This window comes from Chromobacterium alkanivorans (genome assembly GCF_016937655.1).
GTDB lineage: Bacteria > Pseudomonadota > Gammaproteobacteria > Burkholderiales > Chromobacteriaceae > Chromobacterium > Chromobacterium alkanivorans.
This window is the reverse complement of sequence record NZ_JAFHKL010000002.1, coordinates 1-56,376: the sequence shown is the minus strand read 5'-3', so window position 1 is coordinate 56,376 and position 56,376 is coordinate 1. Positions and strand designations below refer to the sequence as shown.

Annotated in this window: 49 protein-coding genes (1 of these 49 only partly in view); 31 read left to right on the top strand and 18 right to left on the bottom strand. The window is 65.3% G+C overall.

The window, feature by feature from the left end:
• Positions 1-373: the 3' portion of an NADAR family protein gene (locus JW897_RS03980; protein ID WP_205465231.1), read on the top strand. Its footprint begins 176 nt before the window's first position; 373 of the gene's 549 nt are visible here — the last part of the coding sequence; its start codon lies off the left edge, out of view; its stop codon occupies positions 371-373.
• A gap of 69 nt (positions 374-442) precedes the next feature.
• On the opposite strand, the gene JW897_RS03975 is transcribed toward JW897_RS03980, so the two are convergent.
• The 3 genes from JW897_RS03975 to JW897_RS03965 all read right to left on the bottom strand — a co-directional run bounded on the left by JW897_RS03975 (position 443) and on the right by JW897_RS03965 (position 2,504).
• The gene (locus JW897_RS03975; RefSeq protein WP_048415311.1) at positions 443-1,450 is read right to left on the bottom strand and encodes a class 1 fructose-bisphosphatase; all 1,008 of its coding nucleotides are present in this window, start codon (positions 1,448-1,450) and stop codon (positions 443-445) included.
• Positions 1,451-1,564: 114 nt separating this feature from the next.
• Positions 1,565-1,999 carry a MarR family winged helix-turn-helix transcriptional regulator gene (locus JW897_RS03970; protein WP_205465230.1) on the bottom strand — a complete coding sequence of 145 codons (435 nt, stop codon included), beginning with the start codon at positions 1,997-1,999 and terminating at the stop codon, positions 1,565-1,567.
• Positions 1,992-2,504: a P-loop nucleotide/nucleoside kinase family protein gene (locus JW897_RS03965; RefSeq protein WP_205465229.1), complete on the bottom strand. Its 513-nt coding sequence runs from the start codon at positions 2,502-2,504 to the stop codon at positions 1,992-1,994. The genes JW897_RS03970 and JW897_RS03965 overlap by 8 nt, the downstream gene beginning before the upstream one ends.
• A 148-nt stretch (positions 2,505-2,652) precedes the next feature.
• On the opposite strand from JW897_RS03965, the gene JW897_RS03960 reads away from it, so the two are divergent.
• Complete coding sequence (locus JW897_RS03960; protein ID WP_048415308.1) at positions 2,653-3,426, top strand: substrate-binding periplasmic protein; 774 nt, start codon at positions 2,653-2,655, stop codon at positions 3,424-3,426.
• 193 nt (positions 3,427-3,619) lie between these two features.
• Here the strand turns inward: JW897_RS03960 and gcvA are convergent, their stop codons facing one another.
• The gene (gene gcvA / locus JW897_RS03955) at positions 3,620-4,513 is read right to left on the bottom strand and encodes a transcriptional regulator GcvA (protein WP_048415307.1); all 894 of its coding nucleotides are present in this window, start codon (positions 4,511-4,513) and stop codon (positions 3,620-3,622) included.
• Positions 4,514-4,732: 219 nt separating this feature from the next.
• Between gcvA and acnB the strand changes: the two genes are divergently transcribed.
• Positions 4,733-7,318: a bifunctional aconitate hydratase 2/2-methylisocitrate dehydratase gene (gene acnB / locus JW897_RS03950; protein ID WP_205465228.1), complete on the top strand. Its 2,586-nt coding sequence runs from the start codon at positions 4,733-4,735 to the stop codon at positions 7,316-7,318.
• A 122-nt stretch (positions 7,319-7,440) separates the two neighbouring features.
• Positions 7,441-7,890 (top strand): hypothetical protein, encoded by a 450-nt coding sequence (locus JW897_RS03945; protein WP_205465227.1) that lies wholly within the window; start codon positions 7,441-7,443, stop codon positions 7,888-7,890.
• A 55-nt stretch (positions 7,891-7,945) separates the two neighbouring features.
• Here JW897_RS03945 and aac(6') read toward each other — a convergent pair whose 3' ends face one another.
• The 6 genes from aac(6') to ggt form a co-directional block, all read right to left on the bottom strand.
• Positions 7,946-8,389 carry an aminoglycoside 6'-N-acetyltransferase gene (gene aac(6') / locus JW897_RS03940; RefSeq protein WP_205465226.1) on the bottom strand — a complete coding sequence of 148 codons (444 nt, stop codon included), beginning with the start codon at positions 8,387-8,389 and terminating at the stop codon, positions 7,946-7,948.
• Between the two features lie 234 nt (positions 8,390-8,623).
• Positions 8,624-8,782, bottom strand: coding sequence for a hypothetical protein (locus tag JW897_RS03935; RefSeq protein WP_156187938.1), 159 nt, complete (start codon positions 8,780-8,782; stop codon positions 8,624-8,626).
• Between the two features lie 130 nt (positions 8,783-8,912).
• Positions 8,913-9,233 (bottom strand): SMR family transporter, encoded by a 321-nt coding sequence (locus JW897_RS03930; protein ID WP_048415301.1) that lies wholly within the window; start codon positions 9,231-9,233, stop codon positions 8,913-8,915.
• Positions 9,230-9,604, bottom strand: coding sequence for a DMT family transporter (locus JW897_RS03925; protein WP_048415300.1), 375 nt, complete (start codon positions 9,602-9,604; stop codon positions 9,230-9,232). The genes JW897_RS03930 and JW897_RS03925 overlap by 4 nt, the downstream gene beginning before the upstream one ends.
• Before the next feature lie 270 nt (positions 9,605-9,874).
• Complete coding sequence (locus tag JW897_RS03920; protein ID WP_048415299.1) at positions 9,875-10,636, bottom strand: substrate-binding periplasmic protein; 762 nt, start codon at positions 10,634-10,636, stop codon at positions 9,875-9,877.
• Between the two features lie 160 nt (positions 10,637-10,796).
• Positions 10,797-12,554, bottom strand: a complete 1,758-nt coding sequence (ggt, locus tag JW897_RS03915; protein WP_205465225.1) for a gamma-glutamyltransferase — start codon at positions 12,552-12,554, stop codon at positions 10,797-10,799.
• 173 nt (positions 12,555-12,727) lie between these two features.
• Here ggt and JW897_RS03910 point away from each other — a divergent pair, with 173 nt between their 5' ends.
• Positions 12,728-14,347 (top strand): methyl-accepting chemotaxis protein, encoded by a 1,620-nt coding sequence (locus JW897_RS03910; RefSeq protein WP_048415297.1) that lies wholly within the window; start codon positions 12,728-12,730, stop codon positions 14,345-14,347.
• A gap of 331 nt (positions 14,348-14,678) precedes the next feature.
• Positions 14,679-16,298, top strand: a complete 1,620-nt coding sequence (locus tag JW897_RS03905) for a methyl-accepting chemotaxis protein (protein ID WP_048415296.1) — start codon at positions 14,679-14,681, stop codon at positions 16,296-16,298.
• A gap of 108 nt (positions 16,299-16,406) precedes the next feature.
• Here the strand turns inward: JW897_RS03905 and JW897_RS03900 are convergent, their stop codons facing one another.
• The 3 genes from JW897_RS03900 to JW897_RS03890 all read right to left on the bottom strand — a co-directional run bounded on the left by JW897_RS03900 (position 16,407) and on the right by JW897_RS03890 (position 19,401).
• The gene (locus JW897_RS03900) at positions 16,407-16,601 is read right to left on the bottom strand and encodes a hypothetical protein (protein WP_048415295.1); all 195 of its coding nucleotides are present in this window, start codon (positions 16,599-16,601) and stop codon (positions 16,407-16,409) included.
• A gap of 352 nt (positions 16,602-16,953) precedes the next feature.
• A complete protein-coding gene (locus JW897_RS03895) occupies positions 16,954-17,328 on the bottom strand; it encodes a hypothetical protein (RefSeq protein WP_205465224.1) in 375 nt (124 codons plus the stop codon).
• Between the two features lie 426 nt (positions 17,329-17,754).
• Positions 17,755-19,401 carry a methyl-accepting chemotaxis protein gene (locus tag JW897_RS03890; protein ID WP_205465223.1) on the bottom strand — a complete coding sequence of 549 codons (1,647 nt, stop codon included), beginning with the start codon at positions 19,399-19,401 and terminating at the stop codon, positions 17,755-17,757.
• 364 nt (positions 19,402-19,765) lie between these two features.
• Here JW897_RS03890 and JW897_RS03885 point away from each other — a divergent pair, with 364 nt between their 5' ends.
• Positions 19,766-20,515 carry an endonuclease/exonuclease/phosphatase family protein gene (locus JW897_RS03885; protein WP_048415293.1) on the top strand — a complete coding sequence of 250 codons (750 nt, stop codon included), beginning with the start codon at positions 19,766-19,768 and terminating at the stop codon, positions 20,513-20,515.
• A 149-nt stretch (positions 20,516-20,664) separates the two neighbouring features.
• Here JW897_RS03885 and JW897_RS03880 read toward each other — a convergent pair whose 3' ends face one another.
• Both JW897_RS03880 and JW897_RS03875 read right to left on the bottom strand, forming a co-directional pair.
• On the bottom strand, positions 20,665-22,410 hold the full coding sequence (locus tag JW897_RS03880) for a methyl-accepting chemotaxis protein (protein ID WP_053077464.1): 1,746 nt from the start codon (positions 22,408-22,410) through the stop codon (positions 20,665-20,667).
• A 45-nt stretch (positions 22,411-22,455) separates the two neighbouring features.
• On the bottom strand, positions 22,456-24,150 hold the full coding sequence (locus JW897_RS03875; RefSeq protein ID WP_205465222.1) for a methyl-accepting chemotaxis protein: 1,695 nt from the start codon (positions 24,148-24,150) through the stop codon (positions 22,456-22,458).
• 159 nt (positions 24,151-24,309) lie between these two features.
• Here JW897_RS03875 and JW897_RS03870 point away from each other — a divergent pair, with 159 nt between their 5' ends.
• The 8 genes from JW897_RS03870 (at position 24,310) to JW897_RS03835 (ending at position 34,566) form a co-directional block, all read left to right on the top strand.
• Positions 24,310-24,615 carry an STAS domain-containing protein gene (locus JW897_RS03870; RefSeq protein WP_205465221.1) on the top strand — a complete coding sequence of 102 codons (306 nt, stop codon included), beginning with the start codon at positions 24,310-24,312 and terminating at the stop codon, positions 24,613-24,615.
• Positions 24,602-26,701 (top strand): chemotaxis protein CheA, encoded by a 2,100-nt coding sequence (locus JW897_RS03865; RefSeq protein ID WP_205465220.1) that lies wholly within the window; start codon positions 24,602-24,604, stop codon positions 26,699-26,701. Before JW897_RS03870 ends, JW897_RS03865 begins: the two co-directional genes overlap by 14 nt.
• 27 nt (positions 26,702-26,728) lie before the next feature.
• On the top strand, positions 26,729-28,390 hold the full coding sequence (locus tag JW897_RS03860; RefSeq protein WP_205465219.1) for a methyl-accepting chemotaxis protein: 1,662 nt from the start codon (positions 26,729-26,731) through the stop codon (positions 28,388-28,390).
• Positions 28,391-28,403: 13 nt separating this feature from the next.
• The gene (locus tag JW897_RS03855) at positions 28,404-28,946 is read left to right on the top strand and encodes a chemotaxis protein CheW (RefSeq protein ID WP_048415289.1); all 543 of its coding nucleotides are present in this window, start codon (positions 28,404-28,406) and stop codon (positions 28,944-28,946) included.
• Positions 28,947-29,813 carry a CheR family methyltransferase gene (locus JW897_RS03850; RefSeq protein ID WP_205465218.1) on the top strand — a complete coding sequence of 289 codons (867 nt, stop codon included), beginning with the start codon at positions 28,947-28,949 and terminating at the stop codon, positions 29,811-29,813. It begins immediately after the preceding gene.
• The gene (locus JW897_RS03845; protein WP_205465217.1) at positions 29,803-30,873 is read left to right on the top strand and encodes a protein-glutamate methylesterase/protein-glutamine glutaminase; all 1,071 of its coding nucleotides are present in this window, start codon (positions 29,803-29,805) and stop codon (positions 30,871-30,873) included. The genes JW897_RS03850 and JW897_RS03845 overlap by 11 nt, the downstream gene beginning before the upstream one ends.
• 575 nt (positions 30,874-31,448) lie before the next feature.
• A complete protein-coding gene (locus JW897_RS03840) occupies positions 31,449-33,086 on the top strand; it encodes a methyl-accepting chemotaxis protein (RefSeq protein WP_048415286.1) in 1,638 nt (545 codons plus the stop codon).
• Positions 33,087-33,213: 127 nt separating this feature from the next.
• Positions 33,214-34,566 carry a glycosyltransferase gene (locus tag JW897_RS03835; protein ID WP_205465216.1) on the top strand — a complete coding sequence of 451 codons (1,353 nt, stop codon included), beginning with the start codon at positions 33,214-33,216 and terminating at the stop codon, positions 34,564-34,566.
• 397 nt (positions 34,567-34,963) lie between these two features.
• On the opposite strand, the gene JW897_RS03830 is transcribed toward JW897_RS03835, so the two are convergent.
• Positions 34,964-35,521 carry a C40 family peptidase gene (locus JW897_RS03830; RefSeq protein WP_082159115.1) on the bottom strand — a complete coding sequence of 186 codons (558 nt, stop codon included), beginning with the start codon at positions 35,519-35,521 and terminating at the stop codon, positions 34,964-34,966.
• On the bottom strand, positions 35,518-37,428 hold the full coding sequence (locus JW897_RS03825) for an ATP-binding cassette domain-containing protein (protein WP_205465215.1): 1,911 nt from the start codon (positions 37,426-37,428) through the stop codon (positions 35,518-35,520). The genes JW897_RS03830 and JW897_RS03825 overlap by 4 nt, the downstream gene beginning before the upstream one ends.
• A 123-nt stretch (positions 37,429-37,551) precedes the next feature.
• On the opposite strand from JW897_RS03825, the gene JW897_RS03820 reads away from it, so the two are divergent.
• The 7 genes from JW897_RS03820 to JW897_RS03790 all read left to right on the top strand — a co-directional run bounded on the left by JW897_RS03820 (position 37,552) and on the right by JW897_RS03790 (position 43,265).
• Positions 37,552-37,905 carry a hypothetical protein gene (locus JW897_RS03820; protein WP_048415283.1) on the top strand — a complete coding sequence of 118 codons (354 nt, stop codon included), beginning with the start codon at positions 37,552-37,554 and terminating at the stop codon, positions 37,903-37,905.
• A 3-nt stretch (positions 37,906-37,908) separates the two neighbouring features.
• Positions 37,909-38,352, top strand: a complete 444-nt coding sequence (locus JW897_RS03815) for a protein YgfX (protein ID WP_048415282.1) — start codon at positions 37,909-37,911, stop codon at positions 38,350-38,352.
• On the top strand, positions 38,349-39,617 hold the full coding sequence (gene folC / locus JW897_RS03810; protein ID WP_205465214.1) for a bifunctional tetrahydrofolate synthase/dihydrofolate synthase: 1,269 nt from the start codon (positions 38,349-38,351) through the stop codon (positions 39,615-39,617). The genes JW897_RS03815 and folC overlap by 4 nt, the downstream gene beginning before the upstream one ends.
• A gap of 7 nt (positions 39,618-39,624) precedes the next feature.
• Entirely contained in the window at positions 39,625-40,452 is an 828-nt protein-coding gene (locus JW897_RS03805; protein WP_048415280.1) for an SPOR domain-containing protein, read from the top strand.
• 5 nt (positions 40,453-40,457) lie between these two features.
• Complete coding sequence (locus JW897_RS03800) at positions 40,458-40,952, top strand: CvpA family protein (protein WP_048415279.1); 495 nt, start codon at positions 40,458-40,460, stop codon at positions 40,950-40,952.
• Positions 40,953-41,058: 106 nt separating this feature from the next.
• Entirely contained in the window at positions 41,059-42,594 is a 1,536-nt protein-coding gene (gene purF, locus JW897_RS03795) for an amidophosphoribosyltransferase (protein ID WP_048415278.1), read from the top strand.
• 272 nt (positions 42,595-42,866) lie between these two features.
• Positions 42,867-43,265: a hypothetical protein gene (locus JW897_RS03790; protein WP_048415277.1), complete on the top strand. Its 399-nt coding sequence runs from the start codon at positions 42,867-42,869 to the stop codon at positions 43,263-43,265.
• Positions 43,266-43,540: 275 nt separating this feature from the next.
• On the opposite strand, the gene JW897_RS03785 is transcribed toward JW897_RS03790, so the two are convergent.
• Positions 43,541-43,957: a hypothetical protein gene (locus JW897_RS03785; RefSeq protein WP_197083093.1), complete on the bottom strand. Its 417-nt coding sequence runs from the start codon at positions 43,955-43,957 to the stop codon at positions 43,541-43,543.
• Positions 43,958-44,441: 484 nt separating this feature from the next.
• On the opposite strand from JW897_RS03785, the gene JW897_RS03780 reads away from it, so the two are divergent.
• The 9 genes from JW897_RS03780 to tssH all read left to right on the top strand — a co-directional run bounded on the left by JW897_RS03780 (position 44,442) and on the right by tssH (position 56,329).
• Positions 44,442-45,578, top strand: coding sequence for a DUF4158 domain-containing protein (locus tag JW897_RS03780; RefSeq protein ID WP_205465213.1), 1,137 nt, complete (start codon positions 44,442-44,444; stop codon positions 45,576-45,578).
• A 1,045-nt stretch (positions 45,579-46,623) separates the two neighbouring features.
• On the top strand, positions 46,624-47,556 hold the full coding sequence (locus JW897_RS03775; protein ID WP_205465212.1) for a type VI secretion system protein TssA: 933 nt from the start codon (positions 46,624-46,626) through the stop codon (positions 47,554-47,556).
• A 30-nt stretch (positions 47,557-47,586) separates the two neighbouring features.
• Positions 47,587-48,111: a type VI secretion system contractile sheath small subunit gene (gene tssB / locus JW897_RS03770; RefSeq protein ID WP_048415275.1), complete on the top strand. Its 525-nt coding sequence runs from the start codon at positions 47,587-47,589 to the stop codon at positions 48,109-48,111.
• Complete coding sequence (gene tssC / locus JW897_RS03765; protein WP_156187936.1) at positions 48,108-49,619, top strand: type VI secretion system contractile sheath large subunit; 1,512 nt, start codon at positions 48,108-48,110, stop codon at positions 49,617-49,619. The genes tssB and tssC overlap by 4 nt, the downstream gene beginning before the upstream one ends.
• Positions 49,620-49,777: 158 nt before the next feature.
• On the top strand, positions 49,778-50,305 hold the full coding sequence (locus JW897_RS03760; protein ID WP_043590675.1) for an Hcp family type VI secretion system effector: 528 nt from the start codon (positions 49,778-49,780) through the stop codon (positions 50,303-50,305).
• 117 nt (positions 50,306-50,422) lie between these two features.
• The gene (locus JW897_RS03755) at positions 50,423-50,869 is read left to right on the top strand and encodes a GPW/gp25 family protein (protein ID WP_048415274.1); all 447 of its coding nucleotides are present in this window, start codon (positions 50,423-50,425) and stop codon (positions 50,867-50,869) included.
• Entirely contained in the window at positions 50,866-52,728 is a 1,863-nt protein-coding gene (tssF, locus tag JW897_RS03750; protein ID WP_048415273.1) for a type VI secretion system baseplate subunit TssF, read from the top strand. Before JW897_RS03755 ends, tssF begins: the two co-directional genes overlap by 4 nt.
• Positions 52,725-53,702, top strand: coding sequence for a type VI secretion system baseplate subunit TssG (locus JW897_RS03745; protein ID WP_048415272.1), 978 nt, complete (start codon positions 52,725-52,727; stop codon positions 53,700-53,702). The genes tssF and JW897_RS03745 overlap by 4 nt, the downstream gene beginning before the upstream one ends.
• The gene (gene tssH, locus JW897_RS03740; protein ID WP_205465211.1) at positions 53,699-56,329 is read left to right on the top strand and encodes a type VI secretion system ATPase TssH; all 2,631 of its coding nucleotides are present in this window, start codon (positions 53,699-53,701) and stop codon (positions 56,327-56,329) included. Before JW897_RS03745 ends, tssH begins: the two co-directional genes overlap by 4 nt.
• Positions 56,330-56,376 lie beyond the last annotated feature (47 nt).

The following is a 56,376-nucleotide window of genomic DNA, read 5'->3' as shown; positions in this document are numbered from 1 at the left end:
GCATTACATGATGGCGGAAAAAGCCCGCTTGTTCGAAGACGCGGAGGTTCGCGGCAGGATACTGGCCGCGGCCACGCCGGCCGAGGCCAAGGCCTTGGGCCGCCAGGTGCGCGGCTTCGACAGCGCCTTGTGGCAGCAGTGCTGCTGCGAGGTGGTGATGCGGGGCAATCTGGCCAAGTTCGAGCAAAACCCGGCGTTGGGCGATTTCCTGCGCGGCACCGGCGACGCCATCCTGGTGGAGGCCAGCCCGGTGGACTGCATCTGGGGCATAGGCTGGGCCGAGGACGACCCGCAGGCCAGCCTGCCGGAGATGTGGGACGGCAGCAATCTGTTGGGCTTCGCCTTGATGGAAGTGCGCGAGCGCCTGCGCTAGCCGCGGACGGTGCCCGGCAAGAAAAAACCCTGTCGAATCCGACAGGGTTTTTTCGTTCGGCGCAGCCGTTTATTGCTGTTCGGCGTGATAGCCGGTGACGCGCTCCACTTCTTCCTTGGAGCCCAGGAACACCGCCACCCGCTCGTGCAGCTTCTGCGGCTGGATGTCCATGATGCGCTGGCGGCCGTTGGTGGCCGCGCCGCCGGCCTGCTCCACGACGAAGGCCATCGGGTTGCCTTCGTACATCAGGCGCAGCTTGCCGGCCTGGTCCGGGGTGCGCGCGTCGCGCGGGTACATGAAGATGCCGCCGCGGGTCAGGATGCGATGCACCTCGGCCACCATGGACGCCACCCAGCGCATATTGAAGTCGCGGCCGCGCGGGCCGGTGCTGCCGGCCAGCAGTTCGTCCACATAGCGTTTCACCGGCGCTTCCCAGTGGCGCATATTGGACATGTTGATCGCGAACTCGCCGGTGCTTTCCGGCACCTTCATGTCCGGGTGGGTCAGCACGAAGGAACCTTGTTCGCGGTCCAGCGTGAAGCCGTTGACGCCGCTGCCGAAGGTCAGCACTAGCAGGGTTTGCGGGCCGTACACGGTGTAGCCGGCGGCCACTTGCTCGGTGCCGGGCTGCAGGAAGGCGTCTTCGGTGGCGTGGTCTATGCCCTCGGGACAGCGCAGGATGGAGAAAATGGTGCCCACCGAGATGTTGACGTCGATATTGGATGAGCCGTCCAGCGGATCGAACATCAGCAGATACTCGCCCTTGGGGTATTCGCCGGGGATGTGGTAGGGCAGCTCCATTTCCTCGGAGGCCATCGCCGCCAGGCTGCCGCCCCATTCATTGGCGTCCAGCAGGTAATCGTTGGCGATCACGTCCAGCTTCTTCTGCGCCTCGCCCTGGATGTTGCCGGTGCCGGCTTCGCCCAGCACGCCGGCCAGCGCTCCCTTGTTCACCGAATAGCTGATGGCCTTGCAGGCGCGGCCTACGGTTTCGATCAGCAGGCGCAATTCCGGCGGCAGCGAGCCGGCCTTGCGTTGCTGTTCGATCAAAAAGCGGGAGAGGGTGATGCGGCTCATGGCAATCCTTAGCTTTGGGTGGTGCGCGAATGATAAGGCCGGCGCGGCGCCGGCACAACGCGGCATTATAGCGGATAAGCCGTTTGCAGTCGTCATGTGGCGGCTTGGCCAGGCTCAGCCGTCGCCGTTCAGCGGCGCCAGCGCCGCCAGCAGCAGCTCGATGTCGGCAGGGGCCACGCCGCGCATCGCGTCGCGGCAGGCCTGGTCGGCGGAGAGCCGGGCGTGCTGGTAAAGCTCGGCGCCGGCTGGGCTCAGGCAGGCGTAGCCGACGCGTGCGTCGCGCGCATCGGCTTGGCGTTCGACCAGGCCGATTTTCTCCAGCGGCAGCAGCGCGCGGGTGGCGCCGGACACCGTCAATCCCAGGCAGGCGGCCAGTTCGGTGCGCCGCAGCCGCCCGGCCTCGGCATGGCGTAGATGGTGCAGGATCATGAAGTCGCCAAAGCTGAGACCGTGCAGATTGGATAGCCGCTGATCCAGCTTGCGGGTCAGCGCGGACTGGGCGCGCATCAGGCGCAGGCAGAAGGTCAGCTCCGCGGCGGCGTCAGACATGGGCGCGCTCCGGTTCCGCATCCGCCTGCAGCCGCAGCCTTTCCTCCACGCTTGGCGCTTCGAACAAGGCGTCCATCGCATCGAACATCGCCGGGCTGACGGTGAAGGAAAAGGTGTCGCCGCCCTCGGTATTGCGCCGCATCACGCGTTGCTTGCGCTCGGCGCGCTCGGCGTCGACGAAGACATCGCGCAGCGGGTAGCCGGCTTCAGCCGCCAGCCGGCGCCAACGCTCGCGGTCCGCCACTCGCATCAGGCCCAGGTCCAGCGCCACCTCGCCGCCGGCGGCCAGGATTTGCCGGCAGAGCGGCCAGATCAGCGCTTCGCAGCGCGCCACGCGCGCCAGCGCCCATTCCATCGTGATCGGCTGCGGGCAGTCCGCGCCGAATAGCGTCTGCATCCAGTCGTCGATGGAAAAGACGATGGCCTGGCGGCTGGCCGCCAGCTTGCGCGCCAGCGTGGATTTGCCGGCGCCTTGCGGGCCGTAGATCAGATGTAGGGTCGGCATTTTAGTTTCCAGATTGTTGAGCAATCAACTATATGGCCATGGCATTTTTCCGTCAAGGCCAGGCGGCGATAGGGTCGGCGATTCCTCGGCAACCACGGCGAAGCGCGGCTATGAATAAAGACAGGATCAAGCCGAGCGGGGAATCATCATGGCGAGAGCGATATTGGCGCTGCTATTGCTGTTGACGGCATGGCAGGCGCGGGCGATCACCATCTACACCGAGGACTGGCCGCCCATCACCTTTCAACACAACGGCGTGCCGGACGGCATGGCGGTGGAAGTGGTGCGCGAGATCCAGGCGCGCATGCACGACAACAGCGCCATCGACGTAGTGCCCTGGGCGCGCGGCTACAAGGAGTTGCTGACCACGCCGGGCGTGATGCTGTTCACCGTGGGGCGCAACGACACCCGGGAGAAGCAGATGACGCTGCTCGGGCCCATCGCCATTTCGCAAACCGTGCTGCTGGCGCGCAAGGGCGAGGCGGCCGGCCTGCTGGCTCTGGGCAACGGCATTTATCACCGGCCAGTGGGCGCTTACCGCGGCAGCATCTTCGCCGACGCGGCGATCGCGGCCGGCTTCATCGAGGTGGATCTGGCGCCCACCCCGCAGATCACCGCGCAGAAGCTGCTGGTCGGCCGCTACGATATGTGGTCGGAGGGCGGCTTCGTCGTCGCCTCGGTGCTGAAGGACATCCACCAGCCGGCGGACGCGGTGGAAGTGGTGCGGGTGCTGGAAACGCTGGAGCTCTATCTGGCGTTTTCGCGCGGCACCTCGCCGGCGGAGGTCAAGCGTTGGCAAACCGCGTTCACCGCCGTCAAGAAAGACGGCAGCTTCAAACGCATCTACAACAAATGGCTGCCGCGCGACACCGCGCCGATGGACGTCAAGCTGATTGGCTTGCCGCCCACCGCCGCTCATTGACGCCGTAGCGGTTCAACGCCGCAGCGCGGCAGACGTTGAAGCGGTCCTCAGAACCTGTTCAAAGTCTCGCGAGCAAGAGCGAGACAAGGCGAAAACAAGCGAAAAAGCGGAATGTACGAGGGGTACATGAGCATTTTGAGCTGGTACTCGCCGTGCAAGGCTTCACGAAGCGCAGCGGACTTTGAACAGGTTCTCAGGGCGCGTCCGGGCGGGCGGCCTCGCTCTCCAGCCAGCGGCAGAAGGCGGCGACGGCGGCGTCCTCCGCCGCCGCGCGCGGCGCCACCCAGCAATAATCGCGCACCGTGGCCACCGGCGCCGGCAACGGCGACAGCAGCACGCCGGCGTCTATCTGCGCCTGCGCCATCGGCATCGGCCCCAGCACCACGCCCAGGCCGTTGATCGCCGCCTGCAAGGCCAGCGAGAAACTGTCGAAGTGCAGGGCGCTGGCCGGCTTCAGCTCCGGCACCCCGGCCAGGGTCAGCCAGCGCTGCCAGGCGGTGGGGCGGGTGTCGGCGTAGAGCAGGGTATGGCGCGCCAGGTCCGCCGGGCTGGCGATGGGCGCGGCGGCCAGCAGCGCCGGGCCGCACAGCGGCAGCTCCCACTCCTTGAGGAAGGGCTTGGCGATGTGGCCGGGCCAGTCGCCGGGGCCGCGGCGGATGGCGATGTCGAACGGGCTGTCCAGCCGGCTGATGTCGCGGTCCGAAGTGGCCAGGTGCAGCTCCAGCTCCGGAAACTGCTCGCGAAAACGGCTGAGCCGCGGCAGCAGCCAGTGCAGGGCGAAGGTGGGCGTGGAGTTGACGCTGACCCGGCGCCGGCGGTCCGCCTGCAGCAGCTGCGAAGTGGCGTTGGCGATCAGATCCAGACCGTCCTGCACCTGCACCAGATAGCGCCAGCCGGGGTCGGTCAGCTTGACCCTGCCGCCGCTGCGCTCGAACAGCGGCACGCCCAGCCAATCCTCCAGCTGCTTGATCTGCTTGCTCACAGCCCCGTGGGTGACGAAGAGTTCGCCGGCGGCGGCGGAAAAGCTCTCCAGCCGAGCCGCCGCCTCAAAAATACGCAGGGTGTTGAGAGGGGGGTAAGTGCTCATGCTGTGATTTTAACTCACAATCTATGTTGCGATAACTCGTTTGAAAGCGGACGGCTAACAGCGTAATCTTCAGGCATGAAATCAAGGCCGCGTCGCTCGGCGTCGCAAGCGCGCGGCCTTGACGGCGCAGCCGAAGCCTTACCTCATTGTCCCGCAGCGTCGGAGTCCCGGCCTTGCCGGGGACGCTGCCAACAACCCAAGCCATAAAGGTCCAAAGTCATGCTGGAAGCTTACCGTCAACACGTGGCCGAGCGCGCCGCGCTGGGCATCCCGCCGCTGCCGCTGTCCGCCAAGCAAGTGGAAGCGCTGGTGGAACTGCTGAAAAACCCGCCCAAGGGCGAAGAAAGCACCCTGGTCGAACTGATCACCCACCGCGTGCCGCCGGGCGTGGACGACGCCGCCAAGGTCAAGGCTTCCTTCCTGGCCGCCGTGGCCGAGGGCGACGCCCAATCCCCGCTGATCTCCCGCGAGCTGGCCACCCAGCTGCTGGGCACCATGCTGGGCGGCTACAACATCAAGCCGCTGATCGACCTGCTGGACGACGCCGCCGTGGCGCAGATCGCCGCCGACGGCCTGAAGAAAACCCTGCTGATGTTCGACGCCTTCCACGACGTGAAGGAAAAGATGGACAAGGGCAACGCCTTCGCCAAGGAGGTGGTGGAATCCTGGGCCAAGGCCGAATGGTTCACCAGCCGCCCGGCCGTGGCCGAGAAGATCACCGTCACCGTGTTCAAGGTCACCGGCGAAACCAATACCGACGACCTGTCCCCGGCGCCGGACGCCTGGAGCCGCCCGGACATCCCGCTGCACTACCTGGCCATGCTGAAGAACGCCCGTCCCGGCATCACCCCGGAAGAAGACGGCAAGCGCGGCCCGATGCAGTTCATCGAAGACCTGAAGCAAAAAGGCCACCTGGTCGCCTACGTCGGCGACGTGGTCGGCACCGGCTCCAGCCGCAAATCCGCCACCAACAGCGTGATCTGGGGCACCGGCGAAGACATTCCCTACGTGCCGAACAAGCGCTTCGGCGGCGTGTGCCTGGGCGGCAAGATCGCCCCCATCTTCTTCAACACCCAGGAAGACTCCGGCGCGCTGCCTATCGAAGTGGACGTGTCCAAGATAGACATGGGCGACGTGATCGACATCTACCCGTATGAAGGCAAGATCGAGAAGGCCGGCCAGAAGATCGCCGACTTCGCGCTCAAGTCCGACGTGATCCTGGACGAAGTGCGCGCCGGCGGCCGCATCAACCTGATCATCGGCCGCGGCCTGACCGGCAAGGCGCGCGAAGCGCTGGGTCTGCCGGCGTCCGCCGAATTCCGCCTGCCCAAGTCCCCGGCCGATTCCGGCAAGGGCTTCAGCCTGGCTCAGAAAATGGTTGGCCGCGCCTGTGGCCTGCCGGAAGGCCAGGGCGTGCGCCCGGGCACCTACTGCGAACCGAAGATGACCACCGTCGGCTCCCAGGACACCACCGGTCCGATGACCCGCGACGAACTGAAAGACCTGGCTTGCCTGGGCTTCTCCGCCGATCTGGTGATGCAGTCCTTCTGCCACACCGCCGCCTATCCCAAGCCGGTGGACGTGAAGATGCACAAGGAACTGCCGGCCTTCATCTCCACCCGCGGCGGCGTATCGCTGCGCCCGGGCGACGGCGTGATCCACAGCTGGCTGAACCGCCTGCTGCTGCCGGACACCGTGGGCACCGGCGGCGACAGCCACACCCGCTTCCCGATCGGCATCTCCTTCCCGGCCGGCTCCGGCCTGGTGGCCTTCGCCGCCGCCACCGGCGTAATGCCGCTGGACATGCCGGAATCGGTGCTGGTGCGCTTCAAGGGCAAGATGCAGCCGGGCGTGACCCTGCGCGATCTGGTCAACGCCATCCCGCTGTACGCGATCAAGCAAGGCCTGCTGACCGTGGCCAAGGCCGGCAAGAAAAACGCCTTCTCCGGCCGCATCCTGGAAATCGAAGGCTTGCCGGATCTGAAGGTGGAGCAAGCGTTTGAGCTGTCCGACGCCTCCGCCGAGCGTTCCGCCGCCGGTTGCACCGTGCATCTGGACAAAGCGCCGATCATCGAATACATGACCTCCAACATCACCCTGATGAAGACCATGATCGCCAACGGCTATCAGGACGCGCGCACGCTGGAACGCCGCATCAAGGCGATGGAGGCCTGGATCGCCAATCCGCAGCTGCTGAAGGGCGACGCCGACGCGGACTACGCGGCGGTGATCGACATCGATCTGGCCGACATCCACGAGCCCATCGTGGCCTGCCCGAACGACCCGGACGACGTGAAAACCCTGTCCGACGTGGCCGGCGCCAAGATCGACGAAGTGTTCATTGGTTCTTGCATGACCAATATCGGCCACTTCCGCGCCGCTTCCAAGCTGCTGGAAGGCAAGCGCGACATCCCGGTGAAACTGTGGGTGGCGCCGCCGACCAAGATGGACGCCGAACAGCTGACCGCGGAAGGCCATTACGGCACCTTCGGCACCGCCGGCGCGCGTATGGAAATGCCGGGCTGCTCGCTGTGCATGGGCAACCAGGCGCAGGTGAAGGAGGGCGCCACCGTGATGTCCACCTCCACCCGCAACTTCCCCAACCGTCTGGGCAAGAACTCCAACGTCTACCTGGGTTCCGCCGAACTGGCCGCGATCTGCTCCCGTCTGGGCCGCATTCCGACCAAGGAGGAATACATGGCCGACATCGGCGTGCTCAACCAGAAGGCCGGCGAAGTGTACCGCTACATGAACTTCAACGAGATCGCCGACTACCAGGAACTGGCCGACACCGTGAAGGTGTAATCAAGTCAATGATTTGATGCTCCGCCCGAGGGCGAGGCTTCGGGGCGTCCCAATGGATGCCCCCGGCCATACCCCAAAAAACACCCCGCTGGCGCGGGGTGTTTTCATTAAATGCAGCCTGGATGAGCCTGTTAAAATACCGGCCTTTATCCGGCGACGGTGTTTTTGAGCGGGGAGGTTTTGGTGGGGCTGTTGACGAACTTTGTAATTGCCGGCTTGGCGACGGCTTATCCCTTGTGGCGAATCTTCAGGCGGGTGGGCTTGCCGCCTTGTTATGCGCTGCTGGCCTTGGTGCCGGTTTTCGGCATGCTGGCGGCGCTGTGGGTTCTGGCAAGGTCGAAATGGCCAGCGTTGGAAGGAGCCAAGTGATGGCGATCATCGGGATTATTTTGCTCTTGATCGCGGCGATCACGATTCTGACGGTGGTGCTGTCCGGAATCGTGATGTCGAGAATGGGGTATTCAAAGTGGGCCGGCCTGTTGTTCGCCTTTCCCTTTTTCGGCATCCTCGCTCTTTGGTTTCTGGCTTTCTCCCAATGGCCGCTTGAAATGAGTAAGCCGAAGAGCGAATAAGGTCGGTTGTTTTTAATCTTGCATCTCCGGCGCGCGACAGGGCAGGGGAGTTGGTTTAATCCAGCGCCATCCTGAAAAACACCACTCTTTCCGTCTCCTCGAAGCCCAGCGCGGCGTGCATGCGCTGCGAGGCGAGATTGTCCAGCGGCGCGTCGGAAGCCAGTTCGGCGCAGCCGCGCTCCAGGCCCCAGGCCCGCACCGCCGCCACCAGTTGGCGGGCGATGCCGGTTTTCCGGTGCGCGGGCGCGACGAAGACGCCTTCCAGAAAAACCACCGGGCTGCCGTCGCAGCCGTTGACGTAGTCCTGCCGGATGGCGGCGTCGGCGAAGCCTAGCGCCTGGCCGGCGTCGTCCAGCGCCAGGAAGGACGCCAGCTGGCGGGAGCTTAGAATGCGTTCGCCGTCGGCGCGGTGCGCGGCGGGGGAGTGGTGCGGCCATAGTTGCTGGCGCAGGCCTTGCCAGGCCGGCAGTGTCGCCAGTTTCAGCGCCCGGATGTGCATATCGTCCTTATAAGCTGTTCAAAGTCCGCTGCGCGTTCGTGACGCGCATCACGGCGAGTGTACCCTCAAAATGCTCGCGCATCCCTTGCGCGTTCCGCTTTTTCGGTTGTTTTCGCTCTGTCTCGCCCTTGCTTGCGAGGCTTTGAACAGGTTCTTATGAGGCGCGACAAGCGCGGCGGCTGAAAAAACAAGGGGCCGGCATGGCCGGCCCGGTGTGGGGTTGGCGGCGGCGCGTCAATCGACTTCGCCGCACAGCTCGCAAGGTTGATCCGTTTCGCCGTGGATGGCCAGGATGCCTACATCGCTGGCGCAGTGCTCGCAGAGGGTGAGCAAGGCTTGGGTGTTGTCCAAGGACTCTTGGCTCATGCCGCTCAAGACTTGATACTGTTGCATGTCTCAGCCTTTCATTGCTTGGATGGAGCCCGTACCCTAAACCGATACGGCCAGTGTGGCCATACTCAGATAGGACAGGTAGGGCGCGGCGGCGCGTCATAAAAGCGTCACGAAGCGCCGCCCTCGTTGATCAGGCGGTGGTCAGCACCACCACCGAGGAAATGACGATGGCCATGCCCGCCCAGCCCAGCGGCTTGAGCCGCTGGCCAAAGAAGATGCGCGCGCCGATGGCGGTGCCGATGATGCCCAGCGCGCCCCACAGCGCGTAGGCCACGGCGAGATCGATGCCGCGCACCGCCTGGCCCAGCAGGGCGAAAGCCACCCAGACCATGGCGATGGCGCCGAAGCCCCAGGCCTTGTTGCGGAAGCCGTTGGACTTTTCCAGCATCAGGTTAGCGGCCACTTCGATCAGGGCCGAGGACACTACGAATAAATAGAATACGGTTTTCATGCGGTTTGCTCCTGGGTTTGTTCATCGGCCTCTCCGGACACCACGCAGGCGATGCCCACCACGGACAAGGTCAGCCCGATGATTTCCTGGGTCAGCAGCGTTTCGCCGAACAGATAGACGCCGATCAGCGCCAGGCCGGCCAGGCCCAGGGCTTCCCAGGCGGCGTAGGCCACGCCCACGGAGATGGTGCGGATGGCGAGCGACAGGAAGTAATAGGACAGCGCCAGCGCCGCCGCCATCACCCCGTAGCCCCAATAGCTTTCGGTGCGGGCGGCGTAGGCCATGAAGGACGTGCCCAGGATTTCGGTGAGGATGGCCACCAGTAGAAAAGCCCAGCCCAGCCAGGGTTGGGAAGACGGTTGTGTTTGCATGCTACGCTCCTGTGATTGGAAATCCGGAAGCCACATGCGCTAGGGCGCAACAACGCTCCGCGAAATGCGCGGATGACGCCGTCAGCAAAGACAGTCGATCGCTTAGACCGCCCCGTGAACCTGATGGGGCAGAAGGGTTGTTTATCGCATTGAAGCGCAAGATAAGCGCCTAAATGGCGAGGCGCTTATGGTGGCTGTTTGATATTTTGAACAAATATAACACATCGCTAATGAATGTTCAATTTAATTGATAGCGTAAACTTTCAAATGCTATTTGCAGGCCGCCATGCGAACGTTGTAGCGGCGCGCCAGGCGCGGCAGCGTGCCGTCGTGGCACAGCGCGTTCAAGGCCTGGTTGAAGTCCGCCACCATGCCGGGTTTCACTGATTTCAAAGGGAAACCGTACAGATAGGTCAGCGGTTGTATCGTGGCCAGCGGGCGGAGGCCGCTCAGCGCTTCGCGCCGGATGATGTAGCGAGTGACGTCTTCGTTGGCGAAAACCACCGCCTCGGCGCCATAGCGCATGGCGGCCAATTTCTTTAACACCGTTTCCTGATTGTTTTCCACGGTGATGTTCATATTGGGCAGGCCGGCAATCAGCTTGTCCAGGGCGTTCTGAGAGACGGACGGGCCGTAGACCGCGATGCGGTGGTTGAGCAGATCCTGCGCCTGCTGGTAGCGGAAGGTGGAGCTGGCGGTGGCGAACAGGCCGTAACTGCTGTGGTACACCGGGGCGCTCAAGGCCAGCGATATCCTGCGCTCCGGCGTGTCCTGCACCGGGAAGATGCCGTCCACCTTGCCTTCCTCGGCCAGCAGCAAGGCGCGGCGCCACACCATGGCCTGGATCTCGCAGCTCCAGTTCAAGCGCTGGCAGACGGCCACCAGGGTATCCACCATCAGGCCCTGCGGCTGGGGTTTGTCGGTCACTTCGATGAAGGGGGGGAAATCCTGGGTGACGAAGTGCAGGGTGGCCGCGTCGGCATGGAGCGACAGCGACAAGGCCAGCGCGGCGCTGCTCAGCGATTTCAGCATGTGCGGGCTTCTCCCCAGTGAACGGCGCGGGGCCGGCGGCCCAACGGAAACCGGCGGCCTGGTTCGGATGCGTTGTTACATTATGGTTGAGTTTCGATGCCGGTTTATCGCTTTATCGGCCGGCCGGGCGCGTCCTTGAACAGCGCCCGGCCGGCGCGTCTTAATAGCCCATGGTGGCGCCGTCCGGATTGCGCGGGTCGGAATAGCCGTACAAGCCGCCGTCGCGCAGCTGTATGGTCTGGGTCCGGCCCATGCTGGGCTTGACCGCGATCTTGTAACCCTGTTCGCGCAGCAGGCGCAGCGTGTCCGGGCTCAAGCCCTTTTCCACCCGCAATTCATCCGGCAGCCATTGATGGTGGACCCGCGGCGTGGACGCGGCTTCGGCCGGGTTCATGCCGAAATCGATGGCGTTGACGATGGTTTGCAAAGTGGTGGTGATGATGCGCGCGCCGCCCGGGCTGCCGGTGACCAGCCAGGGCTTGCCGTTCTTCAGCACCAGGGTCGGCGACATCGAGGACAGCGGCCGCTTGCCGGCCGCCACCGCGTTGGCGTCGCCGCCGATCAGGCCGAAGGCGTTGGGCACGCCGGGCTTGACGGAGAAGTCGTCCATCTCATTGTTGAGCAGAATGCCGGTGCCGCCGGCGATGATGCCGCTGCCGAAGTTCAGGTTCAGCGTGTAAGTCACCGCCACCGCGTTGCCCTGCTTGTCCACGATGGAGTAGTGGGTGGTCTGGTCGCTTTCGTAGGGCTGCGGCTTGCCGGGCTTGATCTCGGCGGCGGGGCGGGCCTTGGCCGGGTCTATCGTCGCCGCCAGCTGGTCGGCGTAGCGCTTGGAGGTCAGCCCGGCCTGCGGCACTTTGACGAAGGCCGGGTCGCCCAGGTATTCGGAGCGGTCGGCGTAGGCCAGCTTCATCGCCTCGGCCAGGTAGTGGATGGTTTGCGCGCTGTTGGGGCCGTAGTCGGCCAGCGGGTAGCGTTCCAGCAGGTTCAGGATCTGGACGATGTGGATGCCGCCGGAGCTGGGCGGCGGCATCGACACCACCTGGTAGCCGCGGTAGCTGCCGCTGACCGGCGCGCGCTCCTCCACCTTGTAGCCGGCCAGGTCTTTCTTGTCGATCAGGCCGCCGTGGCGCGCCATCTCCGCCACGATCTTGTCGGCGATGCTGCCCTGGTAGAACGCCTTGGGCCCTTGTTGCGCGATCAGGCGCAGCGATTTGCCCAGATCGCGCTGCACCAGCTTCTCGCCGGCGCGCAGCGGGCGGCCGTCGCGGAAGAACACCGCCCGGCTGCTGTCCCAGCGGCCCAGATTGTCTTTTTCCACTTCCAGCATTTCGGCCAGCGTTTGCGATACCGCGAAGCCTTGCTCCGCCAGCTTCACCGCCGGCGCGATCACCTTGGCCAGCGGCAGGCTGCCCCAGCGCTGCTGGGCGTGGGCCAGGCCGGCCACGGTGCCGGGCACACCCACCGCCAGGTGGGTGTACAGCGAACGGCCGTCAACCACCTTGCCCTGGGCGTCCAGATACATGTCGCGGCCGGCCTTGGCCGGCGCGATTTCGCGGAAATCCAGCGCGATGTTGCGGCCGCTCTTGGCGTCGTGCAGCACCATGAAGCCGCCGCCGCCCAGATTGCCGGCGTTGGGCAGGGTCACCGCCAGCGCAAAGCCCACCGCCACCGCGGCGTCCACCGCGTTGCCGCCCTGGCGCAGGATGTCCAGCCCCACCTGGGTGGCCAGGCCCTGCTCGGTGGCCACCATGCCGTTGCGGGCGTAGACCGGGTGGAACACATCGTAGTCGTAATCGTATTTGACCTGGGGCGCCGCCGGCGGGCTCAGCGCCAGCGCCGGGGCGTTGAAGCCCAGGCTCAGGCTCAGGGCCAGCGCGCTCAGCAGCAGGCTTGGGCGGGAACGGAATGAGGACATGGTGATTCTCCTTTGTACTTGGCGTTTTATGAATGTTGTGATTGCGAGGACATTCTACGGTGTCAGCTCCGCTTCGCAAAAGCCTGATTTTAAATGCCAAATGATTTGAAAATACCGTGCGGCCACGCCTATAAAGAATCGAGTTTCATAAGTCATGAACCTAGGGGGCTACCATGAGCATATCCCAACGCTTGCTGCTGACCTTGGCGGTTGCCTTGCTCGGCTTGTTCATTGTGGGCAGCTACGGGCTGTTCCAGCTGCATCGGGCCAATGAGCGCTTCGATTATCTGCAGGCCAACACTTTCCCCAGCATCCACACCCTGGACCAGGCCTTGCAGGCGCAAACCGATATGCGGGTGCTGACTTACCGTCACGGCATCAGCGAAGACCCCAAGGTCAAGGCCGACATCGAGGCCAGCATCGCGCAGCTGGACAAGCAGATGGACACGGCGCTGGACCATTACCAGAAAGACCTGGTTTCCGACGACGAAGACCGCCGGATGATAGAAAAGGACCGCGCGGACATCCGCGTCTACCGCCAGCAGCGCGACGCGGTGTTCAAGATCTCGCGCGAGCAGCCGGCGGAAGCCACGCGGCGGGAGCTGGTGGGCGGTCCGCTGCTGGCCACCGCCAAGACCGTGGTCAAGGACATCAAGGAACACATCGAATTCAATTACGGCCTGGCCAAGAAATTGTCCGCCGACAACGCCGTGGTCTACGAGCAGGCGCTGATCTCCTCGCTGGTGGTGATCGTGGGCGCCCTGATCCTCAGCGGCGCGCTGGGCTTCGCCTTGTTCCGCAGCATCCGCAGCAGCCTGAGCCAGATAGGCGAAACCTTGGATCAGGTCAGCGCCAGCAAGGACTTCCGCCTGCGCGCCAAGATCTTGCGCAAGGACGAGATCGGCCGCACCGCCGCCGCCTTCAACCACTTGCTGGACGATTTGCAGCACAGCTTCCGCGGCATACGCGACAACATCTCAGAAATCGACAAAGCCACCTCCGGCCTGGCGGCCAACACCAATCAGATCGCGCGCAGCTCCGAGGTGCAGAGCGAATCCGCCGGGGCGATGGCGGCGGCGGTGGAGCAGATGACGGTGAGCATCAACCACGTGGCCGACAACGCGGTGGAGGCGCGCACCCAGGCGCAGCAGGCCGGCAGCATGGCCAACGAGGGCGGGCAGGTGATCTCCGCCACCGTGCTGGGCATTTCCGAGGTGGCGGGCGCGATTACCGACGCTTCCCAGCGCATCGGGCAGTTGAAGGACGACAGCGCCACCATCGCCTCGGTGATGGGGGTGATCAAGGACATCGCCGATCAGACCAATCTCTTGGCCTTGAACGCGGCGATCGAGGCGGCGCGCGCCGGCGAAACCGGCCGCGGCTTCGCGGTGGTGGCGGACGAGGTGCGCAAGCTGGCCGAGCGCACCGCCAGCTCCACCACGGAGATCGGCGCCATCATCAACAAGATGCAAAGCAGCACGATGGAAGCGGTGCAGAGCATGGAAAAAGTGGTGGAGCAGGTGCACCAGGAAACCGACAACGCCCGCGAAGCCAGCAGCGTGATAGAGAAGATCCAGGACAGCAGCGGCCAGGCGATGGAGCTGGTCAAGGACATCTCCGGCAGCATCAACGAGCAAAGCAGCGCCAGCAACACCATTGCCCAGAAAGTGGAGCAGATCGCGCAGATGGCGGAGGAGAACGCGTCCGCCTCCAGCGCCTCGGCGGACGCGGCGGAGCAATTGCAGCAGCAGGCGAAAAACATCCTGAACACCGTGACCCAGTACCAGGTGTAAGCACCTGTTCAAAATCTGATGCGTTTTGTCTCGCTCTTGCTCGCGAGACTTTGAACAGGCTCTAAGAGCCTGTTTACGATCTCGCGAGCTAAGGCGAGACAAGGCGAAAACCCCTGATGCTGCTTTGCGCCGACTTGCCGTGCTCAAGTGCTGCCTGCGTCGGCGCGCCTTGCCTCAGCCGTGAAACTGATTTTTGTCAGTCGCTCTAAGGCCGCGCCGCCGCGGGATTTATACGCTTAATGGATATTCTTATTTAGAACTTTCTACTGTTTTCCGACTGCGCCTATAACAAAGCTAGATGTGGTATCGGGCGAAGACACGGAGAATAAGGATGAATATCTCACAGCGGCTCATGCTGACCTTGATGGTGGCCATGTTGGCCTTGATCGGCGTCGGCAGTTACGGCTTGTGGCAGTTGCACAGCGCCAATGAACGATTCAATTATTTGAAGAACAACACCTTTCCCAGCATTCAGGCGCTGGACAAGGGCTTGCTGGCCTTGACCAAGATGCGGGTGGCGGCGTACCGCCACGGCATCGCCGCCGACGCCAAGAGCAAGACGGACGCCGAAACGCAGATCTCCGAAGGCGACAAGGCGCTGGATCAGGTACTGGACGCTTACGAAAAGGACTTATTGTCCAACGACGCCGACCGCAAACTGTTGCAGCAAGACCGGGCGGATCTGCAAGCCTACCGCGGCCATCGCGACGGCTTTTTGAAAGCCTCGCGCGAGCATCCGGGCGCGGCGACGCAGGCAATGCTGGTGACGGGGCCGATACCGGAGTCCGCCAAGGCGCTGGCCAAGGACCTCAACGACCATATCGACTTCAACTACGGCATGGCGGACAGCCTGTCCAAGGACAACGCCGCCGCTTACAGCATGGCCTTCGGCAGCTCGGTGGCGGTGATCGCCGCCTGTCTGCTGTTGAGCGGCGGCCTGGGCTGGCTGCTGTTCAGCCACATCCGCCTGAGCCTGAACCAGATACGCTCCACCATGTTCCGGGTGAATCAGCACAAAGACTTCACCTTGCGCGCGCCGGTGGGGCGCATGGACGAGGTAGGGGAAACCGCCACCGCCTTCAATCAGTTGCTGGAGAACTTGCAACGCAGCTTCCGCGAAATCCGCGACAGCATCGGCTCCATCGACGGCGCGATGTCCGGCCTGGCCAACAATACCCATGAGATTGCCCGTAGTTCGGAAATGCAAAGCGAGTCCGCCGCGGCGATGGCGGCGGCGGTGGAACAGATGACGGTGAGCATCAACCATGTCGCCTCCAGCGCGGTGGAAGCGCGCGGCCAGTCGCAGCAGGCCGGAGAGATGGCGACCGAGGGCGGCCAGGTGATTTCCGCCACCGTGCGCGGCATCACCGAGGTGGCCGGCGCGATTACCGACGCCGCGCAGCGCATTGGGCAGTTGAAGGAAGACAGCGCCACCATCGCCTCGGTGATGGGGGTGATCAAGGACATCGCGGATCAGACCAATCTCTTGGCGCTCAACGCGGCGATCGAGGCGGCGCGCGCCGGCGAGATGGGCCGCGGCTTCGCCGTGGTGGCGGACGAGGTGCGCAAGCTGGCCGAGCGCACCGCCAGCTCCACCACGGAAATCGCCAACATCATCAACAAAATGCAAAGCAGCACGCTGGAAGCGGTGCAAAGCATGGAGAAAGTGGTGGATCAGGTGCACCAGGAAACCGCCAACACCCGCGCCGCCAACGACGCCATCGACGGCATACGGGACAGCAGCGGCAAGGCGATGGAATTGGTGCGCGACATCTCCAACAGCATCGCCGAGCAGAGCGTGGCCAGCAACACCATTGCCCAGCGCGTGGAACAGATCGCCCAGATGGCGGAGGAAAACTCCTCGGCGTCCAGCGGCTCGGCGGACGCCGCCGGGCAGCTGAGCCAGCAGGCGCGGGTGATTCTACAAACGGTATCGGCCTATCAGGTGTGATCGTCAGGCCGGAATGCGGAAAGGCGGCGCGGCGTAAACGCCGACGGCCGCCTTTCTGCGCGCAGGCTCAAGGATTTGAGCCGCCGCGGGGGGAGGGCTTAGCGGGTCTTATTCAGCCTGCTGCTTGTCCGCCTTGTCCTTCTTGGCGCGCTTCCGCTCTTTTTGCTTGGCCGGCTTGTCGGTCATCGGGTGCTTCAGCACCTTGGCGGCCAGCTTCCTGGCTGATTTGGTCGCCTTCTTCTGCCCGCGCACCTTGTCGGCCAGCGCCGCCAGTTTCTTGGCGGCGCGCTTGCTTTTAGCCATCTGACTCTCCTTTACGGATTGATGAATCGAAACCCCATGGTAAGGCGCGGGGCGGAATGCGCACCGGGCCTTTCTGGCCGTTGACGGATGGGATTTGAGCGGGAAAGCAGCTGGGGCGCGGGGCGGGGGGATGAAAACGACAAGCATTCCGGCTGGGCGAGTCACCCGCCTGTGGTTTTTATCCGGCACCAAGAGGGAGGGTGAATGGATCAAACAGGTGACTCGCGCAGCCGCCTTGCCAGCGTAAGCGCGGACAAGGATTGCAGGCTTTGTACCATAGATTGCCCACGCCAGCCATTGCCACAATCCCCAAAACCGCCCGGACGCAGGCCGTCCGGGCGCGTTTTGCGGCTCAGGACGGCCCGGCTTGCGCCTCGGCGTCGGACTCGTGCATGCGGATGCTGACGGCGATCAGCACTTCCAGATGGTCGAAGAAACCGGCCCAGGCGCCGCGCTGCGGGCTGAAGTCGAACAAGTTCATATCGTGAACAATGCGGCTGAGCAGGCCGTGGCCGGCGTGGTCCGGGTGCTGGCGGAACAGATCAACCAGCGCGCGGCCATGGCGTTCGCCCAGCGAGTAGGCTTCCGAAAAGTCCCGGCATAGAGGCACATGCCAGTAATGCGGATGGCTGCGGTCTTGCGAGGGGCCGACAAAGGGCAGTTTGGCTTCGCGGGCCTCCAGCAGACGGTAGAAGGCGCGCAGTTCATCTTTTTTGGAGTCACTCATCGCGGGCCTCCTGTTGGGAGCAGGCCGGCGTCGGCGCGGGGAAGGACGGGGATGCGCGGCGGGGTAAGCGCCTAAAGGATTTCAACATTGCAACCTCCTCAAGCTAATGCCGGCCAGGCCGCGGGGCGCGGCTAGGCGGGCGCATGACAAGGTTGGACTACCGGGAGACTATCCAAGACCGGCGCACCGCGAGGTGCCCTCGCCACGGCCCGCCCGAATAGGCAAAGCAATAGCGAGACAGAGCGCGGGGAGGCCGCGGTCTGCCGGATAGTCTTAACGTCGGGAGTCCAAGCCCGAGCGCCGCAATTGCAGCGGCGCGGGGCTATTGTTGGCGAGGCGGGCCGGCGCTGTCAATCAAGGACCGGCAAGGGTGAAAAAAAACTGCCCCGCGGATCAGGCCGAGGGGCGGGGGATGAAGCCTGTGAATTACAACTTGAAGGCGAGGGTGGTTTGTTGCAGCCGCTCCGCCACCACCGCCAATTCGCGGGTGGCTTGCGAGAACACATCCACCGCAATGCCGTTTTCCTTGGACATCTGGGCGATGGCCTCCACGCGGCCGGCCAAGTCGGTGCTGGCCTGACGTTGCTCCTGCATCGCCATGGCGATGTCGCTGATGGCGCCCACCACGCCTTCCGCGCTTTCCTCCACCGAGCTGATGGTGGTGGACACGTGTTCCGACGATTCCACCACCTGGCTGACGATGTGGCGGCTGTTGCGCATGCTGTCCACGGCCTCCCTGGCCCCGGCCTGGATCTTGGCGATCATCTGGGTGATTTCGGTGGCGGAACCGGTGGTGCGCTCGGCCAGCTTGCGCACCTCGTCGGCCACCACGGCGAAACCGCGGCCCTGTTCGCCGGCGCGCGCGGCCTCGATGGCGGCGTTGAGCGCCAAGAGATTGGTCTGGTCGGCCACTTCCTTGATCACGGTGGCGATGCTGCTGATCATCTGCGCCTGCTCGGACAGGGATTCCAGGTTGTTGGCGGAGGCGGCCACGCTGTCGTTGACCTTGCGCACCTGCTGGGTGGAGTCCTGCACTTCCTTATTGCCTATCTTGGCCTGGCTGCCGGCTTCGCTGGCCTGGGAGTCCGCCAGCGAGGCGTTGTTGGAGCATTGGTCGATGCTGACGGTCAGTTCCTCGATCGAGGCGGCGGCGCTGGAGGTGGCGTTGACCTGCTGGCCGATGCTGGCGCTGACTTGCTCGGTGGAGGCCGCCAGCTCCTCGGCGGTGGCGGCCACGCTGGAGGCGGAGTTGATGATGTCGCCCACGGTGACGCGCAGTTTTTTCTGGGTGTCTGACAGGGATTGCATCATCTGGGCCACTTCGTCCTTGCCCTGTACTTCGATAGTGCCGGTCAGGTCGCCGCTACCGAGCTGAAACAGCGCTTCCATGCCTTTTTTCAGGCTGCCGACGATGCCGTTCTGTATCATCACGCCCAGCGCCAGCAGCACGATCACGGCGATCACCAGCACGGTGACGACGGTGTTGCGCGCCTTCTCGTATTTGGCGGAGGCTTCTTGCAAGGCCTTGTCGGCCCCTTTTACGTTGATGTCGACGATCTGGCTCATGATGTCGTCGACCGCCTGGAATTTGGGCCGGCATTCCTTGGCCATCAGTTCCACGGCCTTCTTGTTGTTGACGCCGTCGCCGGTGTCGCTGTAGCTGAGGTCGCGCACTTTCTTGCAGGCTTCCTCCATCACCGGCCAGGCGGCGTCAAAGCGCTTGAGAGCGTCCACTTCCGGCGGGGTGAGTATGGTTTTGCGGTAGAGGTCCAGCAGCCGGTTCATCTCCGCCAAGAATTTACTGCGGTTGGCGGTGACCTGGTCCATTTGTTTCTTGTCGGTTTCAGCGATAAAGCGGTAGTCGGATCGGCTGATGTAGATCGCGTTTTGGTTGGCCACCGCCACCCAGTAGACGGACATCAGTAAATTATCGTGCATGTCGACGGTGAGGTCGTTCATGTCAGACGTGCTTCTAATGCCTACCCCCCCGATAATCACACTGGCCAGCACGCCCAACAGGATCAGGCCGAAAATCTTGACCTTGATGCTGAACTGCGCAAGAAAGTTTCCCATCGCTCGCTCCCTAACTTCCGCCGATAACCACGCATTGTTTTCTAGCTACTGTTATAAGTGTGTAGTGCAGCTGTATTCATCTTGCAATGACTGATATTGGAAATTTTGCAGACGGGCAGTTCTTGTTAGGCTGATGATTTTTCAGCTGAAGACAAACGGCGGCGGGGCGGAGATTGAAATTGCGCCGTCAGCGCTTATCTTTGAAACTGAGGCGTTTTCCGGCGACGGACGGCGGAGGCGGGGAACGAGGCTCGCGGCCTATGGTCTGAGCTAGCTTGTTCACGGGGCAGTTGAAGCGGCCGGCGACGCCGGCGGCTCACGAAAGCGGCGGGCGTCCAGCCCGCCCGATAAAGAAGCGCATCGCATGAAAGCCATTACCGTAGCCACTTACAACATCCACAAGGGCATGTCGCCGCTGAACCGCCATGTGCGGCTGGGCGATATGGCCTCCGCGCTGGAGTCCATAGACGCCGACGTGCTGTTCTTGCAGGAGGTGCAGGGCAAGAACATAGAACGCGCCTTGCAGCACGCCAGCTGGCCCAAGCTGCCGCAGCATCATTTCCTGGCGCGCCGGCTGGACCACAAGGCGGCTTACGGCCTGAACGCGGCCTATGAGCACGGCCACCACGGCAACGCCTTGCTGACGCGTTTTCCCATCAACACCTGGTGCAACCGCGACATCTCGGTCAACCGCTTCGAGAACCGCGGCCTGCTGCATTGCCAGCTGACGCCGGCGGGCTGGAAGCGCCCGGTGGTGACCTTGTGCGGCCATTTCAATCTGCTGGCGCGGGACCGGCGCAAGCAGTACCTGGACCTGGCGCGCTATGTGCGCGAGAACGTGCCGGCGGACGCGCCGCTGATCCTGGCCGGCGATTTCAACGACTGGCGCGAGGAGGCTACCGATCAGCTGATGGACAGCCTGGGCCTGGTGGAGGTGTTCGATCAACTGTTCGGCCGCCATGCGCGTAGCTTCCCGGCGCGGATGCCGATGCTGCCGCTGGACCGGATCTATGTGCGCGGGCTGAAGCCGCTGGAGGCGGAGGTGCTGAAGGGCGCGCCGTGGTCGCGGCTGTCCGATCATTTGCCGCTGTCCGCCAGTTTGGCGCCGATTTGAAGGCCAGATCTTAAAGCCGTTTTTCAGCCGTTTACGCCGCTCCCTATGTGTCTCAGTCCACATTCAAAATACTGGAAAAGATCGTAAACAGAGGATAAGAGCAGCAGGGCTCCGCATTGCGGAGCCCTGCTGCTTTGTCACGGACCGGTTTAGAGGTGGAAGCGCTCCACCACGTTCTTCAGCTTGCTGGCGTGGCCGTTCAGCTCGCTGAGGGTGGCGCTGGCGCCTTGCGCCACTTCCGAGGTGCTGCGGGTCATGCCGTTGATGTGCTCGGTGGTGTGGGCGATGTTGCCGACGGCGGTGGATTGCTCGCGGGTGGCGTGGGTGATCTGGGTGAAGGTGTCCACCACCTGCCGCATCAGGCCGCCGATGTTTTCGATCTCGCTGGCCGCGCCCTGGGCCAGGTCCACGCTCTGGTCCACGGTGGAGCGAGCCTGCTGCATGCTGGCGACGGTGCCGGCGGTTTGCTGGCGCATGCCCTGGGTCATGCTGGTGATTTCAGTGGTGGCCTGGGCAGTGCGCTCGGCCAGCTTGCGCACTTCGTCGGCCACCACCGCGAAGCCGCGGCCCATTTCGCCGGCGCGCGCCGCTTCGATCGCCGCGTTGAGCGCCAGCAGATTGGTCTGATCGGCGATGTCCTTGATCACGTTGACGATGGAGCTGATTTCCTCGGAGCGGGTGCCCAGCGAGTTCAGGGTGTCGCTGAGGGTGGTCATGGCCTGGGACAGCTTGCCCACCTCGGCGGACACCTGGTGCACCGCCTGGCGGCCGCGTTCGGCGCTGCTGTTGGCCTGGCCGATGATGGCGTTGGCGTCCGCGGTGGTGTCGGCGACGTGGGTGACGCTGACGGTGATCTGTTCAATGGTGGCGGCGCTGGAGCTGATGGCCTGGTTGACCTGGTCCGCGTCTTCGCTGATGCGGCTGGTGGTCTGGTGCAGCGAGCCTACGGCGCTGACCAGCTGGCCGGCGTTGTTGTTGACTTCGCCTATCAGCCGGCGCAGCCGCTGGTTCATCACGCCGATCTGGCCCAGCGCGCTGGCTTCCGGCGCCTTGGGCACGTCCACCGCCAGGTTGCCGGAGGCGATTTCCTGCAGCACGCCTTCGATGTCGGTGACCGAGCCGCCCAGCTGGGTGTGGATCTGGCGGCGGCCCAGCAGGATCAGCAGCAGGATTTCGCCCACCAGCAGCACGATGGCGGTGAGGAATTGCAGCTGGGCGCCGGACAGCCTGTCCTTGGCCTGCGCCAGCGCGGCGTTGGTGCGCTGGTCCAGCAGCACGAAGAAGTCGTCGATGGGCTTCATGATCTGGGCTTTGAACTGGTGGTATTCCTTGCTGTGCACCAGCTTGCGCGCCAGTTCCATGTCAGGCTGGCCGCTGACGGTGTACTGACCCTGGGCGTCGGCGAACTTGCCCTTGACCGCGTTCATCGCCCGCACTTCCAGATTGACCAGGCCGTCGGAATTGGCCTGCGCCTCCTTGAGCTTGGCGAATTCGGCGTCGGTGAAGCCGGCTTGTTGCATCAGGGTCTGCAAGGGCACGGTTTCGCTGTCCGGCCTGGGCTTGTCCTGGCCGGCGGCGACGAAGTCCCAGTAGATGCGGTTGTATTCCTGCGGGCGAGGTGCCTTGCCGTTGCGGATGTCCAGCACGCGGTTGTACTGCTGCTCATAGCTGGGGTCGCCGGTGACGACGTAGGTGCGGCCCAGCCGGGTCAAATCGTCCGAGCTTTGCCGCAGTTCCGAGGCCAGCAGGTAGGAGTGGTAGCGGCTCTCGCTGGCGGCGCTCATCACGTCCACCGCCTGGCGCATGGAGACGAAGGTATAGATCACGCCGATGAAGGTGAGCGCGATGAGAATCAGCAGGCCGGTGATGGCTTGGTTGGCGCGAAAGTTTTTCATGGGGAGAAGTCCTCACAGTGCGGCTTGAGATGGGGTAAAGGCCGGTCAATGACGGGGTCCATGGCCCGCGGGGACGCGGCCGGCGGCGCTGGTTTCTCCTCTGGTCGGGGGAGCGGGAGCGGCATGGAAACGCTGGATCTGGGCATGCACTTGGTCCGCGTGGCCGCGGCTGTCCGCCGAGATGGCGGCGAGTTCTTCCACCAGGCCGGCGTTTTGTCGGGTGGCGGCGCTCAATTGCTGGATGGTGAGATTGATCAGGCCGACGCCTTGCGCTTGTTCGTTGGCGGCGACGGCGATTTCCCGGATCAGGCTGGCGGTTCTGCCGCTGGAGGACACGATGGCGGCCAGTTGCGCGCCGGCCTGGCCGGCGAGCTGGACCCCGCTGGCGGTCATGCCGCTGATCTCGCGGGCGGCCACTTGGCTGCGTTCCGCCAGCTTGCGCACTTCCTGGGCCACGACGGTGAAGCCGCTGCCTTGCTTGCCGGCGCGAGCGGCCTCGATGGCGGCGTTGAGCGCCAGCAGATTGGTCTGATAGGCGATGTCGTCTATCACCGAGATGTGGTCGGCGATGCGCTGCATGCCCTGTACGGTGCGTTCGACGATTTCGCCGCCCCGGCGCGCGTCGTCCGCCGCCTGCATGGCCATGGTTTCGGTCAGCTTGGCGTTGTCGCTGCTCTGGCTGATGGCGGAGGAGATCTGTTCCAGCGAACCGGCGGCCTCGGCCAGGCCGGCGGCTTGTCCGTTGGTGTTGAGGGACAGCTGCTGCGAGCTGTGGTTGATCTGCGCGGACAGCATCGACAGATGGCCGGCGCCGCGCTGAGAGTCCGCGATGGCGCGGCTGAGCGTGGAGACGGTCTGAAGCATGGCTTCCGCCAAGCTGCCGGCCGGGTAGCCGCCGGGCGGCGCGGCGGCGGCGAGGTCGCCGGCGGCCACCGCCCGCATCTGGCGGGTGACGCGCAGCGGCTCGTCGCCCAGCATGGCGAACAGCCGGCGGTAGAGGGTCCAGAACAGCAGCAGGCCCAGCGCGCAGCCGGCCAGCATCAGCGCGATGACGACGGCCAGCCATTGCCCGGCCTGAGCGCGGGCCTGGGCGACGGCCTGATTGGTGCGCTGTTCCATCAACTGGTAGAAGGCGTCCACCGGCTGCATGATGGCGGCCTTGTCCAGGTGGTATTGGCGGTCGTGCAGGATGCGGCGGGCCAGCGCAGGATCGGGCGGGCCTAGTCGGCTGAAGCCGCCCTGGCCGTCGGCGAAGCGGCCTTTCATCGCGTTCATGGCCACGGTTTCGGTGTTGACCAGCCGGTCTGAATTGGCCTGCGCTTCCTTGAGCTTGGCGAATTCGGCGTCGCTGAAGCCGGCCTGCCGCATCAGCTGTTGCAGCGGCACGGCGGGGCCGTCCGGCTGCGGCTTGCTGTCGTTGGCGGCCAGGAAGTCCCAGTAGATGCGGTTGTAGTGCTGGGGGCGCGGTTGCTGGCCGTTGCGTATCGCCAGCACGGTCCAGTATTGCCGTTCATAGCGCGGGTCAGCGGTTTCCGCGTAGGTGCGGACCAGACGGGTGAGGTCGTCCGAGCTTTGCCTCAGCTCATTGGCCAGCAGATAGCTTTGAGTGCGCTGCGCTTCCGCTTGGGCCTGCAGGTCCAGCTCGTGGCGCAGGCGCAGCGTGCAGAGCAGAAGCAGCAGCAAGAGCAGGGCGAAAACGCCGGCGCCGGCCGTCAACAGGGATTTGATGCTCAGTTTCATAGACCTCCCGCCATGCCGCTGTTGCCGTGCCCGCGCCTCCGCCGGCCGGGCCTGCTTACTGTTTTTTATAAAACAATCCGTTTCTTGACTACTTTTAGTGTTGACACTTAAGTAAAAACAGCGAGTTAACGCCCCGTCGGCGTTTGATCTGGGGACGGAATGGCATTGCATGTTGAAACCGGCGAGGGCTGGACCAGGGCCAGCCTGAGCGGGGAGCTGAGCATTTACACGGCGGAGCGGCTGAAGGGCGAGTTGTTGCCGCTGCTGGAACACGAGGCGGTGTCGCTGAGCTTCGCCGAGGTGACGGAGGTGGACGGCTGCGCCTTGCAGTTGCTGCTGGCCTTTGGCCGGCAGCTGCGGCGGCTGGAGCTGCTGGCGGACAATCCTATGGTCAGCGAGGCTTTCCAGTTGCTGGGCGTGACGCTGACCGCGCCGCCGTCGGGAGGCGAGGATGGACTGGAGTAAGGCCAGGGCGATTTTCCTGGAGGAGTCCCGCGAGTTGTGCGACGCGCTGGAAGGCGCGCTGTTGGACCCGACGGCCTTTCCCGCCGACGCGGAGACCTTCAACCTGCTGCTGCGCACCGCGCACACCATCAAGGGCTCGGCCGGCACTTTCGGCTTTGACGCGCTGGTGGCCTTCGCCCATGCGATGGAAAGCGTGCTGGAGCGGCTGCGCGGCGGCAAGATCGCGCTGGGCGACGATCTGGTCAGCCTGCTGCTGAGCTGCAACGATCATTTGCGGCGGATGCTGGAGGCGGTGGAGGCGTCGGCGCTGGACGCGGAGCCGGCCTGGCCGGACGGAGCGCCGCTGTTGCAGCGCCTGCAGCTGTTCTTGCTGGACGAGGCGGCGTGCGCGGTGGCCGGCGAGGACGCGCTGGACGCCGCCGCCACGCCGCTGTGGCAGTTGTCGCTGCGTTTTTATCCGGATTTGTTCCGCGACGGCTTTGATCCCTTGGCCTGCCTGAGGTTTTTGGAGCAGTTTGGCACCCTGAGGGAGATAGAGCTGGTGTGGCCGCCGCTGCCGCCCTTCGCCGAGCTGGAGCCGACGGATTGCTTGATCGGCCTGGAGTTGAGCCTGGAGTCCGCGGCCAGCCTGGAGCAGGTGCGCGACGCTTTTGAGTTCGTCGCGGAGGGCAGCCTGCTGGGCATTCTGCCGCCGCGCGCGCCGCTGGCGGCGTTCCGCTCGCTGGCGGAGCGCCTGGGCGAATCGATAGAGCCGCAGCTGTCGCGTTGGCTGGCGCGCGGCGCCTTGACGGCGGCGGAGGCGGAACGGGTGCGCGAGGCGCCCTGGCTGGCGCGGCCGGGCGGCGGGGCCGCGGGCGAGCCGGGCGCGGCGGCGGGACGGCCGACGCGCGGCGACAGTCACTATATCCGGGTGGAGGCCGGCAAGCTGGACCGGCTGATCAACCGGGTGGGCGAGCTGGTGATCGCCTCCGCCGGCACCAAATTGATTGCGCAGAACCGCTGCGACGCGGAGCTGCTGGAGTCGGTGGCCATCATCAACACCCTGGTGGAGAGCATACGCGACGACGCGCTGACCTTGCGCATGGTGCCGGTGGACGAGGTGTTCTGCCGCTTTCCGCGCATGGTGCGCGAGGTGTCGCGGCAGCTGGGCAAGTCGATACAGCTGGCGATTCACGGCGCGGACACCGAGATAGACAAATCCATGGTGGAGCGGCTGACCGACCCGCTGATGCACTTGGTGCGCAACGCGGTGGACCACGGGCTGGAGATGGCGGCGGAGCGGCGGGAGGCCGGCAAGCCGGAAACGGGCAAGGTGGTGCTGAACGCCTTCCACGACGCCGGCTCGGTGGTGGTGGAGATCAAGGACGACGGCCGCGGCATAGACCGCGACAAGGTGCTGGCCAAGGCGCTGGAGCGCGGCCTGCTGAGCGAGGGCCGGCAATTGAGCGAGCAGGAAACCTTGCAGCTGATCTTCCTGCCCGGCTTTTCCACCGCCCACGCCTTGAGCGATCTGTCCGGTCGCGGCATGGGCCTGGACGTGGTGAAGCGCAATATCGAGCTGTTGCGCGGCGAGATCGAAATCTTTTCCCAGCCGGGCCAGGGCACGACTTTCCGGCTGCGGCTGCCGCTGACGCTGGCCATCATCGACGGCTTCCGGGTGGAGGTGAACGATTCCTCGCTGGTGATGCCGCTGGACATGATGATCGAGTGCGTGGACATGCCGGAGGAGGCGATGCGGCAGAACGCGCGCCAGATCAATGTGCGCGGCGACTGGCTGCCCTTCGTGTCCTTGCGCGAGCTGTTCAATCTGCCGCCGGCCACGCGGCCGGAGTACGTGGTGATCGTGCATTACGGGGAAAACCGCGCCGGCGTGGTGGTGGACCGCCTGATGGGCGAGGTGCAGGCGGTGATCAAGCCGCTGGGCGAGATTTTCCGCTCGCTGCGCGGCATCAGCGGCTCCACCATTCTGGGCAACGGCAAGCCGGCGTTGGTGCTGGACATCCCGCAGCTGATCCATCACGCCTGCCGCCGCGAGCGGAAGCGGATTCGTCAGTCCAGCGAGGCTCAGGCCAGCGACGTCATTTAGCGCGCGAGTGCGCGCCGGGAGGTTGTCATGCAGTGGTTTCACAATGCGCAGGTCAAGACCAAGCTGGGGATTTCGTTCACCGTGGTGCTGGGCTTTTTGCTGGCCCTGGGCTTTGTCAGCTACACCGCCACCGAGCGCATCACCGGGGTGATGGTGAATCTGTTCGAGAACCAGCTGACGCCGATCAAGGATATCGGCAACGCCGCGCGCAACGCGATGGCCAGCAACCGCTCGCTGTACCGCTACATCGCCGAGAGCGACACCAAGGCCATGGACGCGGTGGACCTGGAAATGGTCGGCTTCGAGAAGAATATGAACGCCAGCATAGACGCCTACCGCAAGACGGATCTGACGCCGCCGGAGGTGGACGCGATACGCCGCTTCGACGCCGCCTGGGCGATTTACCAGCCCTACGCCACCGAGGTGAAGCGGCTGTCTTACACCGACCGCGGCGACGGCGAGAACAATAAGCTGGCGCTGAAGCTGATGGCGGAAAAGGGCTGGCCGGCCTACCAGGCGGTGGACGGGGTGCTGACCGAGATGGTGAACCTCAACGCCAAGCTGGCCGACAATTCGCTGGTGGAAACCAAGGTGATCAGCACGGACGCCTTGCGGGCGCTGGTGGCGATCGCGGTGTTCGCGGTGCTGCTGAGCATCGCGCTGGGGGTGATGGTGACGCGCAGCCTGCTCAAGCAGCTGGGCGGCGACCCGTCCTACACGGTGCAGGTGGTGAGCCGGGTGGCGGCCGGGGACTTGTCGGTGCCGGTGAAGCTGCATCCGGACGACACTTCCAGCCTGCTGTATTCGATCAAGTCCATGGCCCACCGCTTGTCCGAGACCCTGTCCGAGGTCAGCGCGATGTCGGAGGCGATAGGCTCGGCGTCCGAGGAGGTGTCGTCCACCGCCAATTCGCTGGCGCAGACTTCGTCCGAGCTGTCGTCCAGCATCGAGCAGACCAGCGCTTCGGTGGAGGAGATGGCGGCCACGGTGACGCAGAACGCGGACAATGCGCGGGTGACCGAGAGCATTGCGTCCAAATCCGCGTCCAGCGCGACTCAGGGCGGCAGCGCGGTCAGCGATATGGTGCACGCGATGAAGGAGATCGCGTCGCGGATCACGGTGATCAACGATATCGCCAACAAGACGGATCTGCTGGCGATCAACGCGGCGATCGAGGCGGCGCGCGCCGGCGAGCACGGCAAGGGCTTCGCCACGGTGGCGGTGGAGGTGAGGAAGCTGGCGGAGCGCTCCCAGGTGGCGGCCAAGGAGATTGGCGATCTGGCCAGCCGCTCGGTGGGCGTGGCGGAGAAGGCCGGCACGCTGTTGCAGGAGATGCTGCCCGGCATAGACCAGACCGCCGGCCTGGTGCAGGAGATTTCCGCCGCTTCGCGCGAGCAGCGCTCCGGCATCGATCAGATCAACAGCGCGGTGACCCAGATCAGCAGCGGCATGCAGTCGTCCGCCACCTCGGCCGAGGAGCTGAGTTCCACCTCGGAGGAGTTGAGTTCGGCGGCGATGCAGCTGCAGGAGCTGATGCAGCAGTTCAAGCTGCGCAATACCCGCGGCCGCAAGTCCCGGATGGTGCACATCGGCCATCTGCACGCCGGCAGGGCCGCGCCGCCGCCGCCGGCGGACGATGACGACGACCTCGATATGAATGTGGACGAGGACAAGTTCTCCAAGTATTGAGAGGAGCGCGGCGATGAGAAACAGCGAACAGCTGGCCGGCCAGGACGGCGGCGACCAGAAATTCCATTGCGTCACTTTCATCCTGGGCGAGGATTTGTTCGGCATCCAGATCAACTTCATCCGGGAGATCATCGAGTTCGACGGCATCACCGAGGTGCCGATGATGCCCAGCTTCGTGCGCGGCATCATCAATCTGCGCGGCGCGGTGGTGCCGGTGATCGATTTGTCGGTGCGCTTCGGCCGCGGCCAGACCGCGCTGAAGTCGTCCACCTGCGTGGCCATCCTGTCCTTGCCGGGCCTGGAGGGCGGCTACGCCGACATCGGCATCCTGCTGGATTCGGTGTGCGAGGTGCTGGAGATCCCGCAAAGCGAGATCGATCCCTCGCCCAGCTTCGGCTCCAATATCCGCAGCGACTTCATCCAGGGCATCGCCACCATCAATCAGCGCTTCGCCATCTTGCTGAACGTGCGCCAGGCGCTGTCGGTGTCCGAGCTCAGCCAGATGGCGGAGGCGGTGACGCAACAGTTTCTGAGCGACGATATCGAGGCCTTGTAGATGTTCGCCCTGGAGGAGTCGCTGACCGCCGGGCCGTTGCTGACGGATGGAGAGTTCTTCCAGCTGCGCCGCTTCATCTACCAGACCGCCGGCATCGCCATGCCGCTGAGCAAGCGCTCGCTGATCCAGTCCCGGCTGGCCAAGCGCATCCGCCATTTGCGCCTGAACAGCTACGCGGCTTACTGGCGTTTGATCTCGGACCCGGCCAACGAGGCGGAGCGGCAGTACGCGATCAATCTGCTGTCCACCAACGAGACTTATTTTTTCCGCGAACCGGAGCATTTCTTCTGGCTGCGGCAAAAGGCGGCGCAGCTGCAAGGCCGGGGCGAGTTCCGGGTGTGGTCGGCGGCCTGTTCCACCGGCGAGGAGGCTTACACGGTGGCGATGATTCTGGCGGAGGCGCTGGGCTTGCAGGGGCAGTGGCGGGTGTACGCCACCGACATCAATACCCGGGTCACGCATCTGGCGCGGCGCGCGGTGTATTCGGTGGACCGCGCGCGCAAGACGCCGCCCGAGCTGTGGCGGCGCTATTTCCTGCGCGGCCGCGACGAGTACGCCGGCATGGTCAAGGTGACGCCGGAGCTGGCGAGGAAGGTGAGTTTTTCCAATCTGAACCTGCTGCACGCCTCGCATTTCACTCACAGCCACTTCGATGTGATTTTCCTGCGCAATGTGCTGATTTACTTCGACGAGGCCACCAAGCTGCGGGTCTTGCTGTCGCTGTGCGACAAATTGCGGCAGGGCGGGCATTTGATCATCGGGCATTCGGAATCCATCCGGCACCTGGCGCTGCCGTTGGCGCAGGAGGCGCCGTCGCGCTACCGGCTGGATTCCCATCTCGCGGGCGGAAGAATCGATGAGCATTAGTGTTCTGATAGTTGACGACTCCGCGGTGGCGCGCGAGATGCTGAGCCAGATGCTGGCCACCGCGCCGGACATCAAGCTGCTGGGCGCGTCGCCGGACCCGATCTACGCGATGACGCGAATGAAGATGCGCTGGCCGGACGTGATCATCCTGGATCTGGCGATGCCGCGGATGGACGGGTTGACTTTTTTGCGCCAAGTGATGGCGGAGCGACCGACGCCGGTGATCATCTGCTCGGCCTTGACCACCGAGGGCGCGCTGGTGTCGCTGGAGGCGATGAGCGCCGGCGCGGTGTCGGTGCTGCTCAAGCCGCTGGCCAACGCCAAGACCAATTTCGTCGCGAACGCCAAGCGGCTGGTGGAGGAGGTGTACGCGGCGGCGAAGGTCCGGGTGGAGGCGCTGAAGCAGACGGCGCCGGCCGCTTATCTGGCGCCCAAGCTGACCGCCGACGCCATCCTGGACGCGCCGCCGGAACGCCGCCGGCCGGCGCAGGGCACGGAGCGCGTCATCGCGCTGGGCGCGTCCACCGGCGGCACCCAGGCGCTGGAGTTTCTGTTGCAGCGCCTGCCGCCGCACTGCCCGGGCATGGTGGTGGTGCAGCACATGCCGGAGGGCTTCACCTCCATTTTCGCCGGCCGGCTCAACCAGCTGGCCCAGGTGGAGGTGAGGGAGGCGAAGAACGGCGACGTGGTCAGCGCCGGCACGGTGCTGATTGCGCCGGGCGGCCAGCATTTGCTGTTGCATCGCCGGCAGAAGCAGTTCGTCGCCGAGGTCAAGGGCGGGCCGCCGGTGTCGCGGCACCGGCCGTCGGTGGACGTGTTGTTCCGATCGGTGGCGGTGAGCGCCGGCGCCAACGCGGTGGGGGTGATCCTCACCGGCATGGGGGACGACGGCGCGCGAGGCATGCGCGAGATGCACGACGCCGGCGCGCGCACGCTGGCGCAGGACGAGGCGTCCTGCGTGGTGTTCGGCATGCCGCAGGCGGCCATCGCCCGCGGCGGGGTGGACGAGGTGATGTCGCTGGAGCGTCTGGCGAAACTGTTGCAGGGCTTGCGCGCCTGAGCGCCTGTTCTATGCCGCGCGTCGGCGGGTTTTTAGACCAGGGCGTTGATACCCGCTTCGGAACGCTCACGCACCCGCGGTATATTCCGCTTTCTCAGCCGCAAGGCCTCGCCTCGCTCTCGCTCGCGAGACTTTGAACCGGCGCTAAGCGGCGTTCAAGATAGATACAGATGCGATAGGTGTTTTTACGTAAACACCATTGCTTGTCGCGGCCTATCTATAAAAAACCCTTTAAAAACAAAGCGGGGCAGGGTCGCTTTAGCTGGAGAGAAAGCGATTATGCACTTGCTATGTGCAAACTACCAAAGCCAGTCGCATTGATTCGCGTTTAATTGGCGTTATCATCACTTTCCATATTCAGAGCACGCCGCCGCGCCGGGCCGCTGGTCCCGCCGCGCCGCCGCCTGTCTATTCTTCCCCGCCCGCTCCGCATCGTTTCGCGGCGCCGTCATCGCCTCTTGTCGATTACTGACCGATCCACTGCCTGGACCTGCGGCGCCGGTCCGGCGCGCCCCGGATGCGCCGCCGGCGGCGGGGAGTTGTTTTTGGAATGAATGTCGAGGGAATGCATCCGTATGAGTGTCTTGAACAAGGACTGGGGCTTGCGGGCCAAACTATCCGCCGCTTTTACTCTGGTGAGCTTGCTGATCGTGGCGGTTTATTCGATCTACGCCTATCGCAGCACCGTGGACTCCGAAATGAAGGGCGTGGACCAGACCCTGCTGACCGCCGCCTACGCGGCGCGCCAGATGGTGGGCGAGAATTTCCACGATCAATTGCCGGACAGCAATCCCAATAGCCAGGCCACCACCAAGCAGCTGACCGATTTCGCGCGCGACAGCGGCCTGGCTTACGCTTATTCCACCATTCAGCGCGGCGGCCGCGTGTTGTACACCAGTTCTTCCGCCAGCCCGGACGAGGTGAAGTCCGGCCAGTACCAGCAGTGGTTCCTGGCCGAATACAAGGATGTACCGGCCGGCCTGGCCGCGGCCTTGCGCAACGGCTCCACCCAGTTTGAGGAGTACCAGGGCGAGTTCGGCCTGTTCCGCTCGGTGTTCGTGCCCTTCACCTCGGCCAGCGGCATGCGCTACGTGGTGGGGGTGGACACCTCCTTGCAAAAAGTGGAGGCCTTGCGCACCCAGGTGCTGTGGCAAAGCGGCGCGGTGGGCCTGGGCCTGCTGCTGCTGTCCCAGCTGGTGGCCTTGCTGCTGGCCAACCGCATGGTGAAGCCGGTGAACGAGCTGAACGTGGCCTTGCAACAGCTGGCCGGCGGCGACTGGAACCTGGCGCGCAGCATGCCGGTGCGCAGCAGCGACGAAGTGGGCCGCATCGCGTCCTCGTTCAACACCTTCATGGCGGCGTTGCGCCAGCGTCTGTTGGAGATCCGCGGCGAATCCGACGCGGTGCAGAGCGAGTCGCAACACATCGATCAATTGGTGGGCGGCGTGGCCGCGCGTTCCGGCCAGCAGGCCGAGGACGTGCGCGGCAGCGCGGCGGCGGTGGAAGAGCTGGCGGTGAGCATCGCCCATGTCTCGGAAATCGCCGAGGACGCGGCCAAGCTGATGTCTTCCTTCGAAGGCCAGACCCAGACCACGGTGCAATACATCCAGAACGCGGTGGAGGGCATGCGCACGGTGCAGCAGGAAGTGACCCAGCTGGCCGGCAAGCTGGATCAGCTGGATTCGCGCACCAATGAGATCAATATGATCGTGGCGGTGATCAAGGACATCGCCGACCAGACCAATCTCCTGGCTTTGAACGCGGCGATCGAGGCGGCGCGCGCCGGCGAGCAGGGCCGCGGCTTCGCGGTGGTGGCGGACGAGGTGCGCAAGCTGTCCGAGCGCACCGCCAACGCCACGGTGGAAATCGGCTCGATGATAGATTCGGTGCAGCAGGATTCCGCCTCCGCCATCTCCGGCATGCGCGCGGCGGTGGACCGCGTGGACGCCAGCGTCAACCACGCCGGCGAGGCGCAGGACACTTTGCAGGGCTTCTCGGTGCAGATCCAGGGCGTGTCGCGCGGCATGGGCGATATTTCGGCGGCGGTGCGCGAGCAGGCCAACGCTTCCCAGCACCTGGCCGGCAGCGTGGAGTCGGTCAGCAGCTCGGCCGAGGAAAACCGGCTGGCGGCGGAAGAGGCGCAGCAGGGCGTGGTCAATCTGCTGGAGCGCGGGGTGTCTTTGCGCGGCGTGGTGCAGCAGTTCACGCTTTGATTGGCGGCGCGGCGCGGCGCGCAGCCGCCGTCCGCTGGCCAACCGCCTCTCGGGGCGGTTTTCTTTTTGCCCAAATAATGACATTGGCGTAGCATGGCCTGTCGCCATATCGGAAGGAAGGCCCGCCATGAGTCAGGAACTGCCGCCGCAGGCCGGCGCGGATCAGCCGCGCGAAGCTTTGATCATCGTCGCCTCCAGCGGCACCGGCGGGGACATGCAGCCCTTCATCGCGCTGGCGCGCGGGCTGGCCGCGCGCGGCCGCCGGGTATTGCTGCTGGCGCCGGAGCTGCAGGAGGAAATGGCGCGCGCCGCCGGCTTGCCGTACCGGCTGTTCGGCGAGCGCGAGCAGGAGCAGGCGGTGCTGGACAATCCCGATCTCTGGCATGAGCGCAAGGGCTGGGGCGTGCTCTGGGACGGCTTGATCCCGCAGCTGGACGCCATCCGCCAGGCGGTGCAAGCGCTGCCGGAAGACGAGGACTGCATGGTGTTGTGCCATCCCATCCTGGTGCCGATGGCGGCGCTGGCGCGGGCGGCGCGGCCGGATTTGCGCATCGTGACCGCCTATCTCGCGCCGTCCAATCTATGCAGCCGTTACGATCTGCTTACCATGGGCTCGCTGCGGATTCCCGGCTGGCTGCCGCCGGCCGGGGCCGGTCTGCTGTGGCGGCTGTTGCACCGCTGGTTCAACGGCCTGACCTTGCCCGGCCTGAACGCGGCGCGCGCGCAATGCGGCCTGCCGCCGGCGCCGCATTTTTTCGAGCACATGCTGAAGACGCCCAACGCCTCGGTCAGCCTGTTTCCCCGCTGGTTCGCCGCCATGCAGCCGGACTGGCCGCGGCCGTTTTTCGAAGGGGGGTTTCTGCCGCCCGCCGCGCCGGCCGGGCCGGGCCTGTGCGCCGAACTGGAAACCTTTCTGGCCGTCGGCGACGCGCCCATCGTGTTCACGCCGGGCACCGGACATCGGCACGCGGCGGCTTTCTTCGACGCCGCGCTGCGGGCTTTGCGGCGGCTGGGGCGGCGCGGGGTCTTCGTCACGCCGCACGCGGCGCAGCTGCCGCCGGCTTTGCCGGACAGCGTGTTGTGGCAGGCGCACGCGCCTTTCACCGCCTTGTTGCCGCGGGCGGCGGCGCTGGTCCACCACGGCGGCGTCAGCACCATGGCGGACGCGATGCGCGCCGGGATTCCGCAATTGATCGTGCCTTACGGCTACGACCAGTTCGACAACGGCCAGCGCGCCAAGCGCCTGGGCGTGGCCGAGGTCTTGCCGGCGGAGCGCGTGTCCGCGCGGCGGATGGAACGCGTGCTGGCCCGCTTGCTGAGCGGGCCGGGCGCGGGCCGGGCCTGCCGCGAACTGGCCGCGCGGATGGCGGCCGAAGCGGAGCCGACGCGGGCGCTGGACTGCGTGGAGGAGGCCTTGCTGGGGAAGCCCGGACGCGCGGCGGAAAAATCCGGCGCCAGGCCGGCCTTGGCGGAGGGGTGACGAGGCTCTACAAGGCGAAACCCGCCGAGGAAGCGGAATGCTCATGCGGTGCATGAGCGTTTCGAAGCGGGTTTCAACGCCTTTGTCTAAAACCCCGCCGAAGCGCGGCAGACTTTTGTGGTTTTCAAAGTCTAGCGAGCTAGAGCGAGACAAGGCGAAACCGGCTGAGAAAGCGGAATGTACATGCAGTACATGAGCATTTTGAGCTGGTTTTCAACGCCTTTGTCTAAAATCCCGCCGAAGCGCGGCAGGCTTTGTGCGGCTTTCAAAGTCTAGCGAGCTAGAGCGAGACAAGGCGAAACCGGCTGAGAAAGCGGAATGTACATGCGGTACATGAGCATTTCGAAGCGGGTTTCAACGCCGTATCGCCGAAGCGCAGCAGACTTTGAACGGCTTCTTAGCTGAATAGCGTGCGCGCGCCCTCATACCGGGCGGCGAAATAGCTGTTGTCCAGCCGCGCCACGCGGATGGAGCTGTTGGTGCGCGGCGCGTGCACGAACTTGCCGTCGCCGATGAAGATGCCCATATGGGAGAACGGGCGGTTCATGGTGTTGAAGAACACCAGGTCGCCCACCCGCATCCGGCTGTCCGGAATCGGTCGCGCCACGCTGGCGATCTCGGCGGCGGTGCGCGGCAGGGTGACGCCGACGGCGTTCTGGTAGATGTAGCCGACCATGCCGCTGCAATCCAGGCCGGCTTCGGGATTGGTGCCGCCGAACTTGTAGTCCAGGCCGAGCAGGCCCAGCGTGTAGATCAGGATTTCCCGGCTGGCGCCGTCGGCCTTCAGCCCGGACAGGCTGAGGTCGCCGGAGGGGCGGGGCTTGCGGCCTCCTGCCACTTTGGAGGTGGTGCCGCAGGCGGCCAGCAGGCCGGCCAGCGACAGCGCCGCGGCGCCGCGCAGCAGCGCGCGGCGGTCCAGCGGCGAAGAGGGCGAAGGCGGCAAGGTTTTGCTCATTGTTGCTTTGACTCCAGTTCTTCCCAGCGCGCCAGCTTGTCCATCAGCAATTCGTCGATTTCCTCCACCCGGCGCTGCCAGGCGATGGCCTCCTTGGGCGTGTCGCGGTAGCAGTTGGGGTCCAGCAATTGCTGATTCAGGCTGGCTTGCTCGGTTTCCAGCGCGGCGATCTCGTCCGGCAGCGCGGCGAGTTCTCGCGTCTCATTGTAGGACAGTTTGTTGCGCGCGGATTTGGGCTTGTCCTTGGCCTTGTCCTGCGGGGCGACGGTTTCCTTGGGTTTTTCCGCCGGTTTCATCGCCGCCATGCGCGCCTTGGTGTCGATCCAGTCCTGGTAGCCGCCGGGATATTCTTCCAGCCGGCCCTCGCCTTCGAAGGCGATCACCTGGGTGACCACATTGTCGAGGAAGGCCCGGTCGTGGCTGACCAGGAACACGGTTCCCGAGTATTGAGCGATCACGTCTTCCAGAAGTTCCAGCGTGTCGATGTCCAGATCGTTGGTGGGCTCGTCCAGCACCAGCACATTGGCCGGGCGGGTGAACAGCCGGGCCAGCAGCAGGCGGTTGCGTTCGCCGCCGGACAGCGAGCGCACCGGGCTGCGCGCGCGCTGCGGCGAGAACAGGAAGTCTTCCAGATAGCTCATCACGTGTTTCTTGACGCCGCCGACCTCCACGAAGTCGTTGCCCTGGCTGATGATGTCGGCGACGCTGCTTTCCTCGTCCAGCTGCTCGCGGAACTGGTCGAAGTAAGCGATCTCCAGTTTGCTGCCTTGCTTGACGCTGCCGCTGTCGGCCTCCAATTGGCCCAGGATCAGCTTGAGCAGGGTGGTCTTGCCGGCGCCGTTGGGGCCGATCAGGCCGATCTTGTCGCCGCGCAGGATGCGGGTGGTGAAGTCGCGGATCAGGGTCTTGCCCTCGAAGCCCTTGCTGACGTGTTCCAGCTCCGCCACCAGCTTGCCGGAGCGCTCGCCGGCGTCCAGCTGGAAGTTGACCTGGCCCACGCGCTCGCGCCGCGCCGAGCGCTCGCGGCGGATGGCTTCCAGCCGGCGCACGCGGCCTTCGTTGCGGGTGCGGCGCGCCTCGATGCCCTTGCGTATCCACACTTCTTCCTGGGCGTGGAATTTGTCGAAGATGCGGTTCTGTTCTTCCTCGATGGCCAGTTCTTCCGCCTTGCGCACATGGTAGCTGGAGAAGCTGCCTGGATAGCTGCGCAGAATGCCGCGGTCCAGCTCCACGATGCGGGTGGCGACGTTGTCCAGGAAGCGGCGGTCGTGGGTGATCAAGAGCACGCTGCCGCTATAGCTCTTGAGCAGGTTTTCCAGCCATTCGATGGCGGACACGTCCAGATGGTTGGTGGGTTCGTCCAGCAGCAGCACGTCCGGCTTGGACGCCAGCGCGCGCGCCAGCGCCACGCGTTTTTTCCAGCCGCCGGACAGCTCATTGATCCGCGCGTCCGGGTTCAGGTCCAGGTGGGACAGAGTGGAGGAGATCAGCGCGTCGAACTGCCAGCCGTCGCGGCTTTCCAGCTCGTGCTGGATGTGCTCCATCCGCGCCAGCGCCTGTTCGTGGTCGGCGTCGGCCTGGGTCAGCTGATGGGTGACTTGATGGTATTCGGTGAGCAGGCTTTTCAAATCGCCCAGGCCTTCGGCCACGGCTTCGAACACCGTGTGCTCCGGCGCCAGCTCCGGCTCTTGCGGCACATAGGCGACGCTGACGTCGCCCTTGATGTTGATGCGGCCGTCGTCCAGCGCCACCGCGCCGGCCACGCTCTTGAGTAGCGAGGACTTGCCGGCGCCGTTGCGGCCGATCAGGCCGACCACTTCGCCCGGCTCCAGCGCGAAGTCGACGTTATCCAGCAATGCGTGGTGACCAAAAGCCAGGCAGGCTTTTTCGACGGTAATCAGAGCCATGGTGCGTGTTGTTTTCTGTATGGAAAAATGCACGGATTGTAACATGCCGGTCACGCTTCCACGCTTAGCGCGGCGCGGTTTGTGCTGTTACAATGCCGGCCAAACTTGAATGAAAGGCATGCTATGTACTTCGTTGACCGCTCGGTGGCCGTGATCAAACCGAAACAACCGTTCCTGGATTGGCTGAACCAGGCCCCGGACAACGACATGGATCTGGCGCTGGACAGCCTGCGCGCCGATTGCACCGTGATCCTGCTGCCGGAGTTCGACGAGCCGGAAGAGGGCGTCGCCTACATCGACGAAATCTACGAACAATTGTTCAAGATGGAACTGGCGTCCTGGTACGAGGACGAAGAGACATGGCCCAAGGACATGTCCTTGAAGGCCTTCTGGGAATGGTTCGACGTGGAGATCCATTCCACGGTGATTGACAGCGTGGACGCCGACATCAGCAACACCCCGGCGCTGGATCTCTAAACCATGAGCGGGCGGCAGCGGCTGGAGCCTTTCGGCTTCGAGCTGAGGCCCTCCCGCCTCTGGCTGGCGCTGACGGCCACAGCCGCCGCGCTGCTGAGCTGGGCGGTGATCCGCCACCTGCCGCCGGCCTGGCTGGCCGTGTTGCCCGTCGCGGCCTTCCTGCTCTGGCGGGCGCTGCGCGCCGACGGTTGGGGCGACGCCGGCCGTTTCCGGCGGCTGGAGGTGGACGGCCTGGGGCGTTTGCGCTTGTGGCGCGATTCCGCGCTGCCGGCGCAGCCGCTGGACGATTGCTTCGTCACCCCCTGGCTGACGGTTTTGAACGTGAGCGTCGGCGGCCGCCGGCGCGCGCTGATGTTGTGGCCGGATTCGGCGCCGGCGGACGGCCGCCGCCGCTTGCGGACTTATTTGCTGTGGTTCCACGCCGCGGACGATACTGAGACGAAATGACTGGACACAAGACTCTGGCCGAGTGGCTGAGCTGGCAGGAAAGCCTGCACGCCACCGCCATCGATATGGGCCTGGCCCGCGTGGAGCGGGTGCGCGACGCGATGAAACTGCAACCGTCCTGCCCGGTGGTGATGGTGGCCGGCACCAACGGCAAGGGCTCGGTCTGCGCGATGCTGTCCGCGATGCTGCACCGCGCCGGCTTCAAGGTGGGCACCTACACCTCTCCCCACATCCTGCGCTACAACGAGCGCATCGCCATCGATCTGGCCCCGGCCAGCGACGAGCGCATCGTCGCCAGCTTCGAGGCGATAGACGCCGCGCGCGGCGACACCTCGCTGACTTATTTCGAATTCGGCACCCTGGCGGCGGTGCACAGCTTCGTCGCGGAAAAAGTGGACGTGATCGTGCTGGAGGTGGGCCTGGGCGGCCGCCTGGACGCGGTCAACATCTTCGAGCCGGACGTGTCGGTGGTGGTCAGCGTGGACATCGACCACCAGGCCATCCTGGGCGACAACCGCGAGGACATCGGCTTCGAGAAGGCCGGCATTTTCCGCGCCGGCAAGCCGGCCCTGTGCGCCGACCCGAATCCGCCGCGGCGGCTGATCGAGCACGCCCGCGCCATCGGCGCGGACCTGAAGCTGTACGGGCCGGATTTCGGCTATCAGCGCATGGACAATCAGTGGTCCTTCCACATGGGCGACGCCCACCGCCACGCCTTGCCCTTGCCGGCGCTGCGCGGCGGCTACCAGATGATCAACGCCTCCGCCGCGCTGGCGGCGCTGGAATGTTTGAAGCCGCGCCTGCCGGTGAGCCTGGGCGCGGTCAAGCGCGGCCTGCTGGAGGTGGAGTGGCCTGGCCGTTTCCAGGTGCTGCCGGGCCGCCCGGCGGTGGTGCTGGACGTGGGCCACAATCCGCACGCGCTCAAGGCGATGACGGCCAGCCTGAAGCAGCTGCCTTTCGCCCGCAACCGGCTGGCGGTGTTCTCCATGCTGGAGGACAAGGACCTGGAGCAGGTGGCGGCGCTGGCGCGCGAGGAGTTCGACGCCTGGTTCGTCGGCGGCCTGGACATGCCGCGCGGCCAGAGCGGCGAGCGCATCGCCGCCAGGCTGGCGGAAATGGGCGTCGCGCGGGTGCAATCCTTCGCCACCGTGGCGCAAGCCTGGTCGGCGGCCTTATCGCAGGCGGAGGAGAGTGATAGAATTGTCGTTTTTGGTTCCTTCCACACCGTTGCCGAGGTGATGGAAGCCCGGCAACACCCGGCTTGAGGAAAGCATGGCTTTATCCACCCACGAGGAGTTGATCCTGTTGCGCAAGCGCGCCAGACGCCGTCTGGTGGGCGCTGTCGTGTTGGTTACCGTCGCCACCGTCGTTTTGTGGAATGTAGTGGGCCGCTTGCCCGAGCAGCAGATGAAGCCGGAATCGATAGAAGTGCTGGGCGCGGGCGCTTCCGCGCCGGCGGCCAATCACGCCGAAGCGCCGGCGGGCACCGTGCCGCCGCCGGCCCAGCCGGCCTCAGCGCCGTCCGCGGCGTCTTCCGCGCTGGCCGAGGCGGCGCCCGCGACCAAGCCAGGAGCCACCGAGCTGGCGGCCAATCTGTCCACGATGACGCCGGCGATGCCGGCCGCGCAGCCGGCCCCGGCGCTCAAGCCCGAGCCCAAGCCGGAAGCCAGACCCGAGCCGAAAGCGGAAGCCAAGCCCAAGCCCGAACACAAGCCGGAGCCGAAGCCGGCCAAGCCCGAGCACAAAAAGCCCGAGATCAAGCTGGACGAAAAGCCGGCGCGCAAGCCGGACCCGGCGGCTATCCTGGAAGGACGCTTCGATTCGCTGGACAAGCCCGCGGCGAAGAAAGAGGAGCCGGCGGCCAAGGCCGAGGGCAAATCGGTGATCCAGCTGGCGGCGCTGTCGGACCCGGAAAAGGCCGACGCCTTGAAGTCCAAGCTGTCGTCGATAGGCGTTGCCGCCCATTTCAGCAAGGTGCAGACCAGCAAGGGCGAGGTGACCCGGGTGCGGGTCGGCCCGTTCAACAGCCGCGCCGAGGCGCAGGCCACCTTGCAGAAGCTGGCCAAGGCCGGCGTTAACGGCATTATCGTGACCAAGTAGCCGTCATGACCATCTTCGACTATATTGCCATCGCCATCATCGCCGGCTCCATCCTGGTGGCGATGATGCGCGGCCTGGTGGCGGAGGTGCTGTCGCTGGGCTCCTGGCTGATCGCCTTCTGGTGCGCCAAGCAGTTTTCGCCGGTGGTGTCGGCGTTTCTGCCCGGCGAGCTCAGTTCGGAAGGCTTGCGCCTGGTGGCCGGCTTCGTGGCGGTGTTTTTCCTGGCCTGGCTGGCGACTGCCTTGCTGCGGGTCACCTTGACCGGCATGCTGGACAGCGTGGGCCTGGGCGGAGTCAATCGATTGTTCGGGGCGGTGTTCGGCCTGGCTCGCGGGCTGGTGCTGGTGACGGCCCTGGTTTTGGTGGGCGGCTTGAGCGATCTGCCGCGACAACCCATGTGGAGGAATGCCGTGCTCTCGGCGCCATTTGAATCGGTGGCCTTATCATTAAGGCCCTGGTTACCGGCGATGCTGGCCGATAACCTCCACTACACCGGGTAGCTGGTGAACAAGGCGGAATATCTTGATATCTTCACTTCAAGATTCCGCCTTTTTCTTTGTCTTGTTTTTTTGTCCGTTTCTTTAGTAGTAGGGAAGAGAGCAAAAGATGTGTGGAATTCTAGGCGTGGTCGGTCAGGCTCCGGTCAACCAGTTGCTGTATGACGGTTTGCAGGTGCTGCAACATCGAGGTCAGGACGCCGCAGGCATCGTGACCGCCAATGGCAAGACCTTTCACATGCACAAGGGCAGCGGCATGGTGCGCGACGTGTTCCGCACTCGCAATATGCGCTCCCTGCTGGGCACCGCCGGCATCGCCCACGTGCGCTATCCCACCGCCGGCTCCGCCGCCTGCCTGGCCGAGGCGCAGCCGTTCTACGTCAATTCGCCGTTCGGCATCGTGCTGGCGCACAACGGCAACCTGACCAATACCGAAGAGCTCAAGGCGGACATGTTCCGCCACGATCTGCGCCACATCAACACCAACTCCGATTCCGAGGTGTTGTTGAACGTGTTCGCCCACGAGCTGACCCAGCGTCTCGACGGCAACGAGCTGAGCGTGGACGCGGTGTTCGGCGCGGTTGAGGCGGTGCATCGCCGCGTGCGCGGCGCCTACGCGGTGGTGGCGATGATAGCCGGCTACGGCCTGGTGGCCTTCCGCGACCCCAACGGCATCCGCCCGCTGGTGATAGGCACTTGCGTCAACAACGGCAAGACCGAATACATGTTCGCGTCCGAGTCCGTGGCGCTGGACTGTTCCGGCTTCAGCCTGCTGCGCGACGTGCAGCCGGGCGAGGGCGTGTTCGTCGGCTTCGACGGCGAATTCCACGCCCGCAGCTGCGCCAGCGAGACCCGCCACGCGCCCTGCCTGTTCGAATACGTGTACTTCGCGCGTCCGGATTCGGTGATAGACGGCGCCTCGGTCTACCAGGCGCGCATCGTGATGGGCGAGAAGCTGGCCGAGAAAATCCGCCGCGCCTTGCCGGAACTGGACATCGACGTGGTGATGCCGATCCCTGACACCAGTCGCCCCAGCGCGCTGCAGCTGGCCAATCACCTGGGCCTGCCGTACCGCGAGGGCTTCATCAAGAACCGCTACATCGGCCGCACCTTCATCATGCCGGGCCAGGCGGTGCGCAAGAAATCGGTGCGCCAGAAGCTCAACCCGGTGGCCTGCGAATTCAAGGGCCGCAACGTGCTGCTGGTGGACGATTCCATCGTGCGCGGCACCACCTCCAAGGAAATCGTGCAGATGGCGCGCGACGCCGGCGCCAAGAAGGTGTATTTCGCCTCGGCCGCCCCGGCGGTGCGTTTCCCCAACGTCTACGGCATCGACATGCCGACTCGGGCGGAACTGCTGGCCACCGGCCGCGACGAGGCCGAGATCGCGCGCGAGATCGGCGCCGACGCGGTGATCTACCAGGACCTGTCCGCGCTGGAAGAGGCGGTCAGCAGCGTCAACCCCAAGCTGAGCAGCTACGAAACCTCCTGCTTCAACGGCGAGTACATCACCGGCGACATCACGCCGGCCTATCTGGACGCGATCGAAGCCGAACGGCTGGGCGGCAAACCCGGAGCGGAGCAGGGAGGCAGCGAGCAGATGATAGATCTGAACCTGAACGTGGCGGAACAGAATCTCATGTAATAATGATTTAGCTTCCAAAAGACGGCGGGCATTGCCCGCCGTCTTTTTTTATTCGCCGCCGCGACGCAATTTGGCGACAGCCGCGCCGACAATGGCCGGATGGAGCGGTATTTCGCTTGCCAAACCCATTTCCCATATTGAATATTTGATGCCATAAGCCGATAAAAACCCGGCGTGATAAGTCAGGCGCGTAAACTGGTCTAAATTAATATGTATTTAAAACTGTTTACTTGTTAGTCTGCCTTTGACGCGCCTGATATTGAGGAGTGGATATGGATGACATTCTGGAGATGCTGGTTGCGCGGCAGGCCGCGCTGGAGAGAATCATCGAAGGCCTGGTGCTGACCATGAGCCAAAGCGGCACGATCAAACTGCAGGATTATCTGAAGATAGGGCAGCTGATGCGCTTGAACAGCGCGGTCACCGACTCCATCGACGTGTCCGACAGCCTGCGCCGCATCAACGCGCGCCTGCAGACGCATGCGCAGGGCGGGCTGGATTCGATGAACGCCTTGTTGCGGGAAACCCTGTTGTTCGCCCAGGCGGCGCCGCCGCAGCGCGACGCGCTGCAGCAGGGGCTGGGCGTGAAGGCCTCGCTGGAAATCAGCGCCCAACTGGAGGAGTTGCTGCAGCGGCGCGCCAAGCGTCCGCGCAAACCCACCCGGGCTTAGCGCCTGTCGATCTCCGCCGCGCTGCGGCGGGATTTTGGACCCGGGCGTTAAGACCCGCTGACAAAACCCCTGATCCTGCGTTGCGCCTCCTTGTCGTGCTACGGGTACTGCCTGCGTCGGCGCGCCTTGGCTCAGCTACGCTGCGCGGTTTTGTTGGCGGCTCTAAAAACCAGCTCAGAATGCTCATGCGCCATGCGCGCATTCCGCTTTTTCGCTAGTTTTCGCCTGGTCTCGCCCTTGCTCGATGGCCTTTGAGCCGCGGGCGCAATCGGTTTTCAAGGGAAGCGCGTCGCCGGCGGATCTCCCGCCGGCGCCAGCCGCAGATAGGACGCTCGCGACGGATCATTGCGGTCCACCATGATTTCCACCCGTTCGCCGGCGCGCGGCATATTGCCCAGATCTATCAGTTGTTCAATCGTCAGCTCCCGGCTGAAGCCGTCCTGCCACACCCGCAACTCCAGCCGCATCATCGGCACCTGGTTCACCAGCAAGCCGGTTTGCCGGATAGACAGCACGTCGGCCTTGAGCGGGATGCCGTCTTTCACGCTTTCGCGCTGCCACGGACCGGACAGGCCGCGCAGCTGCGAGGTCCAGTCGAAGGAGCGGAACAGTAGAAAGCCGGTGACGGCCAGCGACAACACGGTCACTCCTATCGACAGGAGCACGGAAAAGCGGATCCAGGACTCGAACATCGGCGTCTCCCTTGCAAGGCGCGGGCGGCGTGGGACGGAGGGTCCGTCGCCGCGGGCGAAACTGACAATATTAAGCACTTTATGGAAGCATGGGATTCGTTTGGAATGACGGAAGTTCCCCGGTTTTCTCAAGGCGCGGGTTCTCGACCTCTCCTTGAGCCTCATTTATTACATTTAAATCAAATACAATGGCATTTTTTGAGGGTGAAAACCTTTGTCGTGTGACTAATTCATCGCTGAAATTAAGAAATCGGCATATCTGCGGGAACTACCGCAAAGACGCTCCATCACAAAGTAATGCTTACCAGAGAAGCAAGCTTGTCTTCACAATGTTTTAATTAGCCCTTTAGCCGGCGGGCATTGCGCCGGCCTGGGGCGTCACCGGTTCCAGCGCCGTGGTCTGAGCGATGGAGCCGAAGCGAGGCAGCCGGCCCTCAGAAACGCCGGCGTTTCGCGCATTGGCCAAGGCCAGGGGAAGAGAATCATGCCAAGACGTCCGTTGCTCTCGTCGCTAGAGCGCGCCAGCTTGCTGGAGCCTCCCAACGACGATTACGAACTAGATCAGTTAACCGCTTTCAGCGAACAGGATTTCGCCTTGATCCAGCAACACCGCGGCAGCGCCAATCGGCTTGGGGTCGCCGTGCTGCTGTGCTATCTGCGCCACCCGGGCATCGCTCTGGACGAAGGCTGCCAGCCGGCGCCGCGGCTGCTGCGACGGGTGGCTGCCGCGCTGGGCGCGCGGGAGGAGGACTGGGAGCGCTACGCCACCCGCGACCAGACCCGGCGCGAGCATCTGGTCAAGCTTTACGCCTATCTGGGGCTGAGGCCGTACCGGGCCGAGGACGGCCAGGCGGCCTTGCGCCACCTGACCCGGCTGGCGGCGCAAACCGACCAGCCGCTGACCCTGGCGCAGGCTATGGTGTCCTGGCTGCGCCAGCGCCGCATCGTGCTGCCGGCCATAGGCGTGATAGACCGCAGTTGCGCGGCGGCGCTGACCCTGGGGTCGCGCCAAGTCTACGCGCGCCTCAACGAGGCCTTGAGCGCCTGCCAGCGCGAGCGGCTGGACGCCTTGCTGGAGTTGAGGGAGGGCGGAAAGCTGACGACGCTGGCCTGGCTGCGGCTGAATCCGGAGCGCGCCCGCGGCGCGGCGCCGCAGCTGGAGCGCTTGCGCGTGGTGGACGCGCTGGCCTTGCCGGCCCACCTGACGCAGCTGGTGGGACAGGGTCGGATGCTGGAGTTGGCGCGAGCCGGCGACGGCATGGACTGCCACGATCTGGCGGAACTGGAACCGCCGCGGCGCATGGCCACTCTGGTGGCCATCGTCTTGCAGGCGCGCGCGGCGCTGCTGCGCATGTTGCAGAACCTGGAGAAATTGAAGGCGATAGACGCTTTGGCCTTGCCCGCCGGCTTGCGGAACCTGGTGTCGCAACAGAGGATGGGCAGGCTGGCGGAGGAGGGCCGGCAAATGAAGCCCAAGGATCTGGCCAAGCTGGAGCCGCGCCGGCGCATGGCCACCTTGCTGGCCCTGGTGCTGGAGCTGCGCGCCGCCCTGGTCAAGGAAATCCTCGATCTGCGCGAGCGTCTGGTGGGCAAACGGTTGGAGGCCGGCGAACTGGTTTAGCCGGTTTGACCGCGCCGGCGGATTCGCCGCGAAGCCCCCCGCGCGATAAACGCAGGCGATGAATAAACCCCGTCATTGACGGGGTTTATTTTTTTTAGCGCTTCAATGATATTTAATAAAAATTATTGAACGCTTACCAAATTAAACAATCGTTTATTTTATTGCCGAGTATTAGGGATAACCCTAGTCTTGTTTTTGATTTATGCAAATAAGGCGTCAAGACGTGCGCAATCATCTAAACATGCTAGCGTGCAAAAACGGCGAAATTCCCAAAGGCAGGGTTTTGTGTATCAAATGCAACAATGTTTGACCGAAACGCGGCTGTGTTCTTTGCGCATTTGGGCGAATCCAGCCTTGGGGGGATTGGTTTTTTTAAGGATTGCCTTAAGAAAAATGAAACCCAGGGCAAGTTTCCGCGCAATACCCATATATGCCAATTTACACTAAGCAAATCGCAATATAAAAAACTTTTCTCAAAATTATCCTAATAAGTATGTATTTTACACATTGCCCCATGCCATGCCTAGGTTTTCTGGCCGCTTCCCGGCGCAAGCGACAACAGGACGCGACGCGCGCCGGACCGGCGCGCCCATTCTCCCGCGCAAGGCCGGCGGGGCCCTGACGGCCGCCGCTGAAAATGCGAATGAAATCTGTCACTTGCAAACCAAGGCTTTATTTTTCAGAGCCGCATTGAAAATCGATTCCGATTAAGCCCTCGGCGGCTTCCATTCCTGTTTTTTCCGCCTGCGTCATCCTCTTCGGCAAGCCTTTTTCGCTGCGAAATTTTTAAGCGGCGCGACGATTCTTTGCATGCGTCCCCGTCATGAAACGCCGATTTATGCATTTGTATTGCCGTGCAATTTTCCCCCGTTTCCCCTGCGTTTACCGGTAAACCTGCCCTCGGCCGTTTATTTGGACAGGCCCAAGCGTTTGCTTATAACTTTGTTCTCGAGTTTTTGTGAAAGCGCGCCAGGCGTTTATCGGCGCCTTATTCAAAACATTGAGGCTGGCCGGAACCGGTCGGCCGCCGGAATCAATATTTTTCATGAACGCTGAAGCCATGAGCCACGCCATCGCCGATATCGCTTTGCCGGACAGCCCGGCCGCGGAAGAACTGGATTTCGACGCGGACTTCGCCCGCGTAGACGCCGCGATCTGCGAATACGACGCGGTGGGCCAGGTCCCGCTGCGCAAGGGCGCTGAGCCTTTTCACTGGACCTGCGTGGAAAGCGCCAGCCGCGCTTTGCTGCGCAAGGCGGCGGACGTGCGGGTGGGCGTCTGGCTGCTGCGGGCGACCATGGCCCAGCGCGGCCTGGCCGGTGCGGCGGAGGGCTTGACGGCGCTGGCGGCGATCGCGGCGCAGCCGCTGGAGAACATCCGTCCGGCCGGACAGCCGGACGCGCCGGCGGGCGAAATCCACGCCTTGCACCTGGCCTGGCTGTGCGGGCCGGCCTTTCTGCATCAGCTGACGCACAGCCGGCTGAGCGCGGACAGCGAGCTCAGCGTAGGCCAGTTGGCCAAGGACCCGGCCGCGGCGCCGCCGGAAGCGCGGGAACGGGCGCGGCGTGACTTGCCGCGGCTGCGCGACGGCCTGGCCGGCCTGATGGAACTGAGCGAGCGCGAGGGCTTTGCCGAGCAGTTCGACTGCGCCGGCCTGAAGGCCTTGCTGGACGAGCTGGAAGCGGCGCTGGCGCCCGCCCTTGCCGCGCCGGCGGAGGCGCCGGCCTTGGCCGAAGCCGCTCCGGCGCCGCGCGCGCCGCCGACCGGCGCGCTGAAGAGCCGCGAGGAGGTGGCGGCGGCGCTGGACTTGATCGTCGCCTACTTCCGCGAGCACGAGCCCGGGCACCCGGCGCCGATCTTTCTGTTGCGCGCCAAGCGGATGCTGGGCGCGGGCTTTGAGGAGTTGATGGCGGAGCTGTTCGCCGAATCGGATGCGCTGGTGGCGAAATTGGATCGCCCCCGGCCTTCACAAGGGTAGTCAACCAATATCAGGGAAAGGACATATGCCATGGCGCGACAGAAGGATGCGCAGAAATTCATCGGGGAAAGCCGTGCGCCCCGCGTGCAGATCGAATACGACGTGGAAGTCTACGGTTCGCAGAAAAAGGTGGAGCTGCCTTTTGTGGCCGGGGTGTTGGCGGATTTGTCCGGCGACAACACCGAGCCACTGGGCGCGGTGGAAGACCGCCGCTTCACCGAGATAGACGTGGAGAACTTCGACCTGCGGATGGCGCAGATCGCGCCTGAGCTCAGCTACCACGTGAAGAACGTGATCACCGACGACGGCACCTTGATCCCGATCGACTTGAGCTTCGACTCCATGGAATCCTTCGAGCCGGCCGAGGTGGTGAAAAAGATTCCCGAGCTGGCGGTGCTGCTGGACGCGCGCAGCCAGTTGAAGGAGTTGTTGACCTATATGGACGGCAAAGTGGCGGCCGAGGAGTTGATCGAGCAGCTGCTGAAGGACCTGCATCTGCCCGCGGACGACGCCGCGGCGGGCGAGGCGGCCCAGGCCGACGGGGAGGCGAGATGAGCACCCATGCCGAGATGCTGGCGCCGGCCGCGGCCGGCCAGACCGAAACCACGGTTGACGACGGCCTGAAGGACATCCTGCGCCGCTCGTTCCGGCCGCGCACCAATGAAGCCGCCGAGGCGGTGCAAAGCGCGGTGCAGACCTTGCTGGCCTATGCGCGCCGCAGCCGGGTGGTGGTGCGCGAGGACGTGGCGCAGACGGTGGAGCAATTGGTGGCCGAGCTGGACCGCAAGATATCGGAACAGCTGACCCTGGTCTTGCACAACGAGCATTTCCAGAAGCTGGAAGGCGCCTGGCGCGGCCTGCACTACCTGGTGTCCAACACCGACACCACCGAGAACCTGAAGATCCGCTACCTGAACGTGTCCAAGAAGGAACTGGGTAAGACCCTGCGCCGCTACAAGGGCGTGGTGTGGGACCAGAGCCCGATCTTCAAGATGATCTACGAGCAGGAATACGGCCAGTTCGGCGGCGAGCCCTTCGGTTGCCTGGTGGGCGACTACCACTTCGACCACAGCGCCCAGGACGTGGCCTTGCTGACCGAGATGTCCAAGATCGCCGCCGCCGCGCACACCCCCTTCATCTCCGCCGCCGCGCCCAGCCTGTTGCAGATGGACGACTGGAGCGAGCTGGGCAATCCGCGCGACGTGTCCAAGATCTTCACCGCCACTGAGTACGCGTTCTGGCGCCGGCTGCGGGAAAGCAACGATTCGCGCTACCTGGCGCTGACGCTGCCGCGCTTCCTGGCGCGGGTGCCTTACGGGCCCAAGACCCAGCCGATAGAGGAGTTCGGCTTCGAGGAGAAGGTGGACCCCAACCGCGCCAGCGATTTTTGCTGGGCCAATTCCGCCTACGCGATGGCCGCCAACATCACCCGCGCCTTCAGCACCTACGGCTGGTGCACCAAGATCCGCGGCGTGGAGTCCGGCGGCGCGGTGGAGGTGCTGCCCAAATTCGTGCTGCCGTCCCAGGACAAGGAAGTGGAGTTGCATTGCCCCACCGAGATCGCCATCTCGGACCGGCGCGAGCACGAGCTGTCCGAATCCGGCCTGATGCCGCTGGTTTACCGCAAGAACTCGGACATGGCGGCCTTCATCGGCGCCAAGACCGTGCACCGGCCGGCGGTCTACGAGGACGACGACGCCACCGCCAACGCCAATCTGTCGTCGCGGCTGCCCTATATCTTCGCCACCTGCCGCTTCGCCCATTACCTCAAGTGCATCGTCCGCGACAAGATCGGTTCCTTCAAATCGCGGGAAGACACCCAGCGCTGGCTCAACGACTGGCTGATGAACTACGTGGACGGCGATCCGAGCATTTCCAGCGAGATCACCAAATCCAAGCGTCCGCTGTCCGCGGCCGAGGTGCTGGTGGACGAGCTGCCGGACAACCCCGGCTACTACCGCGCCCAGTTTTTCCTGCGGCCGCACTTCCAGCTGGAAGGCTTGACCGTGTCGCTGCGCCTGGTTTCCAAGCTGCCGTCGGCCAAGCAGGAGGGCGCCCGCTGAGAACCGGTTTCCTGTCCGCAGCGCCTCGGCGATGCGGCCTGGAATCGGGTCTGACGGCGGCTGGTTTGGCGCGGGGCGGGAACGACCTGAGTCGCCCCGGCGCTTGCATTCCGTTTCAGGTCTGGCATGTCCATCACTTTTTTTCGGAGTATCGCAACATGGCAAATGCATTGGTTGACTACTTTCTGCAGATCGAAGGTGTCGAAGGGGAATCAACTGACAAGCAGTACACGGGCCTGATCCAGATTCAGAGCTGGCAATGGGCCGAGGAAAACTCGGGCAAATGGGGCTTCGGCAGCGGCGGCGGCGCCGGCAAGGTGGAAATGAAGGACTTCGAGTTCCGCATGGTCTCGAACAAGGCCTCGCCCAAGCTGTTCCTGATGTGCGCCACCGGCGAGCACATCCCGCGCGCCAAGCTGATCTGCCGCAAGTCCGGCAACGGCCAGCAGGATTTCATGATCATCACCTTCGCCAGCGGCCTGGTGTCCTCGTTCCGCACCCTGGGCAATATGCCCTACGCCATCATGGGCCACGGCAGCGGCGACGTGGAAAGCGTGCTGCCCACCGACGAGATCAAGATCAACTTCGCCAAGATCGAGTTCGAATACCGCGAACAGCGCAACGACGGAACCATGGGCGCGGTGATCAAGGCGGGTTACGACCTGAAGCTGAACGCCGCGGTTTAAGCGCCGGCTCAAGGTCCGCAAGACCTTGAACAGACGCTGAAGCAGGCATGCGCCGGGGGTTTCCGGCCTTCTTATCTCTCTATCGGGACGGCGCCGCCAAGGCGGCGCCGGGCAGCCATGACGCCACGACTATTCGACCAACTGTCCGCTCGCGCCGGGCGCGAGACGCTCGCCGCCAGCATTGCGCGCGATCTGGCGCACTTGATGAACGCCGCGCTGCGCGGCGCGCGTCTGCCGCTGGCGGCGGGCAGCCAGCTGGAGACTTCAGTGTGGAACTACGGACGGCCGCCGCTGGCGGAGAGAAAGTCGAGCCGGATCGACCCGGCGCGCGTCAGCGCCCACATCCGCGACGCCATCCGCCGCTTTGAGCCGCGGCTGGACCCGGAGCGGCTGGAAGTGAGCGCGCGCGCCGGCAGCGGGCCGCAGACGCGGCAGCTGCTGTATTTCGACGTGGCCGCGGTGACCCGCGACGGCGGCGAAGCGCTGCGGCTCAGCCTGACGCTGGACTATCTGGACGGCTATTTCGGCCTGCCGCGCGCGGCGGAGGCGGGAGCGGCCGGATGAATTTCCTCGATCACTACAATAATGAATTGCGCCATCTGCGCGAAGCCGGCGCGCGTTTCGCCCGCGAGCATCCGCAGATCGCCCCGGCGCTCGGCCTGCGGCCGAATTCGGTCGCCGACCCCTTCGTCGAGCGCCTGCTGGAAGGCGTGGCCTTTTTGTCGGCCCGGGTGCAGACCCGGCTGGATCTGGAATGCGCGGAATTCGCGCGCCAGGCGCTGGCCCAGGTCTGCCCGCTGTATCTGAGCGCCACGCCGGCGATCAGCAGCTTCGCCTTCCATCCCGACTTCGCCTCGCCGGAAGCCTTCCGCGGCCGCAGCATGCCGCGCGGCACGCTGATCCAGGCGACCTTGCCGGGTTCCGCCCGGCCGGTCACCTTCGCCACCGGGCGGGAAGTGACCCTGCTGCCGCTGCGGCTGGAACGGGCGGAATGCGGCCGCGGCCTGGCTCGGCTGTCCGCCGAGCTGGCGCGGCGGCTGGCCTCGTCCCAGGCCGCCTTGCGGCTGAGCTTCAAACTGGAAGGCACGGTGGCGCTGGGCGAACTGGCCGCCGTCGAAGGCGGCGCCAAGCCCCTGCAACTGAGCCTGGCCGGCGATCTGCCGCGCGCTTACGCCTTGCACCGCGCGATGCTGGCCGACGTCGGCGCCTGGTACGCGACGGCCGACGACGGCCGCGGCGGCGAAGTTTTGCTGGAATTGCCGCTCAGCGGCCTGCGCCTGTCCGCCGCCGACGAGGACGAGGCCTTGCTGCCGGCCGACCCCGGCGGCCTGCCGGGTCTGCGGCTGCTGCGCGAGTACTTCGCCCAGCCGGCGCGGCTGCTCAGCGTGGAATTGGACGCGCTGGCGGCCTTGGCGGCGCGGGCGCCGGCGGCGCGCGGCTTCGAACTGATCCTGGCCTTGCGCCAGGCGCCGCTGGACCTGATAGGCGAGGTCGACGCCGGCCAGTTCCGCCTGTTCGCCACCCCGGCGATCAATCTCTACCCCAAGCGGCTGGACCCGGTGCCTTACGACCCCAACCAGACCGAGCAATGGATTCCGGTGGACCGGATGCGGCCGGCCGAGCACCACCTGTGGCGCTTGCTGGAAATCAATGTCTGCGACAGCAACGGCCGTTCGCGCGAAGCGCGGCCGGCGCTGGACGCCGGCGGCTACCAGAGCGCTCCGGCGGCGGCGCGCTACTCGCTGCGCCGCGAGCCGGCGCTGCAAAGCGAGGGGCCGCGCCAGGCGCGCCCGGACGCGTTGGGCAGTCACGATCTGATCACCATTTCCGCCAGCGCCGGCGACATCGGCCTGGACGACATCGCCACCCTGACCGGGCGCGCGCTGGTGGCGGACCGCGGCTGGCGGCCGGAAGACCTGCCGGCGGCGGAACTGCGGGCCGAGGGCGGCGCGGTGGCGCGGCTGGAATGCCTGTGGCCGGCCAGCGCGCCGCGGCCGATCCCGGACCTGGAGCGCTGCTGGCAGGCGGTGGCCCATATCGGCCTGAACCCGCTGAGCCTGCGCGGCGCCGGCCGCCAGGACATCGTCGCGCGGCTGGCGGAGCAATTGCGGCTGGCCGCCCAGCCGGAACTGGCGCTGGACCGGCAGCGCATAGACAGCCTGAAGGCCGCGCATCTGCAAGCCGGCTTCCTGCCCGCCGGCCGCGGCTCGCCGCAGGCCCTGGTGCGCGCCGCCCTGGTGGACATCGACATCTCCGCCGTGATGCACGCGGACCGCGGCGGCTGGTTGTTCGGTCGGCTGCTGGCGCAGGCGCTGGCCCAGGCGGTCACCCTCAACGACGGCATCGAGGTCAGCCTGCGGCTGGACGGCGAGTTGGTCAGCCGCCACGGCAACACGCTGCGCGCCGACGGAGAACTGCAATGAAACGGCAGCAGATGATCCGGGAGTTGAATCCGCAACGCACCTTCTTCGAACTGATGCGCCGCGTCGAAACCTGGCAATGGCGGCTGCCGGAGGCGGCCGCGGCGAGCCGGCTGCGGCGCCGGCCGGACTGGCTGGGCCTGGAGCAGGCCGCCGACATGCATTTCGCCAGCAGCGAGATCAGCGGGGTGAAGGTGGAAGAGGCGGAGGAAGACGCCGCGCCGCGCGTCAGCGTGGTGTGCCGCCACTTCGGCCTGTTCGCGCCCTACGGCCCCTTGCCGCTGCACATCACCGAGCACGCGCTGCACGAGCGCCGGCTGGAGCGCAACGCGGCCTTCGAACGCTTCGTCAACCTGGCCTGCGGCGACCTGGCCTGGCTGCATTACGCCGCCCGCGCGGCGATGCATCCGGCGCTGGGCTACGAGCGCGGCCGCCATCCCTTCGCCGAGCGCGTCGCCGCGCTGGCCGGCGCCGCGCCGGAGGCCGAGCCGCTGCTGGACCGCCACGCCGCCGCCTGCCGGCGCAGCCACCCCGGCGCTTATCACGCGCCGCGCCGCTCGCTGGCGGACCTGCAAAAAATCCTGGCCGGCTATTTCGGCGCGCCGGTGCGGCTGTCGCCGCGCCAGGGACGCTGGATTCCGCTGCGCGGCGCCGCCGGGCCGCGCCGGCTGGGCAGCTGGCGCGTCGGCAGCCGGATCTGGGACGCCCAGTACGCGCTGGACATCACCATAGGGCCGATCGACGCCTCCGAGTTTTCCCGCTGGCGGCGCGGCGCGCCCGCGGTGCTGGCGATGTTCGCCGTCGCCGCCGATTTCGCCGATGGCCGGGCCGCCCCGGTCATCAAGGTCCAGATCCGCACCCGGCCGGAACTGGCAGGCAAGGTGGGGCGCATGCGCCTGGGGGTGGACGCATGGTCCCGCCCCGGCGATTCGCTCCGGACTCTCACCGTGTATGAATCTTTCCAGGATCCGCTGTGAACCGAGAACGCATTTTCGGCCGCTTAGGCCCAACCGCATACGACACCTTGGTGGAAGCCACCGCGCTGGGGCGCTCGCGCCGGCACGCGCTGGTGGACCTAGATCATTGGCTGCTTTGCCTGCTGCGCCGCGGCGGCGGCGACGTCGCGCTCTTGCTGGAAGCGCTGGATTGCGAGCCGGCCGCCGCGCTGCAACGCGTGGGCAAGGCGCTGGACGCCGCCGAGGCCGGCGGCGAATCGCTGCGCGACATTTCGCCGGCGCTGGAACGCAGCGTGGCGCCGGCCATCAGCTGGAGCCAGGTGGCCGCGCCGGCCGCCAAGGTGCGCAGCGGGCACCTGCTGCTGGCTTGGCTGGACGAGGAGCCGACGCGGCGCTGGCTGCAGCACCGGGTGGGTCAGGCGCTGGCGAAGTTGTCGTTGGACGACATCGTCGCGCGTTACGAGGCGCTGGCCGGTTCTTGGCCGGAAGCGGCCGACGCTCCCGCCGGGACCGCCGCGCAAGCCGCCGCCGGCGAGGCCGCCGATCCGGCCGCGGTGCTGCGGCAATGGGCGGTGAGCCTGAGCGAGCAGGCTGCCGCCGGCGAGCTGGACCCGGTGATAGGCCGCGACGCCGAATTGCGCGCGGTGATCGACGTGCTGTCGCGGCGGCGGCAGAACAACCCCATCCTGGTGGGCGAGGCCGGCGTCGGCAAGACCGCGGTGGCTGAGGCGCTGGCCCAGCGCATCCATCGCGGCGAAGTGCCGCCGGGCCTGCGCGGCGCGCAGATCTGGGCTTTGGACGTGGCCAGGCTGCAGGCCGGCGCCGGCGCGCGCGGCGAGTTCGAGCAGCGGCTGCGCTCGGTGATAGACGCGGTGATCGCCGCGCCGGCGCCCGTTATCTTGTTTTGCGACGAAACCCACACCCTGATCGGCGCCGGCGGCAACGCCGGCACCGGCGACGCCGCCAACCTGATCAAGCCGATGCTGGCGCGAGGCCAGCTGCGCATGGTGGCCGCCACCACCTGGTCGGAATACAAGCAGTTCATCGAACCGGACGCCGCGCTGGTGCGCCGCTTCCAGACCGTGGCGGTGGACGAGCCGGACGACGACACCGCGGTGGACATGCTGCGCATGATCGCGCCGCGCTTCGCCGGCCATCACGGCGTGCGCATCGTCGACGCCGCCTTGCGCGCCGCGGTGACGCTGTCCCGCCGCTACCTGCCGTCGCGGCAATTGCCGGACAAGGCGATAGGCCTGCTGGACACCGCTTGCGCGCGGGTGGCGATGAGCCAGAGCTGCCAGCCGGCGGCGCTGGACCGGCTGCGCCACCGCACCATGACGCTGGAGCAGGCGCTGAACTGGCGCGCCAGCGACGCGCGGCTGGGCCTGGCCGAGACGGAGGACGCGACGGAACTGGAGCGGGAGCGGGCCGAGGCCGCCGCTAGCGCCGACGAGCTGGACGCGGCCCTGCGCGAGCAGCGCGCCGAAGTGGGCGCCTGGCTGGACGCGCTGGAAACCGACGGCGCCGATCCGCGGCGGGCCGAGGCGCTGAGCGGCGCCGAGCGTCTGGTGCGGCCCTGGGTGGACGCCCACGCCATCGCCGAAGTGCTGTCGGAATGGACCCAAGTGCCGGTCACCCAGATGGCCCAGGACGAGGCGCGCCGGCTGATGGCGCTGCGCGAGTCCTTGAACCAGCGCATCCAGGGCCAGGAAAGCGGGCTGGACGCCATCGTGGAGGCGCTGCAAGTGGCGCACTCCGGCCTGGGCGATCCGCGTCGGCCGCTGGCGGTGATGCTGCTGGCCGGCCCGACCGGCACCGGCAAGAGCCAGACCGCGGCCGAACTGGCGCAGGCGCTGTTCGGCGGCGAACGCAATCTCTTGCGCTTCAATATGAACGAATTCCAGGAAGCCCACACCGTGTCCACGCTGAAGGGCGCGCCGCCGGGTTATGTCGGCTACGGCCGCGGCGGCCGGCTGACCGAGGCGGTGCGCAAGAAGCCCTACAGCGTGCTGTTGCTGGACGAGTTCGACCGCGCCCACCCGGACGTGCACGAAATGTTCTATCAGGTGTTCGACCAGGGCTGGATGGAGGACGGCGAGGGGCGGCACATCAACTTCCGCAACTGCCTGATTTTGCTGACCAGCAATCTGGGCGACGCCGAAATCGAAGCCGCCTGCGCCGCCGAAGCCGAAGTTTCGCAGTCCCGGCTGGACGCCTTGGCGCGGGAGCGCTTGCAGCGCCGCTTCGCGCCGGCCTTGCTGGCGCGGATGCGGGTGGTGGCTTTCCGGCCGCTGGGCGAGCCGGCCTTGGCCGGCATAGCGCGCCAGGCCTTGGACGACATCGGCCTGCGCCTGAGCGCCAACGGTCTGGACTGGCGCGCCGACGCCGAGGCCGCGGACTGGATCGCCCGCGCGGTGGCCCGGCACCCGGCCAGCGGCCGCGCGGTGGGCGACCTGCTGCGCCAGCGGGTGATGCCGGCCATCGCCCGCGGCGTGCTGGAAGCGCGCGCCGCCGACCGCGCCCTGCGCAGCGTGCGCCTGAGCGCCGCCGACAAGCTGGAACTGATTTTCGACGACGGGGAGGGCGTGCCGCTGCCGTCTGCCGCGCCGGCCGAAGCCGCCACCCCGGGAGAAACCGCATGCGTTTGATCGAACTGAACAGCCCCTTGCTGGACGCCGACAGCGTCGCCTTGAGC

What these genes read in the sequence shown, in the direction of transcription:
- JW897_RS03865 (WP_205465220.1), top strand. Translation starts at nt 24,602, where the DNA reads ATGGACTGGAGTAAGGCCAGGGCGATTTTCCTGGAGGAGTCCCGCGAG.
- JW897_RS03905 (WP_048415296.1), top strand. Translation starts at nt 14,679, where the DNA reads ATGAATATCTCACAGCGGCTCATGCTGACCTTGATGGTGGCCATGTTG.
- JW897_RS03755 (WP_048415274.1), top strand. Translation starts at nt 50,423, where the DNA reads ATGACGCCACGACTATTCGACCAACTGTCCGCTCGCGCCGGGCGCGAG.
- JW897_RS03860 (WP_205465219.1), top strand. Translation starts at nt 26,729, where the DNA reads ATGCAGTGGTTTCACAATGCGCAGGTCAAGACCAAGCTGGGGATTTCG.
- ggt (WP_205465225.1), bottom strand. Translation starts at nt 12,554, where the DNA reads ATGTCCTCATTCCGTTCCCGCCCAAGCCTGCTGCTGAGCGCGCTGGCC.
- JW897_RS03830 (WP_082159115.1), bottom strand. Translation starts at nt 35,521, where the DNA reads ATGAGCAAAACCTTGCCGCCTTCGCCCTCTTCGCCGCTGGACCGCCGC.
- JW897_RS03970 (WP_205465230.1), bottom strand. Translation starts at nt 1,999, where the DNA reads ATGTCTGACGCCGCCGCGGAGCTGACCTTCTGCCTGCGCCTGATGCGC.
- JW897_RS03895 (WP_205465224.1), bottom strand. Translation starts at nt 17,328, where the DNA reads ATGAGTGACTCCAAAAAAGATGAACTGCGCGCCTTCTACCGTCTGCTG.
- JW897_RS03930 (WP_048415301.1), bottom strand. Translation starts at nt 9,233, where the DNA reads ATGAAAACCGTATTCTATTTATTCGTAGTGTCCTCGGCCCTGATCGAA.
- JW897_RS03935 (WP_156187938.1), bottom strand. Translation starts at nt 8,782, where the DNA reads ATGCAACAGTATCAAGTCTTGAGCGGCATGAGCCAAGAGTCCTTGGAC.
- JW897_RS03815 (WP_048415282.1), top strand. Translation starts at nt 37,909, where the DNA reads ATGAGCGGGCGGCAGCGGCTGGAGCCTTTCGGCTTCGAGCTGAGGCCC.
- JW897_RS03790 (WP_048415277.1), top strand. Translation starts at nt 42,867, where the DNA reads ATGGATGACATTCTGGAGATGCTGGTTGCGCGGCAGGCCGCGCTGGAG.
- JW897_RS03845 (WP_205465217.1), top strand. Translation starts at nt 29,803, where the DNA reads ATGAGCATTAGTGTTCTGATAGTTGACGACTCCGCGGTGGCGCGCGAG.
- JW897_RS03910 (WP_048415297.1), top strand. Translation starts at nt 12,728, where the DNA reads ATGAGCATATCCCAACGCTTGCTGCTGACCTTGGCGGTTGCCTTGCTC.
- JW897_RS03870 (WP_205465221.1), top strand. Translation starts at nt 24,310, where the DNA reads ATGGCATTGCATGTTGAAACCGGCGAGGGCTGGACCAGGGCCAGCCTG.
- JW897_RS03945 (WP_205465227.1), top strand. Translation starts at nt 7,441, where the DNA reads ATGAGCCTGTTAAAATACCGGCCTTTATCCGGCGACGGTGTTTTTGAG.
- JW897_RS03965 (WP_205465229.1), bottom strand. Translation starts at nt 2,504, where the DNA reads ATGCCGACCCTACATCTGATCTACGGCCCGCAAGGCGCCGGCAAATCC.
- JW897_RS03890 (WP_205465223.1), bottom strand. Translation starts at nt 19,401, where the DNA reads ATGGGAAACTTTCTTGCGCAGTTCAGCATCAAGGTCAAGATTTTCGGC.
- JW897_RS03875 (WP_205465222.1), bottom strand. Translation starts at nt 24,150, where the DNA reads ATGAAACTGAGCATCAAATCCCTGTTGACGGCCGGCGCCGGCGTTTTC.
- JW897_RS03960 (WP_048415308.1), top strand. Translation starts at nt 2,653, where the DNA reads ATGGCGAGAGCGATATTGGCGCTGCTATTGCTGTTGACGGCATGGCAG.
- JW897_RS03840 (WP_048415286.1), top strand. Translation starts at nt 31,449, where the DNA reads ATGAGTGTCTTGAACAAGGACTGGGGCTTGCGGGCCAAACTATCCGCC.
- JW897_RS03785 (WP_197083093.1), bottom strand. Translation starts at nt 43,957, where the DNA reads ATGTTCGAGTCCTGGATCCGCTTTTCCGTGCTCCTGTCGATAGGAGTG.
- acnB (WP_205465228.1), top strand. Translation starts at nt 4,733, where the DNA reads ATGCTGGAAGCTTACCGTCAACACGTGGCCGAGCGCGCCGCGCTGGGC.
- JW897_RS03925 (WP_048415300.1), bottom strand. Translation starts at nt 9,604, where the DNA reads ATGCAAACACAACCGTCTTCCCAACCCTGGCTGGGCTGGGCTTTTCTA.
- JW897_RS03880 (WP_053077464.1), bottom strand. Translation starts at nt 22,410, where the DNA reads ATGAAAAACTTTCGCGCCAACCAAGCCATCACCGGCCTGCTGATTCTC.
- JW897_RS03820 (WP_048415283.1), top strand. Translation starts at nt 37,552, where the DNA reads ATGTACTTCGTTGACCGCTCGGTGGCCGTGATCAAACCGAAACAACCG.
- folC (WP_205465214.1), top strand. Translation starts at nt 38,349, where the DNA reads ATGACTGGACACAAGACTCTGGCCGAGTGGCTGAGCTGGCAGGAAAGC.
- tssF (WP_048415273.1), top strand. Translation starts at nt 50,866, where the DNA reads ATGAATTTCCTCGATCACTACAATAATGAATTGCGCCATCTGCGCGAA.
- JW897_RS03900 (WP_048415295.1), bottom strand. Translation starts at nt 16,601, where the DNA reads ATGGCTAAAAGCAAGCGCGCCGCCAAGAAACTGGCGGCGCTGGCCGAC.
- tssC (WP_156187936.1), top strand. Translation starts at nt 48,108, where the DNA reads ATGAGCACCCATGCCGAGATGCTGGCGCCGGCCGCGGCCGGCCAGACC.
- gcvA (WP_048415307.1), bottom strand. Translation starts at nt 4,513, where the DNA reads ATGAGCACTTACCCCCCTCTCAACACCCTGCGTATTTTTGAGGCGGCG.
- tssB (WP_048415275.1), top strand. Translation starts at nt 47,587, where the DNA reads ATGGCGCGACAGAAGGATGCGCAGAAATTCATCGGGGAAAGCCGTGCG.
- JW897_RS03745 (WP_048415272.1), top strand. Translation starts at nt 52,725, where the DNA reads ATGAAACGGCAGCAGATGATCCGGGAGTTGAATCCGCAACGCACCTTC.
- JW897_RS03780 (WP_205465213.1), top strand. Translation starts at nt 44,442, where the DNA reads ATGCCAAGACGTCCGTTGCTCTCGTCGCTAGAGCGCGCCAGCTTGCTG.
- JW897_RS03800 (WP_048415279.1), top strand. Translation starts at nt 40,458, where the DNA reads ATGACCATCTTCGACTATATTGCCATCGCCATCATCGCCGGCTCCATC.
- JW897_RS03975 (WP_048415311.1), bottom strand. Translation starts at nt 1,450, where the DNA reads ATGAGCCGCATCACCCTCTCCCGCTTTTTGATCGAACAGCAACGCAAG.
- JW897_RS03920 (WP_048415299.1), bottom strand. Translation starts at nt 10,636, where the DNA reads ATGCTGAAATCGCTGAGCAGCGCCGCGCTGGCCTTGTCGCTGTCGCTC.
- JW897_RS03885 (WP_048415293.1), top strand. Translation starts at nt 19,766, where the DNA reads ATGAAAGCCATTACCGTAGCCACTTACAACATCCACAAGGGCATGTCG.
- JW897_RS03850 (WP_205465218.1), top strand. Translation starts at nt 28,947, where the DNA reads ATGTTCGCCCTGGAGGAGTCGCTGACCGCCGGGCCGTTGCTGACGGAT.
- JW897_RS03760 (WP_043590675.1), top strand. Translation starts at nt 49,778, where the DNA reads ATGGCAAATGCATTGGTTGACTACTTTCTGCAGATCGAAGGTGTCGAA.
- JW897_RS03855 (WP_048415289.1), top strand. Translation starts at nt 28,404, where the DNA reads ATGAGAAACAGCGAACAGCTGGCCGGCCAGGACGGCGGCGACCAGAAA.
- JW897_RS03825 (WP_205465215.1), bottom strand. Translation starts at nt 37,428, where the DNA reads ATGGCTCTGATTACCGTCGAAAAAGCCTGCCTGGCTTTTGGTCACCAC.
- JW897_RS03805 (WP_048415280.1), top strand. Translation starts at nt 39,625, where the DNA reads ATGGCTTTATCCACCCACGAGGAGTTGATCCTGTTGCGCAAGCGCGCC.
- JW897_RS03775 (WP_205465212.1), top strand. Translation starts at nt 46,624, where the DNA reads ATGAACGCTGAAGCCATGAGCCACGCCATCGCCGATATCGCTTTGCCG.
- JW897_RS03835 (WP_205465216.1), top strand. Translation starts at nt 33,214, where the DNA reads ATGAGTCAGGAACTGCCGCCGCAGGCCGGCGCGGATCAGCCGCGCGAA.
- purF (WP_048415278.1), top strand. Translation starts at nt 41,059, where the DNA reads ATGTGTGGAATTCTAGGCGTGGTCGGTCAGGCTCCGGTCAACCAGTTG.